The 57,671-nt window shown below is 52.4% G+C and carries 51 protein-coding genes and 1 pseudogene (2 of these 52 cut by a window edge); 10 read left to right on the top strand and 42 right to left on the bottom strand.

Annotated features, from left to right (window positions below; translation table 11 throughout):
* Both NSQ24_RS07735 and NSQ24_RS07730 read right to left on the bottom strand, forming a co-directional pair.
* Nucleotides 1-1,073 carry the 5' portion of a copper amine oxidase N-terminal domain-containing protein gene (locus NSQ24_RS07735; RefSeq protein ID WP_339167562.1) on the bottom strand. The gene continues 766 nt to the left of window position 1, outside the view, so the window shows 1,073 of its 1,839 coding nt (coding positions 1-1,073); its start codon is at nt 1,071-1,073; its stop codon lies off the left edge, out of view.
* Nucleotides 1,074-1,299: 226 nt separating this feature from the next.
* Complete coding sequence (locus tag NSQ24_RS07730) at nt 1,300-3,885, bottom strand: Ig-like domain-containing protein (protein ID WP_003387949.1); 2,586 nt, start codon at nt 3,883-3,885, stop codon at nt 1,300-1,302.
* A gap of 457 nt (nt 3,886-4,342) precedes the next feature.
* On the opposite strand from NSQ24_RS07730, the gene NSQ24_RS07725 reads away from it, so the two are divergent.
* On the top strand, nt 4,343-4,954 hold the full coding sequence (locus NSQ24_RS07725; RefSeq protein ID WP_003387951.1) for a YdcF family protein: 612 nt from the start codon (nt 4,343-4,345) through the stop codon (nt 4,952-4,954).
* Here the strand turns inward: NSQ24_RS07725 and dnaI are convergent, their stop codons facing one another.
* The 3 genes from dnaI to nrdR all read right to left on the bottom strand — a co-directional run bounded on the left by dnaI (nt 4,955) and on the right by nrdR (nt 8,084).
* On the bottom strand, nt 4,955-5,896 hold the full coding sequence (dnaI, locus tag NSQ24_RS07720; RefSeq protein ID WP_003387953.1) for a primosomal protein DnaI: 942 nt from the start codon (nt 5,894-5,896) through the stop codon (nt 4,955-4,957).
* 7 nt (nt 5,897-5,903) lie between these two features.
* Complete coding sequence (locus tag NSQ24_RS07715; protein WP_003387954.1) at nt 5,904-7,382, bottom strand: DnaD domain protein; 1,479 nt, start codon at nt 7,380-7,382, stop codon at nt 5,904-5,906.
* A 228-nt stretch (nt 7,383-7,610) separates the two neighbouring features.
* The gene (gene nrdR, locus NSQ24_RS07710; protein WP_024983186.1) at nt 7,611-8,084 is read right to left on the bottom strand and encodes a transcriptional regulator NrdR; all 474 of its coding nucleotides are present in this window, start codon (nt 8,082-8,084) and stop codon (nt 7,611-7,613) included.
* A gap of 136 nt (nt 8,085-8,220) precedes the next feature.
* On the opposite strand from nrdR, the gene NSQ24_RS07705 reads away from it, so the two are divergent.
* On the top strand, nt 8,221-9,351 hold the full coding sequence (locus NSQ24_RS07705; protein ID WP_003387956.1) for an HD-GYP domain-containing protein: 1,131 nt from the start codon (nt 8,221-8,223) through the stop codon (nt 9,349-9,351).
* A gap of 246 nt (nt 9,352-9,597) precedes the next feature.
* Entirely contained in the window at nt 9,598-11,043 is a 1,446-nt protein-coding gene (locus NSQ24_RS07700; protein ID WP_024985259.1) for an IS1182 family transposase, read from the top strand.
* Nucleotides 11,044-11,127: 84 nt separating this feature from the next.
* Here NSQ24_RS07700 and NSQ24_RS07695 read toward each other — a convergent pair whose 3' ends face one another.
* Nucleotides 11,128-12,174, bottom strand: a complete 1,047-nt coding sequence (locus NSQ24_RS07695) for a glyceraldehyde-3-phosphate dehydrogenase (protein ID WP_003387957.1) — start codon at nt 12,172-12,174, stop codon at nt 11,128-11,130.
* A 766-nt stretch (nt 12,175-12,940) separates the two neighbouring features.
* Here NSQ24_RS07695 and NSQ24_RS07690 point away from each other — a divergent pair.
* Complete coding sequence (locus NSQ24_RS07690; RefSeq protein ID WP_003387958.1) at nt 12,941-13,381, top strand: VOC family protein; 441 nt, start codon at nt 12,941-12,943, stop codon at nt 13,379-13,381.
* 274 nt (nt 13,382-13,655) lie between these two features.
* Here the strand turns inward: NSQ24_RS07690 and argH are convergent, their stop codons facing one another.
* From argH to polA, 9 genes are all read right to left on the bottom strand, one after another.
* The gene (gene argH, locus NSQ24_RS07685; RefSeq protein ID WP_327927672.1) at nt 13,656-15,074 is read right to left on the bottom strand and encodes an argininosuccinate lyase; all 1,419 of its coding nucleotides are present in this window, start codon (nt 15,072-15,074) and stop codon (nt 13,656-13,658) included.
* A gap of 28 nt (nt 15,075-15,102) precedes the next feature.
* Nucleotides 15,103-15,831 carry an amino acid ABC transporter ATP-binding protein gene (locus NSQ24_RS07680; RefSeq protein ID WP_031932247.1) on the bottom strand — a complete coding sequence of 243 codons (729 nt, stop codon included), beginning with the start codon at nt 15,829-15,831 and terminating at the stop codon, nt 15,103-15,105.
* A gap of 29 nt (nt 15,832-15,860) precedes the next feature.
* A complete protein-coding gene (locus NSQ24_RS07675) occupies nt 15,861-16,520 on the bottom strand; it encodes an amino acid ABC transporter permease (protein ID WP_003387961.1) in 660 nt (219 codons plus the stop codon).
* Between the two features lie 96 nt (nt 16,521-16,616).
* The gene (locus tag NSQ24_RS07670) at nt 16,617-17,444 is read right to left on the bottom strand and encodes a transporter substrate-binding domain-containing protein (RefSeq protein WP_003387962.1); all 828 of its coding nucleotides are present in this window, start codon (nt 17,442-17,444) and stop codon (nt 16,617-16,619) included.
* Between the two features lie 229 nt (nt 17,445-17,673).
* Nucleotides 17,674-18,969 (bottom strand): hypothetical protein, encoded by a 1,296-nt coding sequence (locus NSQ24_RS07665; protein WP_003387963.1) that lies wholly within the window; start codon nt 18,967-18,969, stop codon nt 17,674-17,676.
* A gap of 122 nt (nt 18,970-19,091) precedes the next feature.
* Nucleotides 19,092-19,655: a lytic transglycosylase domain-containing protein gene (locus tag NSQ24_RS07660; protein WP_039071172.1), complete on the bottom strand. Its 564-nt coding sequence runs from the start codon at nt 19,653-19,655 to the stop codon at nt 19,092-19,094.
* Nucleotides 19,652-20,254: a dephospho-CoA kinase gene (coaE, locus tag NSQ24_RS07655; protein WP_003387965.1), complete on the bottom strand. Its 603-nt coding sequence runs from the start codon at nt 20,252-20,254 to the stop codon at nt 19,652-19,654. Before coaE ends, NSQ24_RS07660 begins: the two co-directional genes overlap by 4 nt.
* A gap of 4 nt (nt 20,255-20,258) precedes the next feature.
* Nucleotides 20,259-21,128, bottom strand: coding sequence for a DNA-formamidopyrimidine glycosylase (gene mutM / locus NSQ24_RS07650; RefSeq protein ID WP_003387967.1), 870 nt, complete (start codon nt 21,126-21,128; stop codon nt 20,259-20,261).
* A 165-nt stretch (nt 21,129-21,293) separates the two neighbouring features.
* Nucleotides 21,294-23,942 carry a DNA polymerase I gene (gene polA / locus NSQ24_RS07645; protein WP_339167556.1) on the bottom strand — a complete coding sequence of 883 codons (2,649 nt, stop codon included), beginning with the start codon at nt 23,940-23,942 and terminating at the stop codon, nt 21,294-21,296.
* A 141-nt stretch (nt 23,943-24,083) separates the two neighbouring features.
* On the opposite strand from polA, the gene NSQ24_RS07640 reads away from it, so the two are divergent.
* Nucleotides 24,084-24,923, top strand: coding sequence for a divergent polysaccharide deacetylase family protein (locus tag NSQ24_RS07640; RefSeq protein WP_024983181.1), 840 nt, complete (start codon nt 24,084-24,086; stop codon nt 24,921-24,923).
* On the opposite strand, the gene NSQ24_RS07635 is transcribed toward NSQ24_RS07640, so the two are convergent.
* Complete coding sequence (locus NSQ24_RS07635; RefSeq protein WP_003387970.1) at nt 24,900-25,646, bottom strand: N-acetylmuramoyl-L-alanine amidase; 747 nt, start codon at nt 25,644-25,646, stop codon at nt 24,900-24,902. The two genes, NSQ24_RS07640 and NSQ24_RS07635, sit on opposite strands and share 24 nt — an antisense overlap.
* 125 nt (nt 25,647-25,771) lie before the next feature.
* On the opposite strand from NSQ24_RS07635, the gene NSQ24_RS07630 reads away from it, so the two are divergent.
* Nucleotides 25,772-26,716, top strand: a complete 945-nt coding sequence (locus NSQ24_RS07630; protein WP_003387971.1) for a DMT family transporter — start codon at nt 25,772-25,774, stop codon at nt 26,714-26,716.
* Nucleotides 26,679-26,819 carry a hypothetical protein gene (locus NSQ24_RS07625; protein WP_155807931.1) on the top strand — a complete coding sequence of 47 codons (141 nt, stop codon included), beginning with the start codon at nt 26,679-26,681 and terminating at the stop codon, nt 26,817-26,819. The genes NSQ24_RS07630 and NSQ24_RS07625 overlap by 38 nt, the downstream gene beginning before the upstream one ends.
* Nucleotides 26,820-26,834: 15 nt before the next feature.
* On the opposite strand, the gene NSQ24_RS07620 is transcribed toward NSQ24_RS07625, so the two are convergent.
* The 16 genes from NSQ24_RS07620 to citZ all read right to left on the bottom strand — a co-directional run bounded on the left by NSQ24_RS07620 (nt 26,835) and on the right by citZ (nt 44,527).
* Complete coding sequence (locus tag NSQ24_RS07620; protein WP_003387972.1) at nt 26,835-27,329, bottom strand: metallophosphoesterase family protein; 495 nt, start codon at nt 27,327-27,329, stop codon at nt 26,835-26,837.
* Between the two features lie 176 nt (nt 27,330-27,505).
* On the bottom strand, nt 27,506-28,576 hold the full coding sequence (locus tag NSQ24_RS07615; protein WP_172921041.1) for a branched-chain amino acid aminotransferase: 1,071 nt from the start codon (nt 28,574-28,576) through the stop codon (nt 27,506-27,508).
* Between the two features lie 194 nt (nt 28,577-28,770).
* Nucleotides 28,771-29,973 carry a macrolide family glycosyltransferase gene (locus NSQ24_RS07610; RefSeq protein ID WP_003387974.1) on the bottom strand — a complete coding sequence of 401 codons (1,203 nt, stop codon included), beginning with the start codon at nt 29,971-29,973 and terminating at the stop codon, nt 28,771-28,773.
* A 75-nt stretch (nt 29,974-30,048) separates the two neighbouring features.
* Nucleotides 30,049-30,615: a PadR family transcriptional regulator gene (locus NSQ24_RS07605; protein ID WP_003387975.1), complete on the bottom strand. Its 567-nt coding sequence runs from the start codon at nt 30,613-30,615 to the stop codon at nt 30,049-30,051.
* 178 nt (nt 30,616-30,793) lie between these two features.
* Nucleotides 30,794-32,371, bottom strand: coding sequence for a DHA2 family efflux MFS transporter permease subunit (locus tag NSQ24_RS07600; protein WP_003387976.1), 1,578 nt, complete (start codon nt 32,369-32,371; stop codon nt 30,794-30,796).
* A gap of 14 nt (nt 32,372-32,385) precedes the next feature.
* Entirely contained in the window at nt 32,386-33,618 is a 1,233-nt protein-coding gene (locus NSQ24_RS07595; protein WP_024983179.1) for an efflux RND transporter periplasmic adaptor subunit, read from the bottom strand.
* 4 nt (nt 33,619-33,622) lie between these two features.
* A complete protein-coding gene (locus NSQ24_RS07590; RefSeq protein ID WP_024983178.1) occupies nt 33,623-34,282 on the bottom strand; it encodes an efflux RND transporter periplasmic adaptor subunit in 660 nt (219 codons plus the stop codon).
* A gap of 9 nt (nt 34,283-34,291) precedes the next feature.
* Nucleotides 34,292-34,717, bottom strand: a complete 426-nt coding sequence (locus tag NSQ24_RS07585; RefSeq protein ID WP_003387981.1) for a MarR family transcriptional regulator — start codon at nt 34,715-34,717, stop codon at nt 34,292-34,294.
* Between the two features lie 177 nt (nt 34,718-34,894).
* Nucleotides 34,895-35,851 (bottom strand): VanW family protein, encoded by a 957-nt coding sequence (locus tag NSQ24_RS07580; RefSeq protein ID WP_003387983.1) that lies wholly within the window; start codon nt 35,849-35,851, stop codon nt 34,895-34,897.
* Nucleotides 35,852-35,959: 108 nt separating this feature from the next.
* Nucleotides 35,960-37,048: a hypothetical protein gene (locus NSQ24_RS07575; RefSeq protein WP_311067691.1), complete on the bottom strand. Its 1,089-nt coding sequence runs from the start codon at nt 37,046-37,048 to the stop codon at nt 35,960-35,962.
* Nucleotides 37,049-37,222: 174 nt separating this feature from the next.
* Complete coding sequence (gene phoU / locus NSQ24_RS07570) at nt 37,223-37,879, bottom strand: phosphate signaling complex protein PhoU (protein ID WP_003387985.1); 657 nt, start codon at nt 37,877-37,879, stop codon at nt 37,223-37,225.
* Nucleotides 37,880-37,981: 102 nt separating this feature from the next.
* The gene (locus NSQ24_RS07565; protein ID WP_339167549.1) at nt 37,982-39,745 is read right to left on the bottom strand and encodes an ATP-binding protein; all 1,764 of its coding nucleotides are present in this window, start codon (nt 39,743-39,745) and stop codon (nt 37,982-37,984) included.
* Between the two features lie 16 nt (nt 39,746-39,761).
* Nucleotides 39,762-40,457, bottom strand: coding sequence for a response regulator transcription factor (locus tag NSQ24_RS07560; RefSeq protein ID WP_003387987.1), 696 nt, complete (start codon nt 40,455-40,457; stop codon nt 39,762-39,764).
* 504 nt (nt 40,458-40,961) lie between these two features.
* Nucleotides 40,962-41,900, bottom strand: coding sequence for a malate dehydrogenase (gene mdh, locus NSQ24_RS07555; RefSeq protein ID WP_003387988.1), 939 nt, complete (start codon nt 41,898-41,900; stop codon nt 40,962-40,964).
* 78 nt (nt 41,901-41,978) lie between these two features.
* Complete coding sequence (icd, locus tag NSQ24_RS07550) at nt 41,979-43,262, bottom strand: NADP-dependent isocitrate dehydrogenase (protein ID WP_003387989.1); 1,284 nt, start codon at nt 43,260-43,262, stop codon at nt 41,979-41,981.
* Nucleotides 43,263-43,414: 152 nt separating this feature from the next.
* Nucleotides 43,415-44,527 (bottom strand): citrate synthase, encoded by a 1,113-nt coding sequence (gene citZ, locus NSQ24_RS07545; protein WP_003387990.1) that lies wholly within the window; start codon nt 44,525-44,527, stop codon nt 43,415-43,417.
* Nucleotides 44,528-44,950: 423 nt separating this feature from the next.
* On the opposite strand from citZ, the gene ytvI reads away from it, so the two are divergent.
* Nucleotides 44,951-46,081 (top strand): sporulation integral membrane protein YtvI, encoded by a 1,131-nt coding sequence (gene ytvI, locus NSQ24_RS07540; RefSeq protein WP_003387992.1) that lies wholly within the window; start codon nt 44,951-44,953, stop codon nt 46,079-46,081.
* A gap of 44 nt (nt 46,082-46,125) precedes the next feature.
* On the opposite strand, the gene NSQ24_RS07535 is transcribed toward ytvI, so the two are convergent.
* Nucleotides 46,126-46,524 (bottom strand): FxsA family protein, encoded by a 399-nt coding sequence (locus NSQ24_RS07535; protein WP_003387993.1) that lies wholly within the window; start codon nt 46,522-46,524, stop codon nt 46,126-46,128.
* Nucleotides 46,525-46,526: 2 nt separating this feature from the next.
* Nucleotides 46,527-46,958 carry a thioesterase family protein gene (locus NSQ24_RS07530; protein ID WP_243014449.1) on the bottom strand — a complete coding sequence of 144 codons (432 nt, stop codon included), beginning with the start codon at nt 46,956-46,958 and terminating at the stop codon, nt 46,527-46,529.
* A 194-nt stretch (nt 46,959-47,152) separates the two neighbouring features.
* Between NSQ24_RS07530 and NSQ24_RS07525 the strand changes: the two are divergent.
* Nucleotides 47,153-47,389: pseudogene (locus NSQ24_RS07525) on the top strand (NIPSNAP family protein); the annotation flags it as partial.
* Between the two features lie 51 nt (nt 47,390-47,440).
* On the top strand, nt 47,441-47,929 hold the full coding sequence (locus NSQ24_RS07520) for an NUDIX hydrolase (protein ID WP_031932235.1): 489 nt from the start codon (nt 47,441-47,443) through the stop codon (nt 47,927-47,929).
* A 63-nt stretch (nt 47,930-47,992) separates the two neighbouring features.
* On the opposite strand, the gene nrdJ is transcribed toward NSQ24_RS07520, so the two are convergent.
* From nrdJ to NSQ24_RS07480, 8 genes are all read right to left on the bottom strand, one after another.
* Complete coding sequence (gene nrdJ, locus NSQ24_RS07515; protein ID WP_003387997.1) at nt 47,993-50,248, bottom strand: ribonucleoside-triphosphate reductase, adenosylcobalamin-dependent; 2,256 nt, start codon at nt 50,246-50,248, stop codon at nt 47,993-47,995.
* Between the two features lie 460 nt (nt 50,249-50,708).
* Nucleotides 50,709-52,463, bottom strand: coding sequence for a pyruvate kinase (pyk, locus tag NSQ24_RS07510; RefSeq protein ID WP_003387999.1), 1,755 nt, complete (start codon nt 52,461-52,463; stop codon nt 50,709-50,711).
* Nucleotides 52,464-52,494: 31 nt separating this feature from the next.
* Entirely contained in the window at nt 52,495-53,454 is a 960-nt protein-coding gene (pfkA, locus tag NSQ24_RS07505) for a 6-phosphofructokinase (protein WP_003388000.1), read from the bottom strand.
* 220 nt (nt 53,455-53,674) lie between these two features.
* Entirely contained in the window at nt 53,675-54,631 is a 957-nt protein-coding gene (gene accA / locus NSQ24_RS07500; RefSeq protein WP_003388001.1) for an acetyl-CoA carboxylase carboxyl transferase subunit alpha, read from the bottom strand.
* A 2-nt stretch (nt 54,632-54,633) separates the two neighbouring features.
* The gene (gene accD / locus NSQ24_RS07495; protein ID WP_172921042.1) at nt 54,634-55,542 is read right to left on the bottom strand and encodes an acetyl-CoA carboxylase, carboxyltransferase subunit beta; all 909 of its coding nucleotides are present in this window, start codon (nt 55,540-55,542) and stop codon (nt 54,634-54,636) included.
* Between the two features lie 21 nt (nt 55,543-55,563).
* The gene (locus NSQ24_RS07490; protein WP_003388005.1) at nt 55,564-55,746 is read right to left on the bottom strand and encodes a hypothetical protein; all 183 of its coding nucleotides are present in this window, start codon (nt 55,744-55,746) and stop codon (nt 55,564-55,566) included.
* 85 nt (nt 55,747-55,831) lie between these two features.
* The gene (locus NSQ24_RS07485; RefSeq protein ID WP_003388006.1) at nt 55,832-56,503 is read right to left on the bottom strand and encodes a FadR/GntR family transcriptional regulator; all 672 of its coding nucleotides are present in this window, start codon (nt 56,501-56,503) and stop codon (nt 55,832-55,834) included.
* 91 nt (nt 56,504-56,594) lie between these two features.
* On the bottom strand, nt 56,595-57,671 hold the 3' portion of the coding sequence (locus NSQ24_RS07480; RefSeq protein ID WP_003388007.1) for a malic enzyme-like NAD(P)-binding protein. The gene runs 168 nt beyond the window's last position; only the last 1,077 of its 1,245 coding nucleotides appear in the window; its start codon lies beyond the right edge, outside the window; its stop codon occupies nt 56,595-56,597.

Genomic DNA, 57,671 nt, shown 5'->3' with positions numbered 1-57,671 from the left:
TTGCCGGAGATGGTTGGATTTTTCAGGTTGATCGGAATGCGTTTGACGACCTTGTCGTCCTCATTCAAGACGAGGAGCGTAAATCTCGCCTTTGCGTACTCACTGGTAAGGTCCAGACGGATCTGAATGGTGCCGTCGTTTGACAGGCGGATTTGTCCAGGGAAGTTGAGGCTCGGTACAAATCCTCCGTTGCCCGCAGTTCCTGTGCCTATTCCTACACCTGCTCCCGGTCCTGTACCGACATTACCCGCGCCGCTTCCTGCCGTTCCCGCTGTCGGTATGACAAGCACAGCCGATTCGGAGCGAAGAACGTCACCGCCGTCTGTGACTTCCAGATATATCGTGTATTCACCGCTCGTCAGCTTCAGGCTGCCAAGTGAAATCTGCGGGTTCTTTGGATTGATGCTGATGCGCTTTACTTCCTCGCCATTCTCATCGATGATCACCATCACCCATTTGGCTCGCGTGGAGACAGCGGATGACTTGATCGTAATCTGGATGGTGCCATCCTTGTCGACCTTGATTCCTCCAGGAAAGACTTTCTCCGCTCCCGCATCAGGCAGCACGATTTGCTTTTCCTTGGAGTACTCTTCTCTCGTCACGTCCGGTACGAAAAACGCGGTATCGCGTCCCCGTACGATTACCGTGTACTCGCCCGGGGCGAGATCCAAAGCCTTCGCCGGAATGGTGAATGTCAGTGTTTTGATATTGATTTCAATGCTTTGTCCAGATGGATGGAGAACTCTTTCCTTGCCGTTCTTTGCTTTGGTCGTCACGCCCGAAGCCAGCTTCTCTTTGCCTCCATTCCAAATCTGAATCTCCCTGCGATTCTTTCCTTTTTCATCGGTAAACAAGAGCGACACGTCTGCCTCGTATCGCGTATCGACCACCACCGTACCTGTAATGCTTCCTGTCTGATCTGCGATTACCTCCAGAAAAACAGGGGGAAACGAGTACGTAGAGACAAGCTTCGCCGTATCGTAATCTGCTGCGTAGGCGGGACCTATCCCTGCTGAAAGAATGAGAGAAAATACGGTAATTACGATACTGCCTGCTTTGAAACCCCTTTTCATGCTGTCAGTCTCCTTTTGTCTGATTAAAAGAATGATGGCCGTTCTCCTGAGTGTTCAGGAGATATATTTGTTGCACATTCTTTTATCGGCAATAACCGATGCGAAATTTAGGTATTTGTACCTGATCTTTAAGTCCGAACAAACGAAAGAACCCTGCACATTCGCAGAGTTCCCGTTGCTGATAGACACGCTATTTCTGTTGCACTTTTTCTTTCTGTTGCATTCGCTATTTCACGATCACGACCACCGGTGTACGCTTGCCGCCATACGTGACCGTAATCGTCGCCTTTCCTGTACCCGTCGCCTTGATGATGCCGTCCTTCACGTCGGCCGTCAACAGGCGGGAGGTTGTCCAGAGAGCCGGTATGGTTACATCTTCTTCCGTGCCATCCGTATAGGTGGCAATCGCCTTCACCTTTTTGGTCTCTCCTTTTTTCATTTCGATCTGAACTACATCGGTTTTCAGATACTTCAACATATCCACTTCGACCGGAATGGTAACGGTTTTTCCGTTGTAACGGGCAGTGACGGTCGTCTTGCCGTAGCCGACGCCCGTAATTAATCCTTTGGACACATCGGCGACTTTGTAGCCGGATACCTTCCATTCGGCATCTGCACTGACGTCCGAAGTCCTGCCGTCGGAGAACTTGGCGGTCAGCGCGACTTGCACGCTTTTACCGGATTTCAGTGAAACAAATCGCTTGTTTGCCTCCAGGGCCGTCACGATTCCGACTTCGACCGGCACGGTGACGCTTTTGCCTCCGTAAGTGGCTGTAATCGTGGCGCGTCCGCTGCCATAACCAATGACATGCCCTTTGTCGACATCCGCCACCTTTGGATTGCTCGATTTCCATACGGCGTCATCCGTAACCTTGCGGGATGTGCCGGAAGCGTCTGTTGCTGTCAAAACGATGTCAGCCGACTCGTTGACGGTCAAGATCAGCATGCGAGGCTCAATGCTCAGTGTTTGGGCCTGATCGACTTCGACAGGAATGGAGATCGTCTTGCCGTCAAAGACAGCCGTAACTGTTGTTTTTCCTGAAGCCATCGCCGTTACTTTGCCAAGCACGACTTCAGCAATTTCCGGATTGGCACTTTTCCATACAGCCTGGGCGGTGACATCCTTTTCTTCGCCATCCGTGTAGGTAGCGGTCAGCTTGATCGTCTCGCTTTGTCCATTCTTCATGACCAGCTTCTTCTGGCTCGGGACGATGCTTTGGATGACACCTACGTTCACCGGCAGACTGACAGAGCGGTTCGCATAGGTGACCGTAATCGTAGCCGCACCAGTGCCGACGCCAATTACCGTACCTTGGCGCACAGTCGCTACATTATCCGCGCTGCTCTTCCATTCCGCCTTTTTGGTTACATCTTCGTTGGCTCCGCCCGGATAAATGACGGTCGCCTTTACGTCTGCAGAACCGCCGATTTGGAGATTCAGCGAGGTTTCATCCAGTGTCAGCTTTTGCGGCAGGTCTACATCGACCGGGATGGTCACTTGCTTTCCGCCGTATTTGGCTGTAATGGTGGCTGATCCGGCTTTATAGGCAGAAACAACGCCGTCCTTGACGAACGCGATGTCACTGTTGGAAGAAGACCACTCTGCCTTGTCGGTAATGATTTCCGGTTTCCCGGAGACAAAGGTTGCTTCCAGCGTAATTTTCTCAGAGCTTCCAGAGCGCATTGGCAAGTATGCAGGCTTCGGATCGAGATAGCGGGGCACCTCTACATCCACCCGGATTTGCACGCTTTTTTCTGCGTATTTGGCAGTAATGACCGCTTCGCCTGATGCGTGGGCAATGATTTTTCCTTTGCTGACAGAAGCGACCTCAGGCTTGTCGGAGCTCCATTCCGCTGTTTCTGTTACCGTATCCTTGTTGCCATCTGCGTAGAGAGCCGTGAGCTCAAGCGTTTCCTCGTCGCCAACGTGCATGAACAGATCCTGCTTGTTCACTGTCAGCGTACGAGTCGAGTCAACATCTACCTTGATAGTAGCTGTTTTTGTACCGTACTTGGCCGTAACGACCGCTGTACCCGGCCCGTATGCGGTGATTTTCCCCTTGATCGCATCCGCTACCGCTTCGTTGTCGCTGGACCATTCTGCGACACCGGCGACGTCTTCTTCGACCGAGCCATCCGGGTACAAGGCGGTCAATTTAATCGTTTCAAATTTGCCATTCAGCAAGGAAATTTGCGTTTTTTCCGGCTCCAAACGACGGACAATTTCCACGCTGACCGGGATGGCGACGGTCAGGCGTCCGAACTTGGCTGTTACCGTAGCCGTACCCGAGCCATGACCTTTGATCAGTCCGTTGGTCACAGTGGCTACCGATGTATTGTCGATCGCCCAGTCCGCTTTTTCTGTTACCTCTTCCGTTTTGCCATCACTATAGGAAGCGGTCAATTTCAACTGTTGGGATTTATCCTTCCTGATATCGACCGACTGCTTGTCCACTGTCAAGGCTTTCAGCTTTTGGGTGACCGTGGCTGTAGCCACCGCTTGTTTTCCCATGTAAGAACCTGTAATGACAGATGTCCCTACCGCTTTGGCTGTAACCGTTCCTGCGTAGACAGTGGCTACGCCTGTGTTTTCACTATTCCATTCCGTCTTTATCGTGACATCCTCTGTCTTCCCTGAGACATATACCGCAGTTACTGACAGCGAGATCGTGTCTCCGGTCTCCATCGCTAATTCGTTTTTGGACAGGACCAGACGTGAGATTTCATCCGCTGCCAATGCTGTCCCCACGGTTCCGCCTCCACATATGAGCAGCAGAGCGAGAAACCCAAGTAACAGTTTTCTCCAGTTCATGACTTTCCTCCCCCGTTGGTATTTTGAAGTCCCTTTTATGGTTATCGGCACCAGGGAATAATTTTACATGAGCCTTGCGTTTTAATTGTGTCCAAAATGTGTCTGAATAGTGTCAAGGAACCGCCTTTGGAAAAACTCCCCGGAAAAACATGCGCTCCCGTAACGCTTTTCAAGCTAGAATCGTCATTAATACTTGAAAAGCTGCTCGACCAAATCCATGACGTGTCTTGTGGTCCGACTGCAGCCATACAGCTCCGAGCGTGTGCCGAAGTACCGAACGTGTACCGCGTCCGCAGGAGGCACCCTTTTCCGCAAAAAAAGCAGCCGTCGGGGCGGGCTGGGCATTTTTCATTGGTTCGGACGATTCTTTTGGTCCAGCCGATTCTACATAATTGATACAGGAGCTTGAGGAAAAATGAATGTACAAACAGGAAATAACGATGGAAGGTCAGTTCGAATGAATCCATCCCGCATAAAGCCCAGCAAGAGCCGAAAGCAGCGAATATTTCGAATCCTCGCTGCCTGTATCGTGATCTTGGGCTGCTGGTCCGGATATCTTTTGTGGAAAATCGAGCGCACGATTCAGGAGGCTGTGCCGCGAAAGGCGGATGTGGCGATCGTTCTCGGTGCAGGCGTCTGGGGTGACCGTCCGAGTCCGGGACTGCGGGAGCGGCTGGACCAGGCGGTGGAGCTTTATCGGGAGGGGTATGTACCATACCTCTTGGTTACGGGGGGGCTTGGCGAAGGGAAAACGTCCACGGAAGCTGCCGTCATGCGGAACTATCTGGTTGAACAGGGGGTGCCCGAGGATCGGATCTTCATGGAGCATCAAGCCCGGGACACCTACGAAAACCTGCTTTTCAGCAAGGAAATCATGCAGCAGCACGGGCTGTCGCAAGCTCTCGTGGTCAGTCACGATTACCACCTGGCGCGAGCGGTCGACATGGCCGAGTCGATGGAAATAGACGCTTCGCCCGTCGGAGTGAAATCCCACGTCCTGTACGGCCCTTACCATAAAGCAAGAGAGGTGCTGGCTCTCACCAAATGGCACCTCTCTCATCCGTTTTGACTATTTTCCTTCGATCCGCTGGTTTTTTCGCATAATCGGATATACATCGACATAATGGCGGATTCGCTCCATGACGCGAGCCGCCTTTGTTCGTTCGATCCGGTTGCCGTTGGAGATGGACATGTGCTCCTCCAGCTCTTCCAGCGAGTAGTTGGAAGTAAACAAGGTAGGCAGGTGATTGTTGACGCGATGGTTCAAGATGACGCCGATAATCTCGTCTCTCACCCATGGCGTCAGGTTTTCCGCCCCGATGTCATCGAGGATGAGCACGGGCACTTCCTTCAAGACCTCCAGCTTCGCCGAATGGGAATGGTCAGCCAGCGAGTCTTTCATCTCCCGGATGAAATCCGGCACATAGACCATCAGCGAAGGCACGTTCCGTTCGGAAAGCTCGCGGGCAATCGCCCCCATCAGGTAGCTTTTTCCGACTCCAAACGGTCCGTGCAGGTACAAGCCTTTCAGCTTTTCCCCTGTTCCTGCCCGCTCGCTGAATAATATCCCCGCTGCGACAGCGGCCCGATTCTCCGCATCCAGCTCCAGTTTTTCAAAGCTGGCCTGCATCGTCTCTTCGGAAATATAGTAGCTGCGCATCAGCCGGCGGCGGCGCTGGTCTTCCTCGTACACTTGCTGCTTTTCACAAGGCGTAATCGGACTGACGATGGAACCTTGAGTTACTTCGAGTTTGCTCCTGTGTCCCTTGACCAGGTTCGGGCATTTCTCCAGCCCTGGGCAGCGCTCGCACCAGTATTGCTCCTTTACAGCGGTATAGACGCTGGAGAGCGCTTTGAGATAGTCATCGCGGCCAAGCTCGGGATGCGCCTGCTGAAACGCCTGGAGGTACCCGGATGAACGGAACATTTTGTCCAGCTGCTGGTCAGGCGTCAGTAGCTGCCGAGGCGTCCGCTTGGCCAGCTCTTGCATAAATTCACCGATTGATTCCATCTGCCTTTTACACTCCTCTCTGCCGCTTCCTGAGGGATTCGAGCATCTTTTTCAGTTCCGGATCATCCTCGATCGTCTTGACCCGCTCCGGCTTTGCTTGTGGCGTCTCCTGATCGCTTTGTTCCCGCTGCTGCTCCTGGGAAAGCTGCCATTCTACCGAGGCAGGCAGCTTGTCCTGCAAAACGGCGCGGCCATTTCGGCGGACCGGTGTATCCTTGCCCGTTTTTGTTTGTCTTGTTTTCTCCGCATGCTGAGCCTTTTGGTCGGCCCGCTCCAGTATCTGGCGGACGGCTTCGTCCACTGTCGTAATCCGCTTTGCCTTCCAGCTGTCGCGGATTGTCTCCATGTAAGCCTTTGGCAGCTCCATCTGCATGCTGCTGAGCGTATGGAGCAGCAGCGCATTGACCACCTCGACCGTCATCCCGTCGTTGAACAGCAGGCTCTCCGCCCGCTCCAGAAATACTTTGCTCACGCGGCCTCCGACGACCTTTTCAAGCAGCGTCAGCGGAGAGAGCTGGCGGCAGACCCGGACGAACATTTCGCTGCCTGGCTGAGGAAGCTGGCCCGGCCCCCATTCCTCTTCACCGGGAACCGCGCTCGGCGCTATCCGCACGAGCTTGTCGTCGGTATAGCGTTGAATCAGCCGTTTGCGGAGCACCTCGCTGTCCAGCGAGCCGTCCGGCTTGTACAGCGTCCAGTCTCTGAGCTCCTGGCCCAGTCCCCAACTGTCCAACTGGTAGAAATGTTGCAGCCTGTACAGAACCTCGACGCCTTCTTTGGAAAACACCTTGTCGGACTTGGCGTTGTCCGGAAGGTAGTGACGCAGCGAAGACAGGCTGAGCGGATGGTCCACGGCAGGCTCAAACCCGGCCTGCATCGGTGCGGGAGGATAGCTCTTTTCCATCTCCGAGAGGAACTGCTCCCGCTCCGAGCCCCGATGCACTTCCAGCTCGGAAGCTTTCAATGATTGAAACACTTCGTGAAAATCCTTGGTCACATCTTCGGTGATCGTATATTCCTGATCCAAAGCCGCTCCCAAGTGATCCGCATATTTTTGTCTGAGCTGCTGGTAACGAATATTTTCAATCTTGTTTAACAACATGAGCGACAATACGTAATCCGCAAAAAATTCATTCGGTGTCAGCGGAGGCTTCACCATGTACTCGTAAAAGTAGTCTCGCTGCAGGTTTTCCCTGCGCCGGACTGTGACGAGGCCGAGTGCTTCCAGCCGCTCACGGGCCAAGAGCAGTCGATCCAGTGTAAGTCCGCTCATCAGCATCAGATTGCGGTGTGTGCTTTCAGCTGCGGCCCCGCTTACCTCCTGCACCTCGTGAACGAGCAGTTGATAGAGGGAAAACGAATCTGAACCGATGATCGGCAAATATAGCTGCGTGACGTAGCCCAGCTCGGCGAAGCTGAGAGGTCTCATCATTCGGACCACGCAACGATCTTTGGGCATCAGTTCGTTCCAAACGAGACGGCGCATGTATCTTGTTCCTTCCTGTCCATTCTGGTTCTCCTATTATAGCATGTCTGACTGGTGATAGATACGAGAGTGACTGGAAGCCGGGAGCCGAAGCGGCTGCAAAGCATGCCGTCTCGGTCCGTCGAATATGGGCTGCCTTTCGTCTGTATGCCAAAAAAGGCGGAGGCTGAAGCGCCTGTCGCCTGAGACTAAGTACCCAGAAAAATTTATGGTGACCGCAGTGGCTTTTTATGATTCCGTGTTGCCGCGAGCCTGGGACAGCAGCTCCTCCAGTTCTTTCATGAAAACATTGATGTCTTTGAACTGGCGGTAGACCGAGGCGAAGCGGACATATGCCACTTCATCCACATGGTACAAACGCTCCATGACCTTCTCCCCGACATCCTTGCTTGGTATTTCGGCTTGACCGCAGCTGCGGAGCTCTCTTTCAATCTCATTTACCACATTTTCCAAGACTTCGAGCGTGACAGGCCGTTTCTCGCATGCCCGGACCAACCCGCGCAGTACCTTCTCCCGGCTAAACTCTTCTCGTGTTCCATCCTTTTTAATGATCAGCAGCGGTGTTTCCTCGACCACTTCAAACGTGGTGAAACGGCGCTCGCATTCTTCACATTCGCGTCGACGTCGGATTGACTTGTTATTGTTAAAAGGGCGGGAATCTAGGACTCTAGTCCCGTTATACTCGCAAAACGGACATCGCATCCGAAATCAACTCCAATACTGTCAATACTTTTAATAGTGTCCCTCAATTTGACAGCCAAAGTCAAGTCAATCCTTCTACCTATTTCATGCACCTGACTATTGGAGTACAATAATGGTACAAGCTGGAGGGATTCGTATGAGATTAGTTTCAATCAGACATGTGCAACCCGGGATGAAAGTGGGACGCACGATCTTTACGGAAGACGGCAAGGTTTTGCTCGGCGTTGGAATGACGCTTACCGATCGCCTGATCCAGGGATTGCAGCGATCCGGTATTGACTCTCTGTACATAGACGATCCGCGCACGGCCGATATTGTGGTGGAGGATGTCATTCGTCCGGAGACCCGTCAGGTTGCTGTCGAAACCATTGAGAAAACCGTCAAACAGATCACCAATTCCAATAAATTGGCCCGCAAAATTTCGCTCAAGGAAATGGGGCTGCACTTTCAACAAGCATTCGGCTCCATCTTGGACGACCTGATGCAAAACAGACAAATCGTCATGCATCTGGCCAATATATCTACTCACTCCCCATCTCTGTACCATCATTCCGTCAATGTCGCGGTGCTGTCTACCGCCGTGGGAATGTCGCTTGGCTACAATCGCAATCAGTTGATGGAGCTCGGGATTGGGGCAATGCTGCACGATATTGGCAAGGTGGAATTGCCCGCCGAGATGCTGAAAAAGACCGAGCGCTGGAATCAGGAAGAAATGGAAGCTGCCAAACAGCACTGCATTCTGGGATTCAATATATTGCGCAAACAGCACGATATTTCACTTCTCTCTGCGCACGTCTGCCTGCAGCACCACGAACGTCTGGACGGCAGCGGATATCCACAGGGCCTAAAGGGTAAGAATATTCACGAATATGCACAAATTGTTGGCATTTGCGATATTTACGACTCGCTTACTTCTCCGCGTCCATGGCGCAAGCGCTACATGCCGCAGGATGCTCTCGAATATCTCCTCGGCTCAGGCGGCCATTTGTTTGAACATCGGCTGATCAATGCCTTCCGCAGCCACATCGCGATTTTTCCGATCGGAAGCAGCGTGGTGCTCAACACGGGCGAGGTAGGCGTCGTCTGCCGCGTCGATCCGGAGTACTGCCATCGTCCGACCGTCCGAATCCTGAAGGACGGGCGCGGGAATGACGTGCGGGCAAGCTATGATCTGGATCTGAAGACGAATATCAAGCTGTTTATCGTCGGATTTGAGGACGATCAGCTCTTCTCCCTCGGAGGATTGTCGGAGAGCAAGACGACGTAATTCCATTACTTGGGAATTCCCTCTGCCAGGAGTTGTGATTTCGAAGACAGGACGCAGAAATTGTATCTGCGTCTTTTTTGTGCGTGGCTTTTGTAACGGGAGCGTAAGTATGGTACACAAAAAACCCCCAAGCAGTTGGGGGTTTCAGCCTGTAGACAAAGTTCCGTAAGGAACAGGGTCTGCAGGCTTTTTTGTTGAATATAGAACATGTTACGTTTTCAAAAGTTATTTTTTAGAGGTGGCATTATGCTTAATAAGCAAGAGGCCGAAGGGCGTTATCAGATATCTGCATTCTCGCTAGATGAGTTGGTGCCAGAAGATCATCTCGTAAGAAAAATTGAAAATGCAATCGACTTTTCGTTCATCTATGACTTGGTGGAAAGCCTCTACTGTCATGACAATGGCAGACCCAGTGTTGACCCTGTAGTCTTAGTTAAAATTGCTTTCATCCAATATATTTTTGGAATTCGTTCCATGCGACAAACGATTAAAGAGATCGAAACCAATGTTGCCTATCGGTGGTTTATTGGCTATGATTTCAGTCAGCCCATTCCCCATTTCACGACCCTAGGCAAGAACTATGTTCGCCGTTTTCGGGATACTCAACTCTTCGAGTCGATCTTCCTTCGAATATTGGAGGAGGCGGTTCATCATGGATTCGTGAAGCCTGATGTGCTTTTCATTGATGCTACGCATGTAAAAGCCAGTGCGAATAAGCATAAATACGTGAAAGAAATCGTTGAAGAACAAGCGAAGAAATATCAAGAGCTGCTGGACGAAGAAATCAATCAGGATCGTATTGCACATGGAAAGAAGCCCCTTGAAAAAAAGACAGAAACTTCGAAGAAGGAGGTGAAAGTCAGCACAACTGACCCGGATTGCGGATTGTTTGTAAAAGGGGAAAAGGAACGTGTATTTGCTTATAGTTTTCATACAGCATGTGATCGAAATGGATTTGTGCTTGGTGCCAAGGTAACGCCAGGCAATGTGCATGACAGTCAGGTTTTTGAGGATGTTTTGAATCAAGTGCGAAAGACGTTTGCACAGCCTCAAGCTGTGGCAGTGGACTCGGGATACAAGACGCCTTACATCAGTAAAACACTCCTTGATGACCAGATTCGCCCCGTTATGCCCTACACAAGACCACGCACCAAAGAAGGTTTTTTTAAAAAGCACGAATATGTGTATGATGAATATTTCGACTGCTACATCTGCCCGAACGAGCAAATCTTAACATATGAGACAACAAACAAGGATGGGTACCGTATCTATCGATCAAATTCTCAAGTTTGCCGAAGTTGTCCGTTCTTGAAACAATGCACGGAAAGTAAAGACTACACAAAGAGAGTGAGTCGCCACATCTGGGCTGATTACCTCGAAGAGGTAGACCACCTCCGGCATACCGAGGAAAACAAACAAATCTATAGCAAACGGAAAGAAACGATTGAACGTGTATTCGCTGATATGAAGGAAAAGCATGGCATGCGTTGGACGACCTTACGAGGACTGGAGAAGGTCACGATGCAGGCGATGCTTGTTTTCGCTGCCATGAACTTGAAAAAAATGGCGACCTGGCTATGGAAATCAGGTCGCCAAAAGGTGAACGATCAAAACACCTTCGGTATTTTCATCAAATTATTAAACAAACTCCCTCTGCTGTTCGTTCAGCGAGGGAGTTTGTCTGCAACCTGAAACCCCCAAGCAGTTGGGGGTTTTCGCAATTTATTGTTTCATTCCGCTCATTGATTCTGTGTTTCCATTCTCTAAGCTTCTGCATTACTTCGCTGCGACTGCTGCCTTTGCCTCTTGGCGAGCCTGATTGTGGTCTTCGGAGACGTGGCGAACCAAATCGACTACGCGGCAGGAGTAGCCCCACTCGTTGTCATACCAGGCGATTACTTTGACTTGGTTGGTGCCCATTACGAGAGTGGAAAGACCGTCGATAATAGAAGAGTGGTCATTGCCGTTGAAGTCGCTGGACACGAGCGGCTCATCGCAAAATTCGATGTACCCCTTCATGCTGCCGTCCGCCGCTTCACGCAACACGCGGTTTACTTCCTCTACAGTAACTTGCTTTTTGGTATTGATCACCAGATCGACCACGGAAACGTTTGGCGTCGGTACGCGCAATGCAAAACCGTTCAGCTTGCCGTTCAATTCTGGCAATACTTTTCCTACGGCACGAGCTGCACCAGTCGTTGTAGGAATGATCGATTCGCCAGCTGCACGAGCCCGGCGCAAGTCTTTATGCGGATTGTCGATGTTTACCTGGTCGTTGGTGATGGAGTGTACAGTCGTCATCAGGCCCTGCTCGATGCCAAATGCCTCATGCAGCACCTTGGCAACCGGTGCCAGACAGTTGGTCGTGCAGGATGCGTTGGAGACGATGTGGTGCTTCTCATGATCGTAAATATCGTGGTTGACCCCCATAACGATGGTTGCGTCTTCTTCTTTGGCGGGAGCTGTGATCACTACTTTTTTCGCACCGCTCGCAAGATGCTTGCCTGCCCCTTCGCGGTCCTTGAACTTTCCGGTTGCTTCCACCACGATTTCCACGCCGAGCTCTCCCCAAGGCAGCTTGAGCGGATCGCGGTCAGAAAGGACAACGGTCGGTTTTCCGTCTACGATGATTTTGTTGTCTTGTACTTCCACTTTATGGTTAAACCGTCCATGAATGGTGTCGTATTTCAACAGGTGTGCGAGTGTTTCGGGCGGATAGCTTGCGTTGATAGCGACGATTTCGATGTTGGGGTCCTGAACGGCGCGGCGAAATACCATGCGCCCAATTCGGCCGAAACCATTAATACCTATTTTGATAGTCATATTTAGAAACCCCTTCCCTTATTGAGTTACACTTATCCGTTACTCTTATTATAATAAGTATGACACAATTATCAATGTGTTTTACTGAAAAATAAATATTTGGACGATTTGCCTGATGCGATTGTCCTGAATTTCCGCTGATTTGTCCTGACGTTCCCTGGTTTCGGGCCTCTCTTCGGCCTGATTTTTGCCTGCTTTTGGCTATTTGGAGAGGCCTATAAAAACTCATTGAGGGGCTTTAGTGGAGGAGATGAAAAAGGGAGAAAACGGCTCAAGGTTCGGTGGGACACTGCATGGAAGCTACTCTGTCCGGCCGGCTTCCAAAAGCGAAACCGCGTCCAAAAGCAGTATATTCAGGGGGCAACTCAGAGGTTGGACGCTAAAAACGTGTTTCGCTTTTGGAAGTCGGCCTGGATAGTGTCCCAAAGACCTTCGCTGTTTTCTCCCTTTTTCATCTCTACAGCTTTTTTCTTTGGCCGTCTTTTTTTGAGAGCGAATCATGGTGGTTTGCTGTTTGCTCAAATAACTGGATTTGGCTGGCGGTGATTCGCCAACGGCAGCTATGTTTGGGGACGCTTATCAGTTGATTCCACGATTGCAGAAGATAAAGTCAAAAAAAAAAGAATCTACTATTGTTTATTGGAAGATCAGGTGTTGGATAGGAAACGATATGTGATAATTACTTTCATAGATACTTCAACTATTCATTTGGATGTGCTCGCAAGTATGATTGAAGCAAGTCAAAATAATTGGAGGCGTTCAAAATATGGTACAGTCAATCGTTCATATCGCTCTCGTTGTGAAGGATTATGATGAGGCAATCGAGTTTTATACGAAAAAGCTGAATTTCACATTAGTAGAGGACATCTACCAACCAGAGCAAGATAAGCGGTGGGTCGTAGTATCTCCCCCCGGTTCGGCTGGCACGACGTTGTTGCTTGCAAGGGCATCCAAGCCTGAACAAGAGCCCTTTGTCGGAAATCAGACAGGCGGCAGAGTTTTTCTCTTCTTGCATACAGATGATTTTTGGAGAGATTATCATGAAATGGTTTCCAGAGGTATCGAATTTGTGAGAGAACCCAAAGAGCAACCATATGGAATGGTTGCGGTATTTAAGGATCTGTACGGGAACCTGTGGGATTTGCTGGAACTAAAAGATGATCACCCCATTTCTCAAAGAATGAAGCGGGGAGAAGGTTTGTCCTAAACAGAAGCAGTTTATAACGTGAACTATAGTAGGCGGCAATCGTGAGTTTGCCGGATAGCATTGCTCTGCAGGAGATTTCCTGACAGTGAATACTGTCAGCAAGCAAGAAAGCCGCTTGGCCAGCAATCCTGACCGCTTGAGCTCTCGTATTTTATTCAGTCGAGTGCTTAAAATTAAAAGTTAAAAGTTATCGCTTATAAAAAAACACGGGCCCCTGTGTAGGCGACCCGTGTTTTGCATTGTTCTTTTTCATTGTTTCAAAATTCTTCGCCGCTTAGTCCAGCGGCTCGACTTTCATGGCCTCGTCCACCCAGTCCTTTAGCTCGGAGATGGCTTTGTCGGCACGCTCGATGGCCGCTTGCACGCGCTTGCTGCCGGTGCCGCCGAAGACGTCGCGGGCGTCGACCACTGTCCTCACGTCGATGGCTGCATACACGTCCTGCTCAAAATGCGGGCTGTGCTCCTGGTACTCCTCCAGTGTGAGGTCGGCGAGGAATTTGCCCTGGGTGATGCAATACAAGACCAGCTTTCCGATCACCTCGTGCGCCTGGCGGAACGGCATGCCTTTTCGCACCAGGTAGTCTGCGAGGTCTGTCGCGTTGGAGAAATCCTCCTTGACTGCCTGCGCGAGCCGCTCCCGGCGGACTTCCATCGTGCGGACCATCCCCGCGAACAGGGCCAGTGCTCCTTTTACCGTCTCTACGGTGTCAAACATGCCTTCCTTGTCTTCCTGCAGATCCTTGTTGTAGGTGAGCGGCAATCCTTTGAGCACGGTCAAAAGGCCGAACAGATTGCCGTACACTCTGCCGGTTTTTCCGCGCAAGAGCTCGGCCACATCGGGATTTTTCTTCTGCGGCATGATCGAGGAGCCTGTGCAGTACGCGTCGTCCAGCTCGACGAAGCCGAATTCGGTGGACGACCAGAGCACCATCTCTTCGCAGAAGCGGGACAGGTGCATCATCAAAATGGAGGAAGCTCCGAGGAATTCCAGGACGAAATCCCTGTCGCTCACGGCATCCATCGAGTTGTCGTACATGCGTGCAAAGCCCAGTTCTTTGGCGACGAGCTCCCGGTCGATCGGAAACGTCGTGCCGGCCAATGCCCCGGCTCCCAGCGGCAGGATGTCAATCCGTTTGAGCGCATCCTGCAGCCTTTCCGCATCGCGGGCAAACATGCCGAAATACGCGAGCAGGTGATGGGCCAGGAGCACTGGCTGGGCCCGCTGCAGATGAGTGTAGCCGGGAATAATCACGTCCTGATGCTCCCTCGCTGAATCCGTCAAGGCTTGCAGCAGCTCTGTCACCAGCGCGATGATCTGTTTCGTTTCACGGCGCAGATAGAGGTGAATATCTGTCGCCACCTGGTCGTTCCTGGATCGGCCGGTATGCAGCTTGCCGCCCACGGGACCAATCCGTTCGATCAGTTTTTTTTCAATGTTCATGTGGACGTCTTCGTTTTCGACGGAGAACACAAACCGTCCTTCCCGGACATCCTGGAGAATGCCCCGCAGCCCTTCAGAGATCGTGTCAGCGTCCTCCTGCGGTATAATGCCGCAAGCGCCCAGCATCTTGACATGGGCCAGCGAGCCACGGATATCATCTGCCGCCATCTTTTGGTCAAAGCCGATCGAAGCGGTAAATTCCTCGACCAGCTTGTCCGTCGGCTTGGTAAAACGTCCGCCCCATAGTTTCATCCTGCTTCTCTCCTTTTGGTTCAATCGATCAGTGGTTGAGCACCTTCGCCAGGAAGTCTTGCGCCCGGTCCGTTTTCGGGTTGCTGAAAAATTCCTTTGGCTCCGCCACTTCAACAATCTTTCCTTCCGCCATAAAGACGATTTGATTGCATATTTCCTTGGCAAAGCCCATCTCGTGGGTCACGACGGCCATCGTCATACCCGTCGATGCCAGCTTGCGGATGGCATCCAGCACTTCCTTGACCATTTCCGGATCGAGCGCCGATGTGGGCTCGTCGAACAGCATGACCTTCGGGTCCATCGCCAGCGCTCTGGCAATCGCCACGCGCTGCTGCTGCCCGCCCGACAGCTGGCCCGGATAGGAGGCGAATTTGTCACCCAGCCCGAGAGAAGCCAGCAGTTCTTTTCCTTTTTCTTCCGCTTCCTTTTTATTGGCGTTTTTCACATTGACCGGAGCGATCGTGACATTCTCGAGAGCCGTCAAATGCGGATACAGGTTGAACGACTGAAAGACGAATCCGATGTTGGCCCGAAGCTTGTTGATATCCGTTTTTTTGTCATGGACAGAGACGCCGTCGATCAAAATTTCCCCTTCCTGGATATCCTCCAGGGCATTGATCGTGCGGATCAGCGTACTTTTCCCCGCTCCGCTCGGTCCGATCAGGGCAAACACCTGCGACTGCGGAATCTCCAGATCAATATCGTGCAGGACCTTTACCTGCCCGTAGCTTTTGGAGACGTTCCGGATGGAAATCATGAAGCAGTCCTCCTTCTCCTTGTCAAAAGTTATTCCAGCACGCGGTACTTCCGCTCAAAGTAACGAATGATCTGCGAAAGGCTGAATGTAATGACGAAGTACACCGCGGCGATAAACGTCCATACCTCCAGTACGCGGAATGTCGTCGCAACCAGATTGTGTCCGACTAGACTGAGATCGACGACGGCGATGACAGAGGCAAGCGACGAATCTTTGATCAGGATGATGAATTGGGAAGCGAGCGGCGGCAGCACCTTTCGCAAGGCCTGCGGCAAAATGATCAGCTTCATCGCCTGAAAGTAATTCATCCCCGAAGACCGGGCCGCTTCCATCTGCCCTCGCGGCACAGACTGAATTCCAGCCCGTACAATTTCCGCCACGAAGGCGCCGGAGAACACCGCAAGACCGATAACCGCCGACCAAAACGATCCAAGCTTCATAAATTTGCCGAGAACAAAGAAAATCCACAGAAGCAGCACCAACAGCGGAATCCCCCGGATGACCTCTACATAGCTTGCCGCCAAAAACGAGAGGACACGATTGCGGGAGATCCGGCACAAACCGGCTATGATCCCGATCGGTATGCTGATCGCAAGCGACAGCGCGGAGATTTTCAAGGTAACCAATAATCCTTCCATGAAAATGTCGAAATTATCGGTGATGACGCTCCAGTCCATCTGGTAATTCACATGCTCACCCTCCCACTTGCAACATTTTTTCTTGATAAGACAGAGGCGGGAAGAACCAGACGATCGGCTCTTCCCGGCGAGGACAAACCCGTGCTCCTATTTCTTCTGCTCCACATTGCTTCTCCAATCGCTAGAGTTAAACCATTTATCGATGGATGCCTTGTCTTCCGGGCTGTTTTTGTAGGCAGCCAGGAATGTATTCAGCCATTGCAAGGTGGCAAAATCATTCAGTTGAACGGCAATCCCCAGATTTTCCGCAGAGATCAGGTCATAGATGCCTTTGACGCTGTAGTCTTTTTGCGCTTCGTATTCGCGAACCACCACTTCTTCTGTCACGACCCCGTCTGCTTGTCCCTGATTCAGCGCCAGCGCAGCGGAAGCGACGTTTTCAAAGTCCATGACCTGGGCTTGCTTGAAAATTTGCTTAGCCAAAAGGGCTCCTGTCGTGCCTTGCGATACGGCGATTTTTTTGCCTGGCTGATCGAGGTCCTGCCAGGATTTTGTCACGTTGTCCGCTTTCGGTACCATGATGATTTGTCCGGTGGAATAGTAAGGGTCCGAGAAGCTGACAGACAGCGCGCGGTCGCCGCGGATCGTCATGGCGGCAATGGCCATATCGATGTCACCTGTCTGCAGGGCCGGAATCAACCCGCTGAATTTCATTTGCTTGAATTCTACCTCTACGCCCAGCGCCTTCCCGATGGCATTCCCCATGTCGATGTCATAGCCGACAAAGTTCCCATCCTTGTCTTTCATTTCAAACGGCAGATAGGCGACACCGGTACCGATGACCAGCTTCTTTTTCTCTTTCACCCGGTCAAGGGTGGAAGGGACCTGCTGACCCGGTGCAGCAGTTTCCCCAGAACACCCGGCGGCAAGTACGACCAAAAGCAGAGACAACAGAACGATAAGTACTTTTTTCATAGAAACATTCCTTTCCGGCATCAAGCGATCAATTTTAGGGTTATTTAAGGGTAAATACCCTGATATAAGTATTATAAGGAATACTTTGAGTATTTCAACACTTTTTTCACCTCGATTAAAAAAACATAATACTGAATAAATATAAATCATGTACGAATTTTTTTCCATATGACGAAAAAAATAACCGCCCTTTTTATTTGGGCGGTACAAGAGACAGGTGCTTGTTCATTTATTTCAATCGATAGATTTTGCTCGGCCTTCCGCGTGTGGATACTGATTCTTCGCCTATGCATTCCGCGAGGTCCACTTCGCATAAATATGCGACAATTCTCCGTGCATTCCGCTCGTCCAGATGGAGGTGCAGTGCGAGATCCTTGGTCGTAAACTCGCTCCACCCCATTCTCCGGATCAATGCCTCGATCTTGTTGTACGTTCTGACGCTGATATTTCCCTTCTTCAGCTTTTCCAGAAACTCTTGGTCCTGCATGCGGTATGAATACGCAAGCTCCGATTCCAGGCCAGCCGCTTCGATCACGGTGCCATCCTCCTGGACGATGACAATTCCCCGCTCGGCTTTTTCCTTTGACTGCCCAATCGCGCGGCGAGCGTTGACTTCCGCTGTAAACACCGTCTCCCCAAATCCGACGCCGACCGCTACCATCGACTCCGAGACGAGCGACAACTGCCTGATCGTCTCACGCAAAATGTCAATCTCCCGTTCAATCGCTCCCCGGGAGCTGAACACAACGTAGCGTCCATTCCCTTTTTCCAAAAGCGAACCGTTGAGCTTTTCGCACAAATGCAGCAGCGCTTCCTTCAGGCGCAGCTCCAGATGCTGCAGGTGATAGGGGCTTTTCGCTTTCTCCGCGACCCTGTCAAAATGCTCGATCTCGATGATTTCGACCCCGATCTGCGTATCCTTGAAATACAGGGTCCGCACTTTTTCGGCCACGATCCGAAACGTTTGCAAAATCTCCAGTCGTGTCGGGGTAAACCAGTAAACCGGCACTCCCGCCGCTTTCAGACCTCTGTAAATCCCTTCGAAACAGGTGATGGCCCCGTCCGTTTTGCCTTCTCTCCACATCTGCAAATGAAAGTCGAGCAGCTCCTCCGGATTGGTATCTACGTCGTAAATTTTCAGGTAAACGTCGCGATGCTCCATCTCCAGCTGCTGCAGCGCATAATCCAGCTGCGTCTTTTCCAGCTCGTCAATGCTGACCCGCTCCAGAAATCTTCCCTGTTCTTTTGCCATCATCAAAAAACATTTGTAGAGACTCGCTTCCGTATGCTGGACATGCACCATATTTTCCGCACTGCCAAGCTCCTGTCTGGCGATCATATACGACAGCTTCCCCGAGAACAGCCATACATCCACCTGATGATCGTTGGCCTTCACCAGCTCGCGCGTTTCTTGAAACCTCTCGTAGGGATAGGGATAAAAACGCATGTCCTTCTCAAATGCCTTGCCCATATCAATCATCCGTTCCACAGATGGCTGCGGCCCGACGACTCCGATCCTGTGCATACGATACCTACTTTCCCAGTTTCGTAAAAGTACACTAAGTATAATCGATCGCGCTCGATTTCGCTAAACCTCCGTTTGAGACAAAAAGCAAAAGCCGCTTCTCCTTTTGACAAGAGAGCGGCTTATTGCAATTGATCCGTATAGATGCTCCGATATCGATCATGGTAGTAAAGGACTCGCTGGACGTACTGGCGTGTTTCCCCGAACGGAATGTCTTCGATCGTCTCACGCTTGCCGTCCCACTGTTCCCGCATGAGCCAGCTGCTCACCTTGCCCGGTCCGGCATTGTAGGCTGCGATCACTTTCACGACGTCTCCCTCATACCGCTTCTCCAAAAAAGAGAGATACCACGTGCCCATGTTGATATTTGTCACCGGGTCGTACAAATACTTTTCATCCGCTGGCCCCAGACCGGCTTGTTCCGCGATCCACTCCGCCGTATCAGGCATCACCTGCATCAGTCCGATGGCGCCCTTCCTCGATACTCTGTCCGTCTCAAAACCGCTTTCGGAGCGGATCACTGCCAAGATCAGGTACGGGTCTACCTGATAGCGGCTGGACGCCTCCAGGATCTCCTTTTGGTATTTGATCGGGTACATCCATTTCCAGACAATCGGTGAATTGATCAGGAAGAAAACAGCCATCAAAAAAAACAGAAAGACTGCCGCTCGCTTGCTCCTTTTCATGGAGCCGTTTCCGCCTTTAACCGGCCCAGCAGCTGGATTACTTGTTTCTCGGTCTCTTCCCGTGAACCGGTATTGTCGATGACAAAGTCAGCATCAGCCCGTTTTTGCTCAATCGGCAATTGCGCACGCAAACGCTTTTGCGCCTGTTCTTCCTCAAATTCGTCGCGTTCCATCATCCGGGCCAATTGCAGATGGGCGGGGGCGTAGACGACGACAATCTTGTCCACCATATGCTGCAGCTTGCTTTCAAAAAGCAGCGGAATGTCCATAAACACAATCTTGGCGCCGTTTTTCTCCGCTGCCTCCGCCTCCTCGCGCATGACGCGGCGGACTTCAGGGTGAACGATCGCATTCAGCTTTTGACGCTCCGCTTCATCCGAGAAAACAATTTCCCCCAGCTTTTTTCGATCGATCTGTCCCCCTGGGAGCAAAATCTCTTTTCCGAAGTGGCGAACAATGGCTTCATAAGCCGGTTTGCCCAGCTCAACCACTTCACGGGCAATTTGATCCGCATCGATGACAGGTATTCCTTGCTCCCGAAGCATAGCCGTAACCGTGCTTTTTCCAGTGGCTATGCCTCCTGTCAGTCCAAGAATCATCCGCTCACCCTCCTTTTGGCTGCTGAGCCCCTTTTTTTCGCGTGACCGCCGTCTTTTGACAAGCGGGACAAATATGCGTCCCCCTTCCGCCAACGACAAAGCGGATGATTTCCGTACCGCAGTTTACGCATGGCTCTCCCTTGCGTCCGTAAACCAGTAGCGATTGCTGGAACATGCCCATCTCGCCTTGTCCGTTTACGTAAGACTTGACCGAACTGCCTCCTTGCTCGACAGCTTCGGAGAGCGTGGCTACAATCGCCTCGTGCAGCTTCGCTACCTGCTGGGCGGTCAGCTTTCCGGCGGGACGCTCGGGATGTATCCGCGCCCGAAAGAGGGACTCGTCCACATAAATATTCCCCAAACCGACGATACATTCCTGGTTCAGCAGAAGCGGCTTGATTTTTGTTGTCCGCCCCTTGAGCAGACTGCGCAGCACCTCTGGCGTAAACTCCTCTGCCAATGGCTCGACACCGAGCTTGGCAAGCGGACCTTCTACGGTCTCCTTGCCGAGCGGAAAGAGATCCATCGTCCCGAACTGCCGGACGTCGCGATACCGCAGCTCTGTTCCATCGGTAAAATGGAAGATCACATGTGTATGTTTTTCGACGGGCTCATCCGAGCGGTAAAGACCGTAGCGCCCCTCCATCCGCAGGTGAGAGATCAGCACGTCCCGATCCAGTATGAACTGGATAAATTTGGCGCGACGCTTGATCTCATGGATCGTCTGCCCGACGAGCATCGCTTTGAACTCTTCCATATCGTCCGGTCTGCGGATGATTCGCGGCAGCAGTACGCTGACGCTCCCGATTGTTTTTCCCAAGACGAGTTGGCGCAGCGTACGCACCACCGTCTCCACCTCTGGCAATTCCGGCATGGCTCTCCCTCCTCCTGTTGTCTGTTTGTCATGCCTGCGCAAAGCAAAAGCACAGCTTGTCTCTTATGCAGTGAACCCGGCTTGCCGTGTCAGCAGTGGCCTCGGCTTGCCGGCTTGCAGTTGCCCTGGGCACTTCCGCCTCGTTCCTTGTTCGTTCCTTGCTCGTTACTTGGCTTCGTACCAGCTTCGCCCGTAGTTGACATCCACCTTCAGCGGAACCTCCAGCTTCAGGGCGTTTTCCATCACATCGGGGACGAGCTGCTGCATGATGTCCAATTCCTCTGTCGGCACTTCAAAAATCAGTTCGTCATGCACCTGAAGCAGCATGCGGCTCTTCAGGCCTTTTTCCTGCAAGCTCTCCTGCATGCGGATCATCGCCAGCTTGATAATGTCAGCCGCCGTACCCTGGATCGGCGTGTTCATCGCTGTCCGCTCTGCAAAGGAACGCAGGTTGAAGTTGCTGCTCTTGATGTCCGGGAGATACCGTCTGCGATTCAGCAGCGTCGTGACGAACCCGTCTTCCTTGGCCTGCTTGACGATGTCTTCCATGTATCGCTTGACCCCGGAGAAAACGGCGAAGTAACGCTCGATAAACTCTCCGGCTTCTTTGCGGGTAATATTCAAATTCTGAGACAAGCCGTAGTCGCTGATGCCGTAAACAATACCGAAGTTGACGGCCTTTGCTTGGCGCCGCATGAGAGAAGTGACCTCGTCCTCGGAAACGTCAAACACATCCATCGCCGTCCGCGTGTGAATGTCCATTCCTTTTTGGAAAGCGTCGATCAGATTCTCATCCCCCGAGATGTGAGCCAGCACCCGCAGCTCGATCTGGGAGTAGTCCGCCGCCAGCATGAACCATCCTTCCTCGGACGGGATAAACGCCTCCCGTATTTTCCGTCCTTCCTCCAGACGGATCGGGATGTTCTGCAGGTTGGGGTCCGTACTGGACAAGCGGCCAGTCGCTGTCGTCGCCTGGTTGAAAATGGTGTGAACCTTGCCCGTGCCTGGATGGATTTCCTTTGTCAGCCCTTCGATATACGTCGAGCGCAGCTTGCCGAGCTGACGGAAGTGAAGGATCGACTCAATGATCGGATGGTAAGGGGCCAGTTTTTCCAAAACGTCGGCGCTGGTGGACGGCCCCGTCTTTGTTTTTTTCAACACCGGAAGGGCCAGCTTGTCGAACAGGATTTCCCCCAGCTGCTTCGGCGAGTTGATATTAAAAGACGTGCCGGCCAATTCATAGATTTGTCCGGTCAGCTTCTCCAGCTGGGCGTCCAGTTCTTCACCCATTTGCTGCAGCCGCTGCTCGTTTACCTTGACCCCCTGTTTTTCCATCGTGGCCAAAACGAGGCTGAGCGGTCCTTCCATCTGGTCAAGCAATTCATCCAGCTTGCTTGCGCCCATCTCTTCTTTGATCTTCGGTACGCTCTGGTACATGGCGGCAGCCTTCAATGCCACGTGTTCGCTCAGTACATCCGTTTCCGGGACGAGCCGCTTTGCTCCTTTGCCGTAGACCTCTTCGTCCGGCATTACCCGCATATCCGCATAGTGAACGGCAATATCCGACACCTGCGGACTGCTCTCTGCCGCATTGAGCAGGTAAGAAGCCAAATAAATGTCAAAGCCGATGCCGGCCATGTCCAGTCCGTGCCATGCCAATCCGACCGTGTCGCGCTTCCCGTCAAATACCCACTTTTCCTTCGTTTCATCTGCCAGCCACTGGCGGAAAGCGGACCATTCCTTGGCTACATCAAAAGGAATGTAGAGCGAAACGCCTTTTGCAGCAAGACCGAAGCCCAAAATCGGCGCTCGGTGGTAATTTTCTCCGTCCATCTCCACGCAGACCGCCATCGGCGAGGTCAGCTTGTCCTCAAAGCGTTCCGCATCCCCGCTGTAGACCACATCGAAGGCAAACGGAGCGGCATCCCGCTGCTCGCCCTCAACCGCATTGCTTGTTCCTTTTACTTTGGACAAAAGGGATTTGAACTCCATTTTTTTAAAGAATTCAATAACCGAATCGGCTGTATAGCCGGCGTAGGCGGTCTCTTCCACATCCACTTCCACCGGAGCGTCGCGCATGATCGTTGCCAACGCCTTGCTCAGCTTTGCCTTGTCGACGTTTTCCCGCAGGTTTTCTTGCAGCTTTTTGCCCGACACCTTATCAATATTCTCCAGCACCGATTCGACCGAACCGTATTCGTGCAGCAGCTTCAGCGCTGTTTTTTCACCCACCCCGGGCACGCCCGGTATGTTGTCCGAGCTGTCCCCCATCAGTCCCTTCAGATCGATGATCTGCAGCGGCTTCAGGCCGTATTTCTCGGAGATTTCCTGTGGTGTGTACATCTCGATCTCGCTCACGCCTTTGCGCGTCAAGGCGACCGAGACGTTGTCGGAAACAAGCTGCAGCATGTCCTTGTCCCCGGTGATAACCGTCGTTTTCCAATTGTTTTCGTCCGCTCGGAGCGTCAGGGTGCCGATGATGTCATCCGCTTCATACCCTTCCAGCTCAAACCGCTGGATCGAAAATGCGTCCAGCAGCTCGCGTATCAGCGGGAACTGCTCCGACAATTCCGGAGGCGTTTTGCTCCGGCCACCCTTGTACTCGGCAAACTCGCTGTGGCGAAACACCACCTTGCCCGCATCAAACGCAACCAGCACATGGGTCGGCTTCATTTCGTCCAGCACCTTGAGCAGCATGGTGGTAAAGCCCAGTACCGCATTTGTGTGCAATCCCGCTGATGTGGACAAAAGCGGCAAAGCGTAAAACGCCCGGTTGGCGATACTGTTCCCGTCTATCAACACCAAATGGCTCATTTTGTCCGCACCCTCTCACTTTTTTCGCTATCCTTCATCTTACCATAGGGGTCGGATAACGGCAAAGCTCAGGTGTTGCCAAGCAAGTCGGGTAATCGGCGGCTGGCTGACACACACTAAGAGGAAAAAGAAAGGCTGGCGATGCACATGACACTCGATAAACGGGGAAGCCTGCAAAAAACACTCGCGTTCACGATTGCAAGCATGATCGTGTCCATCAGTATGTTGGCGGGAACGACAAGTGCTCAGGATGTCATTGAACGTCCCCCGCTCAAGCCGGTTTCTGGGCCAAAAGCCAATCAGGTCGCGTTTGTCATCGATGACTTTGGCAACAACATGGAGGGAACAGAAGAGATCCTGGCTTTGCCCGTGCCTTTGACGGTGGCTGTCATGCCCTTTCTGCCGAGCACCAAGCGGGACGCGGAGCTTGCCCATGAAAAGGGGCATGATGTGTTTGTCCATTTGCCCATGGAGCCGATGAAAGGAAAGGCGTCCTGGATGGGGCCAGGAGGGATTACCACGAAAATGAGCAACGAGGAGATTCGCAAGCGTGTGGAAAATGCGATTGACGACGTTCCTCATGCAATCGGCATGAATAATCACATGGGCTCCAAGGCGACCGCAGACGAGCGCGTGATGCGAATTGTCCTGCAGGTTTGCAAGGAACGCGGCCTCATTTACCTGGACAGCAAAACCACGGCACGCAGCGTGGCGCAAAAGATCGCAAAGGAGCTGGGCGTTCCTTATCTGGAAAACGGAATATTTCTGGATGACGTCTACACCTTGTCGCACATCACCCGGCAGATGGAGCGGCTGTGCAAACGGATCGACAGCAAAGCCGGACCTGTGCATATTGCGATCGGCCACGTAGGGCCTCCGGGAAAAAAGACGGCCTCCGTCCTGTCCGAGTACATACCGCGGATACAGAAGGAGGCGTCGTTTGTAACGATTTCCATGTTAATTTCGAACGGGATGCCATAAACGTTCCCACCAGGTGCGCTTTTGCTCTCCCATTGATGCACGGCTGCCATCTCCGGCGAGCTCGCCCGTCAGGAGTAGGTATTCGCCAACAGCGTCGCTGATCACCCGGGCCAGCTTTTCCTGCTGCTCGGGATTGGTCAGCATGGTGCGGTCAGCGTAATTGCTAATGAACCCCATCTCCACAATGACAGTCGGACAATAGTCGTGGCGAAGCAGATAGTACGTCCTTCCCTTTACGGGTCGGCTGTTTGTCTTCGCCATCTGATTCATCGCATCCTGAAGCAGGGAGGCGAGCCAGTAGCTTTGTTCATTTTGCTGGTAAATGACCACCGGTCCCCGTCTTCTGCCGTCGGAAGACCAATTGACATGCAGACTGATCATCAGCTGTGGCCTGATCTCTTTGGCCAACTGTCGTCGTTGGGCCAAATCGCGGATATGTCTGGAGGGATTGTTCAACCATTGATTTTCATCGCTCAAGGCAACGTCCCGATCCCGATTGAGGACTGCTCTGTACCCCTGTTCGGTCAAAATCCGATATAAGCGTTTGCCCACCTCCAGATTAATCTCTTTTTCGAAAATCGTGCCGTGAGATGTTCCCGAATCCACACCTCCGTGCCCCACATCGATCAAGACCTGGACATTGGTTAGCGGCACTGCGGCAGCGGGCTCCGGCAGCAAAAGAAGGAAAGCGCTCAGCATCAAAAACAGCCATCGTTTTCTCATAGTGTTAGAATTGCCTCTCACCCGGCCATTCTATCCTTGATCTGGCATCGTACAACGATTGTGAATTTTCCGCAAGGCAGGTACAATAAGATTCATGCGAGCGATTATGACAAGAGGTGCTTCCCATGAACAAGCCGTTAGACAAGCCTTTATTTCCTCCGTATTTGGCCTTATTTTTCGGAGTTTTAGCGATATCGACATCTGCCATTTTCGTCAAGCTGTCTGACGCGCCTTCGCCGATCATTGCGACCTACCGACTCGTTTTCTCGGTCGTCTTGACCCTTCCGCTGCTGTTCTGGAATCGGGGAGCCATAGCGGAAATTGTGCGAATGCCGCGAAAGCAGTGGTTGCTTTGCGCACTGTCCGGCGCATTTTTGGCCAGCCATTTTTTGCTCTGGTTCGAATCGCTCAACTATACATCCGTAGCCAGCTCGACTGTCCTGGTAACCTTGCAGCCGCTGTTCGCCTTTATCGGCGGGTACTTCTTCTTTGGGGAAAAGCTGCGCCCGCTCGCGCTGACAGGCGGCCTGCTCGCCATCGCCGGCAGCTTCGTCATCGGCTGGGGCGACTTTCGCGTCGGGGGCATGGCCCTGTGGGGAGACATCCTCGCTTTGGCCGGAGCCGCTACTGTTACCGGCTACTGGCTGATCGCCCAGTATATTCGCCAATACCTTTCTTCCTTCAGCTATACATTGGTCGTCTACTCGATCACGAGCGTCATCCTGGTGGCGTACGATCTGGCATTCGGGTATTCGCTCACGGGCTATTCTGCAGCGAATTGGGGCTGGTTCTTCTGCCTGGCGCTGTTCCCTACCTTGCTTGGCCACTCGATCCTGAACTGGATCATCAAGTGGCTGAACACGACGACGATCTCCATGGGCATTCTCGGCGAGCCGATCGGAACTGCCATTCTCGCTTATTTTATCCTCGGAGAGGTCGTCACCATGCCGCAGTATGTCGGCGGTCTGATCATTCTGGCCGGTATCTACCTGTTTATCCGCAACAATCAAACATCCAAAGGAGTGGAATCCGGTGAACCAACTGCCTCCCCGCCGAAAAAGCTTGCGTGAGTACGTCAAAGGGTTAAGCGTCTGGGCCAAGATCGGCTGGACGATCTTTCTCGGCTACATCGTCGGCCGTATCGTGTACTGGATCATCAAGGTGTTTTCCTGATCGCTTGACCGCTGCCTACTTTTGTTCGTAAGCTTCATGCCTGGCCGTTATTTCAGCCCCGATTTCCACGATGCCATACGTATAGAGCGGCTGTTTTCGCTTGTCTGTCGGAGAACCGGGGTTGAACAGCAGGATGCCGTTCCTCTCTTCCCATAGCGGAATGTGGGAGTGGCCGAAAATAATCAGATCGACCGTTTGACCGGAGAATGTATCGACGGCCCTTTGCGGGGTCGTCTTTCCTTTTCCGTCCCCGTGGACGACGCCGATCCGCTTTCCTTTTGCTTCCACGATTTCTACCCGGTTCAGCCGGGCTTTGACTTGATCATCGTCTGTATTGCCCCATACTCCGACGACGTGGGCGATCTCGCTTAGCTCCTCGTAAACCTGGAGGGTATTCCAGTCGCCGGCATGGATAATGAGCTCCACTCCGCGCAGTCCTTCGATTAGCGGCTTTGGGAGCGTGTGTCCCCGTTTGGGGAGGTGAGTATCTGATACGACACCGATTTTCATCTGCTTTCTCCTCCACTGCCACTCAACTGGCAGCGTTCAGTAAGACTATTCTTCTTTCTAGCCCCAGGATTTCCATTCCATACATGAAAAAAGAAGGCACAAAAGTCCAGTAAATGGAGCTTCCGTGCCATCGGCTTTTCACTAGATTCCATTGATCAAATCCGTGTTTCTTCTTTTTATAAAACCTTCACTGTCCAACCGAACTTGTCCTCAACCTCGCCGTACTGAATGCCTGTCAGCGTGTCGTACAGCTTCATCGTCAGCTCGCCGACTTCCTGACCGTTGATGAACATTTGATGCTGGTTCCAGTTCAATTCTCCGATCGGGGAAATAACAGCGGCGGTACCGGTTCCGAATGCTTCTTCCAGTTCGCCGTTGGCGTGTGCCTGCTGCAGCTCCTCCATGGAGATGCGCTTTTCATGAACGGGAAGTCCCCAATCCCAGAGCAGCTGGAGTACGGAATTTCTCGTTACGCCGTCGAGAATGCTGCCGTTTAATGCGGGCGTCCAGATTTCCCCTTTGACTTTGAAGAAGACGTTCATCGCGCCGACTTCTTCAATGTACTTGCCTTCGACGCCGTCCAGCCACAGTACTTGCTCGTAGCCCAGAACCTTGGCTTCGGACTGCGCCTTCAAGCTGGCCGCGTAGTTGCCTGCTGTTTTGGCGTTCCCGGTCCCGCCTCTGACAGCCCGCACGTACTTGCTTTCTACGTGGATTTTAACAGGCTTCATGCCTCCAGCGTAGTAAGCCCCTACCGGCGAGAGGATGATGACGAGCTTGTAGGAATGAGAAGGACGGACACCCAAATACGGCTCTGTGGCAATCATGAACGGACGGATGTATAGAGAAGTGCCCGGCGCGGACGGAATCCAGTCCTGGTCAATCTTGATCAGTTCCCGCAATGCCTCCAGGACGAAAGCTTCATCGATCTGCGGCATGTCGATGCGCTCGTTGGACACATTCATTCTGTGCATGTTTTTGTCCGGACGGAACAGAAGGATGTTGTTTTCCCGGGTCCGATACGCTTTTAACCCTTCGAAAACGGACTGGCCGTAGTGAAACACCATGGCTGCCGGATCAAGCGTGAGCGGTGCATACGGCACGATACGCGGATCATGCCAGCCCTTCCCTTCGCTATAGTCCATTACAAACATGTGATCGGTGAAAATCTGGCCAAAGCCCAGCTTGTTGAAATCGGGCTTTTCCTTTTTTTCAGTGGCTAATGAAACCTCAAGCTGTAGGGCCATAGGTCATGCATCTCCCTTTTTATGAAGTACAAGTCAAAATCTTTTATCATGATAATTAAAACACAATTTTCTGCTTTCGGCACCTTTCTTTCCACAAGGCAAACCTTGGGAAGCACAGGCGACAGGAAAATGCCCTAACCCTATTTCCGGCCACAGCAAGGGGTAGTACCAGCGTAGCCTATACAAATCTTTCATTAATGATGTAATCCTGCTCTTCGTTTGTACGCGAAGATTTCCTCGACGGCTCGACGATACCCACCCGCAGCTCGGAACGAATCGCCAATTTCTGCACATACCTTTCGCATGGACGCATCCTTAAACACCCGTTCCGCCGCCTCTCTGAGATCTCCTGCGGTTAAGCCTTCTGGATTTAGGTGGATGCCTGCCCCGAGTTCAGCTACCCTTCGAGCCAAATAAGGCTGGTCAGCACTTTGTGGAAGGACAATCAGCGGCACACCGTAATAAAGGCCTTCACTCGTGCTGTTCATGCCGCCATGCGTGACAAACAATTTGGCGCGCTGCAGTATTTCGAGCTGCGGCACGTAGCTCTGAACAATAAAATTTGCCGGAATGTCTCCCAAATCCAATAGATCGGTTTGTCTGCCAACAGACAGGATCACGGTGTACTTCGTTTCGGCGAAGGCCGCAAAACAAAGTTTGTAAAAATCCACGGCTCGATTGATTACGGTGCCAAGTGAAATATAAATCAGGTGTTCTGTATTTATCGGGGAGAAGTCAAATTGATCGTGTGGGCGGGGCACGATAGACGGTCCAACAAAGTTGTATGTCTCGTCGAATTGTTCTTTATCCGGTTGAAAAAGCTTCGACGTATAAATGATAGTCATTGGCGCGGGATTGCAGAAAATCTCATAGGCAGAACCAACTTGCACATTGTATTTCGCTTGCACATGACTCCGCAGCTCTTGATACTCCTGTTGCGAACGTCTAATATCGTTCTCTGGAAATTTGCGTGAAAGGCTATCTTGCAGACGGTCAAAGCTATCTTGCTGCATTGCAAAACTGCTACATGAGCTGATTGCCGGCAGGTCGAGTATTTGTGCAAGCAAACGCCCACAGCCGAACATCGAGTCATGAATGAGGTAATCAAAATGGTCTCCTTTTGTTTGAGTAAGGAGACTGGGAATGACGATGTCGGCGGTGCGCAATAGCCCGCCCACTCGGGCCCAAGGATTTCGTCCCCCGGCAAGGAACGCTTCTACAAATTTGTTTCCATCGAACGTGATCACCTCTGCGCCCGTTGGCTCTACGCGATCACGATATTGTTCCGCTGTAAAGTAAACCACTTCTTCGCCTCGACGGATAAGTTCTTGAACAACGCCGAGGGTTGGATTGATATGTCCTTCCGAACCTCCGTTGATGAACAAAACGCGTGCCATAGTCATCACCTTTCATCATGAAGTACACAGCTCCAGGCGCAACCTATTTGCGTCGTCGCCACCACTATACATTCACTAACGCTCAATCCCCTCCATACGAAGGTTATTGATTAATTGTAGAACCCACTCTTCGTCAAAACGGAGTTTGTCCAACCTATGCCGGAACCAGATCAAATTGTAGTGTCGTTCCGCATCGGGCATCATTTCGTCTTTGCTCACATTCTCCACCCGTTCTTCTTCATGGCGGATCTCAAACCGCAGGTAATCCTTGTACTGGTGCAAAATCAAGAACTGCAGTTCTCTGCTGATCATGTCAAAATTTGAAAACTTGGTATAAAAATGCAACTCATAATCCGGCGAGTATGGAATCGGTTCTTCCATTAGCTGAAAAAAGCGGCGTCTGCCATCCTCCGTTATTCTGTACATTTTTTTCTTCTTTCCTCTTCCCTGCCGGACACCTTCCTGCTGTTCATCGGGGACCTGCTCGATCAGCCCATCTGCAACCAGGCTATGAATAAGCGGATACAGCACCCCCCAGCTGATTTTTCTCGTAGGTCCGATAATCCCGTTCAAAATCGTGTGCAGCAAATACCCATGCATCGGAGATCCCGTCAATTCGCCTAGTATGAACAATTCGGTCAAGCTTATGGCCTCCTTAATCGATTGATCTGCCTCCATTATATCTAAAAAATATAATATCACAATATATTTTTTTGTTATAAAAGACGCCCAAGAGGTGCAGAAGAACAAAAAAAGAGGCGTCCCCAAAACGAAAAAACGCTTTGAGAACAACCTCTCGCTTCTTGAAATATGCCAGCCATTACGCTGCCGCTTTTTGCTTTTCTTCCGCGGCGCCTTGTTTCTTCGGCTTTTTGTGCAGGAAGTAAATCAGCGGAATCGAGCAGAAAATGGGGATGGATGAAATCAGCATCGCGTCGGCAATGCCGCGCACGGTTGCTTCCTTTATGATCATCCCCATCAGCACGGAGCTGGCTCCGCCTTGCGCTGTTGCCGCATCTACGCCCGCCTGGGTAAACATGCCGGTCAAGCCTCTGATAAAGTCAGCAGCTGCCGTAGATGTGATGGTAATGCTTTCGGAAATCGTCGCAGAGTGGAAGTTCGTCCGAGTCGTCATGACCATCGTCAAGAGCGCGATCCCGAAGGAGCTCATCACCTGCCGGATCACGTTGGACAAGGACGAGGCTTTCCCTACGATCATCCGGGGGACGGCGTTCATCCCTACGGTTGACAGCGTCATCATGCACAATCCGATTCCCAGACCGCGAATCGTCAGGATCGTATTGAGCCAATGGTGCGGCGTATCCGCCTCCAGATTGTGCAGCTCAAATGTCGTGATCCCCATGACTGTCAAACCTACCAGGGCAATCGGACCGATTCCGTATTTGTCAAACAGCTTCCCGCTGATCGGCATCATGATGGCCATCGCGATTGATTGGGGCATGAGCAGCAAGCCTGAATCCATCGCCGACATGCCCTGGATGTTTTGCAGGAAGATCGGCATCATGAAGATCCCGCCCATCATCCCCATCATGACGAAGCTTGAAGTGATCACGCTGAGCGTAAACACCGGTATTTTAAACAGACTCAGATCAAGCAGTGGCTGCTCCTTGCCAAGCTCCACCCATACGAACAGAGCCAGACTGGAAAAAGCGATGAAAAACAGGCTGACAATGAAGAAGGAGCTCCATCCTTCCGACTGGCCTTTGCTGAGCGCCAGAAGCAGGGTCCCAAAAGCGATGATCGACAGAATCGCTCCCGGGTAATCAAACTTCAGATCAGGCTTCTTCTCCGTTTCCTTCAACAGGGCGCTGCTCATGATAATCGCGAAAATGCCCACAGGGACGCTGACCAGGAACAGAAAATGCCAGTTGAGGTATTGGATCAAATATCCGCCGAGCGTCGGCCCTACAGCAGGGGCCACCATCGAAGCGATCCCGAACAAACCGAGCGCCATCCCGATTTTTTCCCGGGGGACGATCATGTAAATCATCGACATCCCGATCGGCATGATCAACCCCCCGCTCAGACCTTGAATGATGCGGAAGGCGATCATACTCGTGTCGCTCCAGGCCATCGCGCACAAGACGGAGGATGCCGTAAACGCGATCAGCGAGATCAGGAAGACCCGTTTGTATCCGAATTTGTCGCCGAGGGAACCGCTCATGGGAATGACAACGGCGTTGGCAAGCATGTATCCCGTCAATACCCATTGGATCGTATCAGTGGTTGAACCGAATACGTTTACCAGCGTTGGCAAGGCGACGTTGATCAGACTGTTGTTCAAGATAGCAACGAAAGTCCCCATGAGGATGGCCAGAAGTGTAATCCACATTCCGCCACTCCCGCCGTCCTTTTGCTGTGTCGCTGCTTCCGCCATTTTTATCACCTCCGCTAGTTGACGATTACTTTGCTGCCTTCGGCCAATGAATCAGTCGGTGTCAGCACCAGACGGTCGTTTTGGTTCACACCTTGCGTGACACTCGTCCATTCGCCCGATGTTTCTCCTACAGAGACTTCCACCTGATGAACGACATCCTGGTCTACTTTGAAAACGTAATGTTTATTGTCTTTCGTTACGATAGAAGAAGCGGGCACTTTCCAAGAGTTGGATGCTTCTGCCTGATTCGGCAGGTACACCTCGGCAAGCATGCCGGCGCGCAGCTCGCCGTCTTTATTGTCTACCGTTACTTTGATTGGGAAAGAGCTGCTGTTGGCGTCAGAGATCGGGCTGACGAACTCTACGGTTCCCTTCAGCACCTTTCCGCCAAGACTGTTAACCTTCACATCGACCGGGGCGCCTACCTTGATCTGGTTGATCTGCTCTTGCGGAACGCTCGCTTCCACTTTTACCCGGTCCATGTTGACCAGTACGAGGAGCGGCGCGCCCGGCTGTGCCATTTCACCCGGATCGATGTTTTTCTTGGCGACGATACCGGAAATCGGCGATTGGATCATCGTGTTTTGATAAGTGTTTTTCGCCAGCTCCAGGCTGGATTGCAGGCGGCTCACCTCAGCCTGCAGGGCTGCTATTGTATTGGAGGTAGGTCCCTCCTTGGCCAAATCGTATTGGGCCTGTGCCTGGTCGAGGGCTGTCCTTGCCTTTTCCAGATCGAGTGTAGTCTTTTCGTACTCGGCTTGGGAAATCGCGCCCGAGTCAAACAACGCCTTCATCCGGTTGGCTGTATTTTCAGCCACCTGCAGCGTAGCTTTTGCCTGCTCCACACCGCTTGCCAGGCGTTGCAGCTCTTGTGTCCGCGCTCCTGCCTGGGTGTCATGCAGCCGCGCTTGTGCGCTCGCGATCGCGGCTTCGGCTTGCTTCATTTGCTCCAGGTAATCTGTCGCCTCCAGCGTTACGAGGATATCGCCTTTTTTTACGACAGAGCCTTCTTTTACATTGACCTGTGCTACTTTTCCGGACAGCTTGGAGACGACTTGAATTTCATCAGCTGCTGCTATTTTACCGTTGGAGATCGCACTGGTTCCGGCCATGTCCGCTTTCCATACCTTTACAACCGGAGCGCTTTCTGATGGTCCGGCTGAAGACGGCTCACTGCATCCAGCCGCAATCAGCGAAACGGCTGCCAATACGGTACCCAGCGTCTTCCATTGTCTCGCTTTATTCATGTTTTTACATCTCCTTCACGTGCACTTTGATTTCTGCGTTCAGTCCGGCGGCCAGATGAAGCCCAGCGGTATCGTCGATCGCGATTTTGATCGGAATGCGCTGGGTGACTTTGGTAAAGTTGCCGCTTGTGCTAACAGCAGGCATCAACGAAAAAGTGGAGTTTGTCGCTTGGCCGATCTCGATCAAGTGTCCAAGCAGCTTGGTTTTCGGATAGGCATCCAGCACAATGTCCACTTTTTGTCCCAGTTTCAGCCGGTTGAGCTCTGTTTCCTCCACATTGGCAGAAACGTACAGCTTGGATTCGTCAACGACCATGGCGATGGATTGACCCGGGGAAACAACCTCCCCTTCCTTTGCCAGCGTTTTGATCACCGTACCTGTAATGGGTGCGCGAAGAAGAGCATTTTCCAGAAGATTGGTCGTCAGATTGGTCGTATCCTGTTGCCCTACGATTTGATCGGCAACGACCGTATCGCCATCCGCAATGGAAAGCTTCTGGAGCTTTCCGGCAATACGCGGCATAACGCGGTAAATGTCTCCGCTGATTCGTGCGTCTTCGGTAGTAACGTAATGACTGCCTTGATACCAGTAGTAATAGCCGATGCCTCCTCCCGCTGCCACCACCAGGAGCAAGATGACATACAAAATGATTTTTCGCTTCATGGTTTCTCCTCAGCTTTCTTTCTCTAGTTTGGTGATCAGAGTCTCCAAGGCGCGAACGATTTGCCCCAGCTCTGCATCAGAAAAGTCGCTAAACAGTGTACTGTAGTACGCTTCAGAAAAGATCGGCAGTTTTTCGAATTGCTCCCTCACTTTATCCGTCGAGCGAATCCAGACAACGCGGCGATCTTTTTCATCTCTTAGACGTTCTACCAGCTGCTCTCTCTCCAACCGATCAATGATGCCTGAAACCGTACTGTAAGACAGATCGACAGCCTTGCTGATCTGGCCGATGGTGAGCATTTCATCTTTAAGATGCCGCAAAACCATCAACTGCGGATAGGTCAATCCGACTTTCTCCAATTCTCTGGCAGCAATCATGTTGATCGTCTTGTTCAGGCGTTTTAAAAGGTCGCGGATGACCACTGGCTTGTTCATGGCTTCCCCCTTCTGATCAATTTATTTCGCACACGAAATTTTATCACACGAAATACTATACGTGTTTTCGTTTATGATTACAACCTTTTTTTGAATTGCATTTGAATAAAACTGTCTTCTGTTGAACATTTTTTTCTTTAAAAACGAGGAAGACAGCCCCCTGGAGCAGGTGCTGTCTTAAACTGGAAGCTGCGAACTGACAACTGTTGTACCCTTATGCGAAACAGGACCGGCTGGCTCTTCTTCCGGAAGCTGAAACTGTACGCTTGGCACATTTCTCGGTTCGTATTCAATCTCCGGGAATGAGTGAATCGTCACCATCATGCTTCCATTCGCGGAATAAGCACGGATCAGGATCGGATATGCGTATTTGTTCTGGAAGACGAAATCGGGGCCATACCAGCTTACGGTAGCATCCCTGCCTGGAGGAACATACGGCACGTTGCGGCTGTGCGAATACCTTTTCACGATATGTAGGCCAGCTTTGTCAACTGCATTGAACAGAGTCGAAGAAACCTGGCAAATCCCGCCGCCAATCCCCTCCGACAGTTCTCCTCTGACGATAATCGGCGCTTCGAGATAGCCTCTGCTTTTCGTTCGCTTGCCCACCACTTTATTGAAAGAAAACGTTTCTCCCGGCAGAACGACATAGTTGTTAATCGCTTTCGTAGCCAGCTGTATGTTATGAGAGCGATTGTGGTTTCGCGGATTAAAATACGTCGTGTATTGACCGATCCTGCGCTTGCGCACCTGCTCCAGCAAAGCGCGGTCCACACGCGGAAGCACATCGCGCACGACAGGGGTGATCTGGGCCGGGCCGTTTCCGTAAAAGTAGGCATACACCTGGCCCCAAAAGGCCTTTTCATCCAGAGCTTGTCCTCTCTGTTCAGCGATAATCTGCCCTCGCTCATTGATAGCGGCATCTACCGGTGCCCGATAGACTTGAGCCGCAACACTTTTTCGCACCTCATCCAGCCTCGCCTCGTCTATCAAAGGGACGCCCGAAAGCGGCAATGTGTAATCGGCGCGATCCAGATAGGCAATCGGGGTTCCCTGCCAGACGATCCGGAGGAAATCGGTTGCGTCCAAGGGATGCACAAGAAGCATCAGTGCCATGACAAAAGAAAAACCCATCCGGCTGCTCACCTCCTTGGCATAGTATGAGCAGTCAAACGGGTTTCATGCGAATGGTCCGTTCTCCAGTCGGCCTCTCTGGCCGACTGGCTGTCAGTTTCAAGCAGGCTATCTGTCAGACCCCAGTTGGCTGGAGATCGCTGCCTCAAGCTCTGCGAGTTTTCTTTCGTCTGTCGCTTCCTGATAGATCAGAGACAAGCGGATCCGGCATTCCTCTGCCGCCTTCAAGCAGGCAGTGCCTCTTTTCGTCGCCTCCTTGTAACGCTTCTGGAAGGTGGCGATTTGACTTTGATACCGCTCATCCGTCCCTGGCTGGATTGCCCTCTCGTACATGTCGATGACCTCATCGGTTTCCCGCTCCGGAAAGTATTCATGCGGGGCTGTACTGTCAAAGATGGCGAGACCCCGTTCCGGCAGGACCACCATATCCAGGCTGTTCGGGTCCAGGCCGCAGTGGTATACCTCCGCATCAAATCCCCGTCTCTGCGCTTCTGCGACCAGGCGCTTCAAGATCGTGGATTTGCCCGATCCCGGCCTTCCTTTTATCAAATACCGCTTCGATACTTCCGCTGTCAGGTTGGGGACGAAATCCTTCGGACCCGCAGAAGTGGCTGCTCCCAAATACATCCGTCGGACTCGGGCTCTCTTCGCCGCTGTATCCTCACCGAAAAACAGGCGGATCACTTCGTCGCCCACCTGATTCGCCTTTTCCCGGTCGAGGTGGGCGATAAAGATACCCTCCCATTCATCGTGAATCCGCAGCGCTTCCGCAAACGCTTGGTGCGCCTCCAGCGTGCTTGCCTCGATCCGCTCGAGCAAAGTAACGATTTCTTCGCGATGAGACGCAAGCTTTTGTTTATCCACAGCATCTTGCAAATTGACATAGGTCTCGATCAAGCCGGGTCCCTCGGGCTTGAACTGGCGCGGGTATCCGCCGTCAACTACTGCTGCACTCCACTCCGGTATCACTACGCCATCAAAGGCTCCATTCACAAAAGGAGAGTGAATCCATTCGACCCGCTGGCCAAGTCGAATCGCCTGTTCTCCGATTTTTTCGATTAACCTGCTGGCGAGTCCCTCTGCATCGCCAGTAAGAACAATGCGCCGATCGATCCCGGTCAGTATCGCGTTCAAAAAAGACCGATACCCTCTCGCTGTATTTCCGCCTGCATAAATATGACGCTCGTTGACGCTCATGGCAATCCCTCCTGTAGAACTAAAAGCAAAATCAGCTTCCCGATATCGTATGCAGCAGCCGCCCATTAGGCGATTGTACCAATACGGACGTGCCGGCGTTCAGTAACAGCTTGCAGGCAAGCAAAAAGGCCGCTCTGCGATGCAGTCAGCGGCCTTCTTCCTGAGTCTTCTATTCTAATTGTTCAGATCGGTCATTTTTCCGGTGCTCATGTAAATAATCCACTCGCAAATGTTGGTCACATGATCCGCGATCCGTTCCAGATACTGTGCCACCAGCAACAGATGCGTGCCCTGCGAGATCGACTGTCCGTTCTTGGTCATCACGTCGATGAGATCCCGGAAAATCGTCGAAAACAATTTGTCGACAATGTCGTCGCGGGCCGCAATCTCTTCTGCCGCCTGCTTGTCAATCCCGATATAGGCATTCAGGCTGTCCCGCACCATCGCCTTGACATGATCCGCCATCAACGGAATATCGATCAGCGGCTTCACATACGGCTCGGCCATCAACCTCCGCGTAGTCTTCGCAATCGAGACCGCGTGATCGCCCATCCGCTCCAAATCGGTCACCAGCTTGAGCATCGTCCCCAGCCGCCGGAGGTCTCCGCCGACCGGCTGTTGCAAAGCGATCATCTGAAAGCAGCCGACCTCGATCTCGTGCTCCAGCTCGTTGATCAGGTGGTCGCTGGCGATGACTTGCTCGGCCAGTTGAACGTCACGCTCGACCAGGCTTTTGATCGATTTATGAATAGCTTCCTCTACTAGCGTCCCCATCGACATCAGCTTGCGATGCAAGCCGTCAAGCTGTTCTTCGAAAGCATGTCGCGTCATACCCTGTTTCCCCCTCATTTGTCTGTCACGACCATGGTACAAGGGGAATGTATACCGGGAGTAAAGGGAGTGTTATCTTTGTGTAAATGTTTCAAAAGCTCTCTACCATACAATCGGCAGTGTCACTGTAAAGGTGCTGCCCTTTCCTTCCACGCTCTTCACCGTGATTTGCCCGTGGAGGCTTTCTACCAGATGCTTGACGATGGCAAGGCCCAATCCCGTGCCGCCCGAGTCGCGGCTGCGCGCTTTATCGACCCGATAAAACCTTTCAAAGATCCGCGGCAAATCCTGTTCCGGGATGCCGATGCCCGTGTCTGTCACCTGGATTTGCACGTGCCTGCTGTCCTGACGAAGCTCAAGCGTAATAGCCCCGCCCTCCGGCGTGTAGACGACAGCGTTGGTCACGAGATTTAAAATAATCTGCTGCAGACAGTCCTTGTCGGTCGTGAGCGTGATTCGCGGCTCTGCTTTGGGCAATGTGATCGAGATTTGCTTGCGCTGCGCCTGGTCTTGCAGGAGCGCAACGGTCGAGCTGATCAGGTCCTGAACATTGACCTGCACCAAATTCAAGGAAATTCGCTTCTGCTCGATTTTGGAGAGGTCGAGAATGTCCCGGATCATCCGATACAGTCTCTCGCTCTCATCAGAGATGATCTGCAGGAAATTGCGGCACGTCTCTTCGTCCTGCATCGCTCCGTCCAGCAGTGTTTCCGTAAAGCCCTTGATGGATGTGATCGGCGTCCGCAGCTCATGCGAGACGTTCGCCACGAAATCGCTCCGCATCTTCTCCAGACGGCGTACCTCGGTAAAGTCGTGCAGGACGACAACGACTCCTTTGGCTTCCCCTTTAAAGTTGATGTAGGGAGCAAAATTGACCTCAAGGATGCGCTCCTGCGGATAGTAAATATGCACTTCCTGCCGGAACTTTTCTCCGCGGTCCAGACAGCGGTCGATATACTGGCTTAGTCCGAAGCTTTTCCCCGCTTCGATGTGGAGCTTCCCGATCAAGTCGTTGGCCGAGGTTCCCAACAGCCGCTCTACCGCCGGGTTCACCAGCATAATCCGGCGCTGTTCTGAAATAAAAATGACACCGCTTGTCATATTGGTCAGCACACCCGAGAGTCTCTGCTGATTTTCCGAGATTTCGTACATCTGCTGCTCAAGGCTGGACGCCATGAAATTGATCGCGGTTGCCAACTGCCCGATCTCATCTTTTGCCTTGATCCTGACGCGGCTCTCGTACTCGCGCTGCGTGATGTTTCTCGCTACCCGCGTAATTTCTTCGATCGGCCTCGTGATGTTGTAAGAAATGCGGGAAACGACGATCGAGCCGAGCACCAGGGTAACGAGCAATCCCGTCACCAGGCTGTACCACAGATTGTGTACCGTGTCGGTAATATCCTGCATCGACATCGCCGAGCGGACCGCACCGATAATTTGATCTTCGACAACGATCGGAACCGCGACATACATCATTTCGTAGCCCAGCGTCTCGCTGTAATGTCTGTCTATGCCCGTCTCCCCGCGAAGCGCGGCCGAAAACTCGGGACGGTCGGCGTGGTTCTCCATTCGCTCCTGTTCATACGTATTGTCAAACAGCACGCGGCCTGTACGGTCTATCAAGGTAAGCCGCACCTCTTCTCCCGGAGCCACCTGTTCCACCCTCTTGGCCAGTGTAATTTCGTCACTGAGCACTTCCGGGCGGACCGCCTGCGCTACCAGCTTGGATTCGCGGGTCAGAAGCTCGCTCAACGTCTCCAGGTAGGAACGCTCCAAAACCTTGGCAAAATACATGCCCATCAATAATAAGACAAGAGAAATCAGTCCGAGAATCGTGAGGGTGAGTTTGATCCGAAATCGCGTCAAGGAATCAGTCCCCCTGTCATCCTTCCAGCTTGTAGCCTAGGCCGCGAACGGTTTTGATATAACGGGGACTTTTCGTGTCTTCCTCCAGCTTTTCGCGCAAATGGCTGACATGCACGTCGACGATCCGCGAGTCGCCGATGAAGTCGTAATTCCAGACGGCATTCAGCAATTGGTCCCGAGTCAGGACTCTGCCGTGATGGCTGGCGAGATAATGGAGCAGTTCAAATTCCTTTGGCGTCAGCTCCACCTTCTCACTGCCTCGAAACACTTCGTATTTTTCCGGATAAATCCTGATTTCCCCAAATTGCAATACTACCTCGTCCGGGGCGGCCGCCGCCTCGGAAGATGTCTGGGTACGGCGAAGAATCGCTTTTACCCGGGCGATCACTTCTCTGGGGCTGAAAGGCTTCGTCAAGTAATCATCCGCCCCCAGCTCGAGACCAAGGATTTTGTCCAGTTCATCGTCTTTGGCTGTCAGCATCAGGATCGGCGTGTTGTTGCGCTCCTGGCGCAATGTTTTGCAGACGTCCATGCCTTCCATCTTGGGCAGCATCCAGTCGAGAATAATAAAATCAGGCTGCTCCGTGCGAGCCATATCCAGGGCCTGCTTTCCGTCACAGGCAGTTATTACTTGAAAACCGGCTTTTTCCAGGTTGAATTGCAGCAATTTGACGATAGACGCCTCGTCGTCTACCACTAAAATCTTTGTCATTATGTTTCCCCCCTACGCTGCCGTCCTCGGCTCTTCTCTAGTGTTCTCACGTTCCAGTCTGCCAAATCCAGCTTAGGTAAGACAAGTAATTTTTTTGTAAAGATGTTGTTGGGGCTGTGGTGGAGGAGATGAAACAGGAGAAAACTGCTGCAGGTTCGGTGGGACACTTGCTGGGGGCGGGGGGGTGTCCGGCGCCAAAGCAAAAGCGGAACCGCGTCCAAAAGCAGCAGGTTCATTGATGTCTCTCAGAGTTGGACGCTGAAAGCGTGTTCCGCTTTTGCTTTGGTGCCTGGGTAGTGTCCCAAAGACCTTTGCCGTTTTCTCCTGTTTCATCTCTACAGCCATAGTGGTTGGAGGGGGTGTTTTTAGCAGATACAGGAAGCATAAGGGTGAAAGCGATTCGAAGATGAGCAGGCATGAATCATTGTTAACTTTTTTCAGGAAAAATCAAAAGACGCCCCCTTGGGAGCGTCTTTCACTAGTAATAGCTATTGCGGGACTTTGTTATTGCAAAACCTTCATGACATTGCGCACGGAGTCGGCGGATTTGTCGAGGGCGGCTTTTTCTTCCGCAGTCAGTTCCAGCTCGATGACTTTCTCGATGCCTTTTCCGCCGAGCAGGGTTGGCACGCCGAGGTAGATGTCATTGTAGCCGTACTCGCCTTCCAGATAAGCGATGGAAGGCAGAATGCGTTTTTTGTCCTTCAGAATGGCTTCTGCCATTTGAACGAGAGAAGCAGCCGGCGCATAGTAAGCGGAGCCGTTGCCCAGCAGGTTGACGATCTCTCCGCCGCCTTTGCGGGTACGCTCGACGATCGCGTCCAGGCGATCCTTTGGAATCAGCGTTTCCAGCGGTATACCGCCCGCATAGGAGTAGCGTACCAACGGGACCATGTCGTCGCCGTGGCCACCCAATACAAAGCCGGTAACGTCTTCTACGGACACGTTCAGTTCCATCGCTACAAAGGTGCGGAAACGGGCTGTATCCAGCACGCCGGATTGGCCGATTACGCGCTCTTTCGGGAAACCGGACGTTTTGAAGAACGTGTAGGTCATCGCATCGACCGGGTTGGACAGAACCAACACGATGGAGTTCGGAGCGTGCGTTTTCACTTGCTCTGCAACGGAGCGCATGATGCCTGCGTTGGTGTTGACCAGATCGTCGCGGGACATGCCTGGCTTGCGGGCAATCCCAGCCGTGATGATGACAAGGTCAGCATCCTTGATTTCCGCATAGTCCGCTGTGCCCGTGATGCTGGAGTCAAAACCGAGGACCGGAGAAGATTCCATCATATCGAGCGCTTTCCCTTTTGTCGGGTTTTCCAGTTGCGGAATGTCTACCAGCACGACATCTCCCAGTTCTTTTTGAGCCAGAATGAATGCTGTCGTTGCACCAGTGAAGCCGCTGCCGATCACTGCGATTTTTTTGCGTTGGAATGCCATATAAGGTCGCCTCCATAGCATTGATTTTTGTTGGTTTGCTAATGGTCCCAGAAAGCCTTTTTGCTCGGTACTTTACACTTACATGTTTTTGATCAGGGCGTCAGCGAACTCGGAGCATTTCAGCTCGGTTGCGCCTTCCATCAGACGTGCGAAATCGTAGGTTACGGTTTTCGCGGAAATTGTTTTTTCCATGGAGTTGATGATCAGATCTGCCGCTTCGTTCCAGCCCAGGTGACGGAGCATCATTTCGCCGGAGAGGATGACGGAAGACGGGTTCACTTTGTCCAGACCGGCATATTTCGGAGCAGTACCGTGAGTCGCTTCGAAGATTGCGTGTCCAGTCAGGTAGTTGATGTTTGCGCCAGGAGCGATACCGATACCGCCTACTTGTGCAGCCAGCGCGTCGGAGATGTAGTCGCCGTTCAGGTTCAGTGTAGCTACTACGTCGTACTCAGCCGGACGAGTCAGGATTTGCTGCAGGAATGCATCGGCAATCACGTCTTTTACGATGATTTTGCCTGCTGCTTCTGCTTCTTTTTGCGCTTTGTCAGCGTCGCCGCCTTCTGCTTTGATGCGGTCGTATTGCGCCCATGTGAATACTTTGTCGCCGAATTCGGCTTCAGCTACTGCATAGCCCCAGTTTTTGAACGCGCCTTCGGTGAATTTCATGATGTTGCCTTTGTGTACGAGGGTTACGGATTTGCGCTTGTTGTCGATCGCGTAGTTGATCGCTGCGCGAACCAGACGCTCGGTACCTTCTTTGGAAACAGGCTTGATGCCGATACCGGATGTTTCCGGGAAGCGGATTTTCTTCACGCCCATTTCGTTTTGCAGGAAGTCGATTACTTTTTTCACTTCCGGTGTACCTTCAGCCCACTCTACGCCAGCGTAGATGTCCTCGGTGTTTTCGCGGAAGATCACCATATCTGTCAATTCAGGATGTTTTACCGGAGAAGGAACGCCATCGAAGTATTGAACAGGACGTACGCAAGCGTACAGATCGAGCTCCTGGCGCAGCGCCACGTTGATGGAACGGATTCCGCCGCCGACTGGTGTAGTCAGAGGGCCTTTGATTGCGATCAGGTATTCGCGAACAGCAGTGAGGGTATCCTCAGGCAGCCACTCGCCGTATTGGTTGAAGGATTTTTCACCTGCGAATACTTCGAACCAAGCGATTTTCTTTTCGCCTTTGTATGCTTTTTCTACGGCTGCATCCAACACGCGAACAGATGCATTCCAAATATCAGGACCCGTACCGTCCCCTTCGATGAACGGGATGATCGGGTTGTTCGGTACTACCAGTTTGCCGTTATCTACTGTGATCTTTTGGCCAGAAGTTGGCTGCGACAAGTTTTTAAACACAAGAAATCCCTCCAGTATATGGAAAATAATGGTAGAAAAATATTTCCAGACGTAGGAGAACTACCACACTCGGTGGTAGTTCTCAAGCAGGTGCTTAGGAGTGTGGGCCCGCTATGGTGCCGCCTCCTCCACGATCGGAATAGCAAGGGTCATTAGCGGCGGTCGATTGGCACGTAGTGCTGGTTGACCGGTCCAGTGTAGTCGGCGCGCGGACGGATCAGGCGATTGTTTTCGTACTGCTCCATGATATGCGCAGTCCAGCCGGACATTCGGCTAATCGCAAAAATCGGCGTGAACAGATCGCTTTCCAGTCCGAGAGCGGTGTAAACGGAAGCGGAATAGAAATCGACGTTTGGCTTGAGGCCTTTTTCGCCAGTCACCATTTCTTCCACCTTGACGGACATCTCATACAGCTCTGGACGTCCGATTTGAGCGGTGAGCGCTTTGGACATTTGCTTCAGCCATTTCGCGCGCGGGTCTCCGTCTTTGTACACGCGGTGTCCGAAGCCCATGATTTTGTCCTTGTTGTCCAGCTTTTGACGGATGTAGGATTCCACATTGTCCATGGAACCGATTTCTGCCAGCATGGCTGCTACAGCTTCGTTGGCTCCGCCGTGCAGAGGGCCCTTCAATGTGCCGATCGCCGAAACGATACCGGAATAGATATCGGTCAAGGTCGCTACAGTCACACGCGCTGCGAACGTAGAAGCGTTGAACTCGTGGTCCGCATGCAGAATCAATGCTACGTCAAATGCTTTTTCTGCGGTTTCGGTAGGCTCTGCACCAGTCAGCATGTACAGGAAGTTTTTTGCAATCCCGTAAGACGGATTCGGAGCGACAGGTTCCAGTCCCTTGCGCATACGTGCATACGCTGCGATCAGGGTTGGGGTTTGAGCCATCAGGCGAATCGATTTCCGGTAATTGGCCTCAGGAGTCATGTCCTGCGCTTCTGCGTCGTAGAGCGCTAGCGAAGAGACAGCTGTGCGCAACGCCGCCATCGGGTGTACGCCTTTTGGATAGGCGCGAATGCTGTCGATTACCTCTTTCGGTACCGCAGCATTTTCGCCCAGTTGCTTTTTCAAAGCATCCAGCTGATCGCGCTTCGGTAGGGCTCCATGCCAGAGCAGGTACACAACCTCTTCAAAGGTAGCGTTTTCAGCGAGCTCGTCGATGTTGATACCTCCATAGCAAAGTACCCCATCGACAATCGAACAGATCGAAGATTGAGCGGCGACCACGCCTTCAAGTCCGCGAGTAGCTGTCATGTAACTCTCTCCTTTTCCACTCTAAGCTATATGAAATTGTCCTGGTGGTTCCTTTTACGACCACCCTCCGCACATGAATGATTGACAAATCGGCTTACATAATCATTCGCTTTTATAAAAAACGCGTATATCAGGGAGGAGAGACCCACGGGTCCTGCTGCTGCATGGTTATAAAAAGAATCCAACCATAATTCGACACAATTATAAAAGATTATTGCGATTTTGTGAATGATAAATGTACAAGATGCAAAAAAGCCGGTGTATATGGCAAAGCTTGCTTGCACCTACCAGCATACTGCATAATAGTTACAAAGCGGTCACGATCGTTTTTTCACGCTGATCGGAGGGACAGCCGCCTGGAAACATTTATGAAAACAACGAATCCATCTCTCTATTCCTCCGTGGATAGAAAGGAGAGTACTATTGAACCGGCATAACTGGGTTGAACGCCTCTTTCAAATCATTCGGTTTTTATGGGTTTGCCTTGTCATTTATCTCGGCTTCAAGCTCATTGTATTCGCATCACCTTTACTGTACCCATTTCTAATCTCCTTAGTCATCGCACTTGTCATTCATCGGCCTGTGACGTTTTTGACCAGAAAGGCCAAGTTCCCCCGGTGGCTGTCCGTAACGATCGCCCTCCTTCTTTTAATCGCGATTTCCGGCGGCGTCGTCACGCTCGTCATCACCGAGACAGTCGTAGAGATTGGAGAATTGGCGAGAAAGCTTCCCGGATTTTCCAACGAGCTTGCTCAATACCTGCAGCGGACGATTTCCCAGGATTTTCTGACCGGCCTGTATGAGCAGATTCAATGGTTCTACTCGCATCTGGACCTTGCGTACAAGGATAAATTGGACAACACGATCAGACAGGGAATTACATCGATTACGCAAGCTGGACAGCAGCTCATTGTGCAGTTTCTCGATGGCTTGAAAAACTTCCTCGTGTCGCTGCCGAACCTGGCGACAGTGTTCGTGATTTCCTTGCTCGGCGCATTTTTCATTGCCAAGGATTTCTTCCTGTGGGAAGAGCGCTTCAGAAAGCTTCTCCCAAACGGCGTCAACAACCGGCTTGACGAGATTTTCAAGGATCTGAAAGCCGCTTTGTTCGGCTTCCTCAAAGCCCAGCTTACGTTGATTTCGTTGACAGCTGCCATCGTCATCATCGGCCTTTTGATCCTGCGGGTCGAATACGCAGTCACGATCGGACTGATTACCGGTCTCGTTGATCTGCTGCCGTACCTTGGCACAGGGACGGTATTTATCCCGTGGATCATTTACCTGTTTTTCAAAGGGAACTACAGTCTGGTCATCGGCTTGTCGATCCTGTACGGAGTCGTGCTGATATTCCGGCAGATTATCGAGCCAAAGGTCGTTGCCGAAAACGTCGGATTGGACCCGCTGCTAACGCTGGTCGCTCTGTTCGTCGGCTTGCAGATTTTCGGATTTCTCGGCCTCATCATCGGGCCTGTTTCCCTGGTGTTGATCAACGCGCTTGTAAAGGCGAAAGTATTTACCGATATTTGGAGGTACATCAAAGGGACCGAAACGTAAGAAAAAGGAGGCGACGGCCTCCTTTTTTGCTTGTTTTTATGATGTCAGCGCCGGAAGAAGAAATGAACCCGCCCGGAAGAGATCAGCGACCACAGCCATCTTTTTATGAAGTGGCGAATAATCATCCGTGTATAGGGAACAAGGAAAATGACTCCGACAACATCGGAAAAGAAGCCTGGCATCAAGAGCATAATCCCGCCTGAGAGCACCAGCGCTCCGTCAATCAGGGTCTCTGTAGGCATTTGGCCTCGGGAGAGCTGCAGCTGGAGCATCCGCATGACCTGCAGCCCCTGCTGCTTGGCCAGCCACGCTCCGACAAAGCCGGTCAAAATCACCAGCGCGATCGTATACCATGGACCGATCACCTTTCCGACCGCGATCAGCCCCCAGAGCTCTACCGCGGGAACGACGATAAACAGAACAAGCAATATGCGAAAAAGCATGGCTATTTCCCCCCAGCACACCGCTCTTCCAGCAGCGCGTATACCTCCGGCACCACGCGGGCCAGCCGGATCGGCTTCATCTCCATCGTTGTAAACGCATGCTTGGTCTTGCCTGCAACGAGCAGTTGTTCGTCAGCCACCCGGTATATTTCATAAGCGAACGTCAATCGGACCATAGACAGCTCCTCCAGCTGCGTCCTGATTTCCACCCAGTCATCGTACCGTGCCGGCTGCTTATACGATAACGAGACGTCTGTAACGGGCAAAAGGATTCCCTTTTCCTCCAGACTCCGATAGGTCACGCCAGTCTCGCGAATAAATTCAGTCCGTCCCACTTCAAACCAATTGAGGTAGTTCGCATGGTAGACCACTCCCATCTGGTCCGTTTCACTGTACCGAACACGTATCCGATGCGTATAAACAGTCGAGTTCAACGCGATCGCCCCTTTCTATCCTTATTGTATCACAGACAACACCTTTTCTACTTCTTTTGCCGACTCGATTATCGGCGTCGCCCATTCGTCATTCCGCTTCTTTCCCAACCCGGCGGCTCCATCCGGGAAACGGTTTTTGCACTGTTGCGTCTATCATACAGTTGGAAAAAATAGAAAAAGAGAGAAGGGATCAAATGCTGTACCGCCGACGTACCTATCAAATTGATCCAGCCAGACAAGCGGCATTTCAATCTTTTTTCCAAGAATACCTGCTCCCTGCCCAGCTCAAGCACGGTGCCCGGCTGGTCGGACGATGGTCGACAGAGCGCGGCGACGAAGTGACTGCCATCTGGGAGTACGACAGCATGGAAGCGTATGAAAGAATCGAGAACGCTGTCAAGTCTGACGAACTGCATCGCCTGGCTCAAGAAAAGCGCAACAGCCTCGAACCGTTGTACCTGTCATGCAAACAGGACTTCCTGATTCCTGCCAGCACCTACAACCCGCCCAAGCACATCGTGGCAGCTTTCGGCTATATCACGAACGACGACGGCGAGGTCCTCCTGGTGAAGGCCCGAAATCGTCAGGATACATGGGAGCTGCCCGGCGGACAGGTAGAGGTCGGCGAGAGTCTGCTGGATGCTGTCATCAGGGAAATCAGAGAGGAATCCGGCATCGAAGCCCGGCTCACGGGCATCACCGGAGTCTATCACAACGTAAGCAGCGCCATCGTCGCTGTCGGCTTTCGCGGAGTCGCCATCGGGGGCTGCTTGCAGACATCGGAGGAGACCACAGATGTCCGTTTTGTCAAACTGACAGAGGAAAACCTGCATGAATACATCACCCGTCCCCAACTGGCCAGCCGTACGCTCGACGCCCTGACAAAAGGCTCTATCTGCTTGGAGATGTTTCGGCTGTCCCCCTATGAGCTGATCTACCGGATGGAAGAACCGACAGCCGCACCGCAATAGCAAAAACCGGAGCAGAACGATTGCGCCGTTCTGGCTCCGGTTTCTTCATATCCATGTATGCGATTAACGAATCGGGCAAGCCCCTGTCTCGCACGAATCTGCCGTCGAAAGATCGGAGTCTCCCCCGCTTTCGAACATTTGCAGAATCGCCGGATCAAACGGCTTCATGCTCGCCTTGAGCGCTTCGTACTGTTCTTTCGTGCACGCTTCGTAAGGCGCCAGTTGATAGGTTCCTCCGTCCAGCTGCAGGAAGGATACCCCGACGAAGTTGTCCCAATTGCTGTAGACGATCTCCTCTACCTCGTCCCACTCCTCTGGACGGACGGTAATGGTGTTGGACGAGTTGTGCTCCGTGTACTCTTTTTGGAAACGGAAGTAGGTGTCAAACTGGCGTTTGGCGTTTACTTCATTTTTCGTCTCGCGCGCACCGGAAGCAACCGGGAAATCGATTACCAGCGTACGGGCATTAGCCATGCGCTCCTCATGGGTTTCCCCAGGCGTCCCCACCTCGGGATGAACCGTCCAGCCCAATGTCTGAACCGCTTTTGCCAACGGATCTTCGGCATTGATCCGAATCCGGCGAATGTAGTACGGAGAATGCGACCAGTGCAGACCGCTGGACACGCCTCCAGCTACCTGGGAGAGCGTTCCTTCCGGCTTTACTGTGGTCACCAGCAGCGGCGAGTTGACTCGCAGCTCATATGCATAACGGTCGGCCTCTTCGCGGGCTGCATTGCCGAGCAGGCGGAGCAGCTCGACTTCTTGTTCCTCCGTATATCCCAGCGATGCGATCGCATCCTTGACGCCTGTCAGAGAGGTTCCCAGCAGTCTGTCGCGCTGTTGAACGACATCCCAGTGAGGCAATTCGAGCGTCACCAGAGTCATGCGCAGGCCGGCACGTGCCGATTTGCGCTGTGCATCCAGAAGTCCGTCCAGATCGAGGTATTTGGAGCCGTCCGGACTCTCTTTTACAAATTGGACCAGGTTGACAGTCGTCAGGTTGCACACGCCGTAAGAGTCCAGCAGGATTTCGGCGCAAGGATTGAGGCCTTCTGCATTCGGACGGCGGCGGTTGGCTTCCTCCAGATTGACGAAGCCCGGTTCGCCCTCCAGCTGCATCATCGTGAATACGAGATGCAGGAACTCGCGGCTCGGCATTTGGTTGAACGCGATCGAGTTGTTGGACATGCGGCGGTGATCCAGACCGAAACGGCCGTCGCCCACCTTTTGGATGTTGTCAAACCAGGAAGGCTTTTTGTCGCCGAGCAGCTCTCCCACTTTTTGGTGATGGGCGATCTGCTGCTCTGTCCAGAATCCGTTGATGCCGTATTTGGCAAACAGGCACTCATAGTCATCGTGGTCGAACAGGAAGATCTCTGCCGTACGGCGAACGCCGCCCACAACAACGTTTGCGCCGATCAGATTGCCGATATCGAGGACGTGGATCGGGCGAATCTTGCCGTAGCCTTTCTCGTCGACTTCGATCGGATCAAGGGAAGCGTCAATCTGGTTTTTCAGCACCTTGTCGATGCCTTCGAACATTTCGCGAAGCGGTTCATGGCCGCTGGCAGTTCCGCCAAAACGCTTCAGGCGCTCGCCTTTTGGCCGTACGCTGTTATAGGAAATCTTGACAGTATGAATTTGCTCATATGCAGGGTCGGTCAAAATATGCAGATAGTGGCGGAGCGATTCGACCCAGCCTTCCTTGCTGTCGCCAACGTAAATTTTGGCGTATCCGTTCCCCAGCACCTTCAGCTCGGAGCGCTCCAGTCGCTGATGCATCGGCAGCGGCTTGTACTCGGAAGAAAGCAGAGTGACATTCGTCCGGATCGGAGCCAAGCCTTCAGCCATTTGCTTTGTGCACTTGAAGCCCACTCCTGTTCCCACCAGCAGCAGGTAAAAGAGGTCGCACAAATCTTCCCAGGATTTGATGTTCAGGAAGGAGCAGTTGAAATTGGCCAGCGGATACAGATCGGCTACGCCATTTTCCGCGCCGCCAACCCAAAGTGTGCGTCCGGACAGGAATTGCTTCAGGTTGAACATGTTGTCAAACAGACCCTCGGCCTCTGTCTCCAATTCACGCAGATCAGGGGTGAGTCCGATTTTAATCATATGCTGGTAAGCCAGCTTCATATTGTAGTCGATCGAACGACGGCAGGTTTCTTTCCACGTCTCGCGTCTGCCGAGCTCAGGGATAAACCGGGAGTAGGTGCGATAGTAGACAAATTGCCCCAACGGGTTCATATGTAACGGAAAATCCGGGTATTGATTCAGGAAATCATCCCGCAGAAAACGGGTTCTTGTTTCTGTTGCCAGCATTTCGGTTCCTCCTTCTGATATAGCCAAACTACGTCCGATGTACCTGTCCGTAGCTACGCGCTTGTGCCCACATCTTGTCTTGCAATCTCTCTTTCTAGTTAACTATGTTTCCCCCAAAAACACAATAGATTTTTCTATATATTGTGCGAAAGATTTTTCGACAACACAATATATTGTGTTTTCCGCAAAAAACAGGACTTGACAAGCTTTTGCTGACAGACAATCAAGAGCAGGCGAAAATCCAATTTTACCAGATAAAATTGTGATTGGCACCCCTCGTCCGATAGGAACATATTCCTAATTGGACAAGCGTGCGACACAAAATACTCACTTCCTGCCTCGAACAAACCATACTTTTCTCCTATAGACTACCAGCGGAAGATAGACAACAAGCACGACAAAGAGAGGGTACATATCGGCACCCTCTCCCCATTATATGGAAAACACTTTTGCCTAGTTCCTACAGTACGCGTGCATGTCCGGTGTAAATGTGGCCACGCTCTGCATCAACAGTCACGGTTTGACCGTCTTTCAGCAAGTCCGTAACCTTTTTGACGCCTACGATGACCGGTACGTTGAGGTTCAACCCGACGATTGCGGCATGGGACGTTAGTCCTCCCTCTTCCGTAATAACTGCCCCCGCTTTTTCAAATGCAGGCACCATATCGGAGTCTGTCCCGATCATCACGAGAACGCTCCCCGCTTCGGTCTTTTCCAATGCTTCAGCAGCCGAACGGGCAACGACAACCTTGCCACTCACGATTTTGCGGCCGATTCCCTGCCCTTTCGCTACAATGTCGCCAATTACGTGGATTTTCATCAGATTGGTGGTTCCGACCTCCCGTACCGGAACGCCTGCCGTAATCACGACCAAATCGCCGTGGCGAACGAAGCCGGCCTCCAGTGATTTCTGCACGGACAGCTCCAGCATCTCATCCGTTGTATTGGCTACTGTTCCGAGCACCGGATACACACCGTTGACCAGGGCCAGTCGGCGCATGACGCTCTCATGCGGAGTGACCGCCACGATCGGGGCCTTCGGACGATATTTGGACACCATTCGGGCAGTGTGTCCGCTCTCGGTAGCCGTAATCACCGCTGCCGCGTCCAGATCCAGCGCCGCATTTGACACCGCCTGGCTGATGGCGTCCGTGATCGTCACCTGTTTTTGCACCGCGTGAGCAAACAGAATTTCCCGGTAGTTCAGCTCTTGTTCCGCTCTGACCGCGATCCGGTTCATCGTCTCCACAGACTCGACCGGATACTTCCCTGCTGCCGTTTCGCCGGAGAGCATGATCGCGTCGGTGCCGTCAAAGATGGCGTTCGCCACATCGCTTGCCTCGGCCCTTGTCGGACGCGGGTTCCGCTGCATGGAATCGAGCATTTGGGTAGCGGTAATCACCGGTTTCCCCAGATCGTTGCATTTCTTGATCAGCTGTTTCTGTACGAGCGGCACTTCTTCTGCCGGAATCTCGACGCCAAGGTCGCCGCGCGCCACCATCAAGCCGTCGGCAACAGCGAGAATTTCATCGACATTGTCTACGCCTTCCTGGTTCTCGATCTTGGCGATGATGTCGATTTTGGCATGATGACGCTCCAAAATCTCGCGGATTTCCAGAATGTCCGATGCCTTGCGGACAAACGAAGCTGCGATAAAATCTACGCCTTGCTCGATGCCGAACACAATATCCTGTGCGTCCTTCTCCGTAATGCCCGGCAGATTGATCTTGACGCCGGGCACATTGACACCCTTTTTGCTCTTCAGTGTACCGCCGTTTTTAATCTCGCACACAATTTCGTTGCCTTCTACTTTTTCTACAAAAAGTCCGATCAAGCCGTCGTCGATCAGGATCGTGTCTCCAGCCTTTACGTCGCGGGGAAGCTCCGCATATGTAATGGAGACGCGTTCGGCTGTGCCTGCCACTTCCTCTGTCGTCAGGATCATCCGATTCCCTTCGACCAGCTCGACAGAGTCTACACCGAGTGTGCCTGTCCGAATCTCCGGCCCTTTGGTATCCAGCAGGATCGCTACCTGTTTGCCTGTCTCCTCACACGCACGGCGAATATTCACGATGCGCGCGGCGTGCTCTTCATGCGAGCCGTGGGAAAAATTTAGCCGAGCTACGTTCATTCCTGCGTGAATCAGTTTTTTCAGCGTCTCGACTGATTCGCTGGCAGGTCCAATGGTACAAACGATTTTTGCTTTACGTAACACAAGAAGTCCCTCCTAAGCTATGTGCTCCCGATTAAATGGAGAGCGTACGTGCCAATTGATAAATGGATAAGTCAAGCTGATGCTTTTGTGAAAGTGCTTCCTGGAAATCGACGTCGACGATCACATTGTTGCGAATGCCTACCATGCGGTCCCGTTTTCCTTCGATCAGCAGATCGACCGCTGCAGCTCCCATTCGGCTGGCGAGCATCCGGTCAAATGCAGTCGGCGAGCCTCCCCGCTGAATATGGCCAAGCACGGTTACACGCGTCTCCAGGCCAGTCAGCCTTTTGATCTCGTCAGCGTAATAATTCGCGCTGCCTACGCCTTCTGCCACGATGATGATCGTATGTTTTTTCCCGCGGCGGTGTCCCGATTCGAGCCGCTCTACGATATCCTCGATATCATTCTCCGCTTCTGGGATCAAAATAGACTCCGCCCCGGCTGCGAGACCTGCCCACAGGGCAATATCTCCGGCATCCCTGCCCATCACTTCAATGATGTAGGTACGCTCATGCGATGTGGCTGTGTCCCTGATCTTGTCAATGGCTTCGACAACTGTATTCAATGCGGTATCAAAACCGATGGTGAAGTCCGTGCAAGGGATATCGTTGTCGATTGTGCCGGGAATACCGATTGTCCTGACACCCTTTTCGGACATTTTCTGGGCCCCCCGGAAGGAACCGTCACCGCCAATGACGATCAATCCTTCGATTCCGCGTCTGTTCAGTTGATCCACCGCTTTTTGCTGCCCGACTTCGGTCTTGAATTCTTCACTTCGCGCTGAATAGAGGATGGTTCCGCCGCGGTGGATGATATCACCGACCGAGCCCAGCGTCATTTCCTGTATATCGCCATACATCAAACCCTCGTAGCCATGATACACGCCATACATTTGAATCCCGTGGTACGCGGCTCGCCTGACTGCTGCGCGCACGGCTGCGTTCATGCCGGGTGCATCCCCGCCGCTGGTTAAAACTGCAATTTTCTGCATGGAAACCACCTCATCCATTCTTTCCGTCATTAGGATGCCTTGAAACCAAAACAGTATGTACGATATTCCCTTTCTTACACGCTGTATTAGTCACAAGGACATATCTGTTACACTCACGGGAGCAATGTGCTATACTTTTAGAAAGATCTGACAAGTCCCGGTTACGAATACGATTGTATCAGATTTTATCGACAGAAAAAAGCAAAAAGCGCCCCCCATTTTAGAGGGAGGCGTAAGAACCGATCTGTTTAAATTTCTCGTAACGATCCTGTATCAATTCTTCTGGACTGAGCTGTTCTAGCTGTTTCAGCCCTTCCAGCAGCTTGGCCTTGACGAGAGAAGCTTGCAGCATCACATCGCGGTGAGCGCCGCCAAACGGCTCCTCGATAATGTCCTCGATAACTCCCAGTGCCTTCAGGTCGGGAGCCGTGATCTTCATCGTTTCCGCCGCGCGCATCGCCAGACTGGCATCTCTCCACAGAATGGCCGCCGCGCTTTCCGGTGCGATCACGGAGTAATAGGAATTCTCCAGCATATAGACGCGGTTCCCCACTCCGATCGCCAAAGCTCCGCCGCTGCCGCCTTCACCGATCACGACACAGATGATCGGCACGCGAAATCTCGCCATCTCCAACAGGTTGCGGGCAATCGCTTCGCTTTGCCCCCGCTCCTCCGCCGCTTTCCCCGGATACGCCCCCGAGGTGTTGATGAAGCAGATGATCGGACGGCCAAATTTGTCAGCCTGCTGCATGATGCGGAGCGCTTTGCGGTAGCCTTCGGGATGGGCCATACCGAAATTGCGCTTGATGTTGTCCTTTGTATCTTTGCCTTTTTGGTGCCCGACAATGGTAACCGGACGTCCGTCCAGCTTGGCAATGCCCCCGACAATCGCCAGGTCGTCTCCGAATAAACGATCACCGTGCACTTCCAGAAAATCAGTAAAAATATGATCAATGTAGTCCAATGTGGTGGGTCGCTCCGGGTGACGGGCGAGCTGTACGCGCTGCCACGGCGTCAGGCTTCCGTAGATCTGTTCGGCCAAATCCTTGGCCTTCTGCTCCAACCGCGCTACTTCTTCGGAAAAATCAATCCCTTTTTCTTCGGTGAACCTGCGCAATTCCTTGATTTTATCCTGCAACTCCACCAATGGTTTTTCAAAGGGAAGTTCGTTCGCCATCTTTATACTCCCTCCCGAATCGTGTGCATCTCAACGAGCTTGGATAGCGTCAAGCGCATGTCCTTGCGATGCACAACCATATCGAGTTGCCCGTGATTCAGCAAGAACTCGGCTGTTTGAAAGTCTTTTGGCAGCTCCTGACGGATTGTCTGCTCAATTACGCGTCTGCCGGCAAAGCCAATCATCGCTCCAGGCTCGGCAATATTGTAATCGCCAAGGGAAGCAAAGCTGGCAGAGACACCCCCGTAAGTAGGGTTGGTCAGGACAGACACGAACAACTGGCGTTCCCGGTCCAGCTTTGCCAATGCCGCGCTTGTTTTCGCCATCTGCATCAGACTGAGCACGCCTTCCTGCATCCGCGCACCGCCTGAAGCCGAAAAAAGGATAAAGGGAAGCTTGCGCTCTGCAGCCTGTTCGATCGCCCTCGTAATTTTTTCACCGACGACCGAGCCCATGCTGGCCATGCGAAAACGCGAATCCATTACGCCGATAATGACGCGCTGCCCATCCAGAAGCCCTTCGCCTGTCATGATCGCCTCTTTCAGATTCGTCGCTTCCATATCCTTTTCCACTTTTTCCAGGTAGCCTGGGAAGCCAAGCGGGTTGGCTGTCACCAAATCCGTGTCGAATTCTTCGGTCAGCACGCCGTCGTCAAGCAATGCCGCAATGCGCTCCGGCGCCGACATCGAAAAATGGAACTGGCATCCCTTGCAAACGCGGAGATTCTTCTCCAGGTCCTTGGAGTAGTGAATCGTTCCGCAATGCGGACACTTATTCATCAGTCCCTCGGGAACTTCCTTGCCTTTTGTGACGGCTTCGACAGCGCCGTCAGCCTGGGGAGTTCCACGCGATATTGTTTCCGAGGGGACTGTAGCAAATTTGCGCTTTTTACCAAAGAGATCCTTAAGCACAGTTACACCTCACCTTTCCCTTCAGTGAAGGATCGTGCCGAGTACTTCCTGGACTTCGTGTACCTCGCTCTCGGGGACGAGAATCTCGTACTGTTTGGAGACCTTCGCCTCGCGAACCTTTACCAGGAATCCTTCATCTGTCAATCGTTGCTGTATCCGTTCCGCGATTTTTTCGCTGGGAGCGATATAGATGACCGTCCACATGGTGGCTTCCTCCTTGATCGTCCAATACAGGTCTGCATCATCATATCACAGCCCCAGCAACTGCCGCAAATCGGGCCGGGAGAAGTCAGAGCTTGGAGTTTTCCAGATGCTTTCTCATCCGTTCTACAGCCTGCTCCTCGTCTCCTGCTCGTATCGCTTCCATGATCTGACGATGCTCGTTTACTGCTGATCTGGCCCGTCCTTCACGGGAGAGCGATTCACTGCGGACAGAATCGCTGTATTCCACAAGCGGCGCCCAAATCCGGTGGAGGATGGAATTGCGGCTGGAGCGGCAGATAACGCGGTGGAACTGGTAATCCTCTTCAGTCGGAATTTCTCCCTGTTCGATCCGCTCCTCTGCCGCAGCGAGGATCCGCTCCATTTCTTCAAAGTGCTTCGCGGTAGCCCGGCGGCAAGCCATCCGAACCGCATCCAGCTCCAGGACCTGGCGCATCTCAATCAAATCTTTTTTCGTTTTGTAATCCCGGAGGATAAAAAAGCCGAGAATATCAATCAGGCGGTTGTGACGGTAATGCTTTAAAAAGGTGCCTTCTCCCCTGCGGGTTTCGATCAGGCCAAGCAGTTCCAATGCCCGCAGCGCTTCGCGTACAGACGAACGGCCGGCACCCAGCTGCTCGGACAGCTCCCGCTCGGAGGGCAGCTTGTCACCAGGACGCAAATTTTTTTCTTGAACGATCTGATGGATTTGCAGGAGAATGCCTTCGTATACCTTTCTCTCCTGTAGCGAATCAAGCATCCTTTCGCTCCTCCTCCCCGATTGCCTTCGGTGAAGCACCCTCCAAGGATCGCTTTGTCCCGGAGGGTGTTAGTCACATGACGTCCGCAATTTACGCTTTTTGATAGGAAATGGCTGTCAGCGCCGCCGTTTTTTGGCGGATCGCCTCCGGATCGACGGAAAGGCGAGCTACGCCTGTCTCCATCGCCGCTTTTGCCACGGCCGCAGCTACCTGTGGAGCCACGCGCGGGTCAAACGGAGCCGGAATTACCTTGTCCGCAGACAGCTCTTCGGCCGAGATGAGGTCGGCGATGGCGTAAACGGCTGCCAGCTTCATCTCTTCGTTGATTGCTGTTGCGCGCGTATCGAGCGCGCCGCGGAAAATGCCCGGGAATGCGAGTACGTTGTTTACCTGGTTCGGGAAGTCGGAACGGCCCGTACCGACGACAGCCGCCCCAGCCGCTTTCGCCTCTTCCGGCATGATCTCGGGAGTCGGGTTTGCCATCGCGAAGATGATCGCGTCGCGGTTCATCGATTTCACCATTTCCGGCGTGACAGCGCCGGCTACCGAAACGCCGATGAATACGTCAGCGCCCTTCATCGCATCAGCCAGATTTCCTTCCAGCTTTTGGCGGTTGGTGATCTTCGCCATTTCTTCCTTGATCGGGTTCATGCCGAACGTACGGCCTTCGTACACGATGCCTTTGGTGTCGCACATGATGACTTCCTTCACGCCCATGGACAACAGAAGCTTGATGATGGCGATCCCCGCTGCCCCGGCCCCGTTGGCTACGACACGGATTTCTTCCAGCTTTTTGCCGACAACGCGCAGGGCATTGATCAGACCGGCAGCAGTAACGATTGCCGTACCGTGCTGGTCATCGTGGAAGATCGGGATATTGGTCTCGCGCTTCAGGCGCTCTTCTACCTCGAAGCAGGCAGGCGCCGCGATGTCTTCCAGGTTTACCCCGCCAAAGGTCGGCTCCAGCATTTTTACAGTTTCGACGATTTTGTCCACGTCGGTTGTATTCAGGCAGATCGGGAACGCGTCAACGCCTGCGAACGACTTGAACAGGACCGCCTTGCCCTCCATAACCGGCATAGCGGCCTCAGGTCCGATATTGCCCAGTCCGAGTACGGCTGTACCGTCGCTGACAACGGCTACGAGGTTTCCCTTCATGGTGTACTC

The organism is Brevibacillus sp. FSL L8-0520 (assembly GCF_037963895.1).
Taxonomy (GTDB): domain Bacteria; phylum Bacillota; class Bacilli; order Brevibacillales; family Brevibacillaceae; genus Brevibacillus; species Brevibacillus borstelensis.
Note: the sequence above shows the minus strand (reverse complement) of the source record. Positions and strands in the feature narration are given on the sequence as shown.

Coding starts and splice junctions, on each gene's coding strand:
- NSQ24_RS07730 (WP_003387949.1), bottom strand. CDS start 3,885: ATGAACTGGAGAAAACTGTTACTTGGGTTTCTCGCTCTGCTGCTCATA.
- NSQ24_RS07725 (WP_003387951.1), top strand. CDS start 4,343: ATGAATCCATCCCGCATAAAGCCCAGCAAGAGCCGAAAGCAGCGAATA.
- dnaI (WP_003387953.1), bottom strand. CDS start 5,896: ATGGAATCAATCGGTGAATTTATGCAAGAGCTGGCCAAGCGGACGCCT.
- NSQ24_RS07715 (WP_003387954.1), bottom strand. CDS start 7,382: ATGCGCCGTCTCGTTTGGAACGAACTGATGCCCAAAGATCGTTGCGTG.
- nrdR (WP_024983186.1), bottom strand. CDS start 8,084: ATGCGATGTCCGTTTTGCGAGTATAACGGGACTAGAGTCCTAGATTCC.
- NSQ24_RS07705 (WP_003387956.1), top strand. CDS start 8,221: ATGAGATTAGTTTCAATCAGACATGTGCAACCCGGGATGAAAGTGGGA.
- NSQ24_RS07700 (WP_024985259.1), top strand. CDS start 9,598: ATGCTTAATAAGCAAGAGGCCGAAGGGCGTTATCAGATATCTGCATTC.
- NSQ24_RS07695 (WP_003387957.1), bottom strand. CDS start 12,174: ATGACTATCAAAATAGGTATTAATGGTTTCGGCCGAATTGGGCGCATG.
- NSQ24_RS07690 (WP_003387958.1), top strand. CDS start 12,941: ATGGTACAGTCAATCGTTCATATCGCTCTCGTTGTGAAGGATTATGAT.
- argH (WP_327927672.1), bottom strand. CDS start 15,074: ATGAAACTATGGGGCGGACGTTTTACCAAGCCGACGGACAAGCTGGTC.
- NSQ24_RS07680 (WP_031932247.1), bottom strand. CDS start 15,831: ATGATTTCCATCCGGAACGTCTCCAAAAGCTACGGGCAGGTAAAGGTC.
- NSQ24_RS07670 (WP_003387962.1), bottom strand. CDS start 17,444: ATGAAAAAAGTACTTATCGTTCTGTTGTCTCTGCTTTTGGTCGTACTT.
- NSQ24_RS07665 (WP_003387963.1), bottom strand. CDS start 18,969: ATGCACAGGATCGGAGTCGTCGGGCCGCAGCCATCTGTGGAACGGATG.
- NSQ24_RS07660 (WP_039071172.1), bottom strand. CDS start 19,655: ATGAAAAGGAGCAAGCGAGCGGCAGTCTTTCTGTTTTTTTTGATGGCT.
- coaE (WP_003387965.1), bottom strand. CDS start 20,254: ATGATTCTTGGACTGACAGGAGGCATAGCCACTGGAAAAAGCACGGTT.
- mutM (WP_003387967.1), bottom strand. CDS start 21,128: ATGCCGGAATTGCCAGAGGTGGAGACGGTGGTGCGTACGCTGCGCCAA.
- polA (WP_339167556.1), bottom strand. CDS start 23,942: ATGAGCCATTTGGTGTTGATAGACGGGAACAGTATCGCCAACCGGGCG.
- NSQ24_RS07640 (WP_024983181.1), top strand. CDS start 24,084: ATGCACATGACACTCGATAAACGGGGAAGCCTGCAAAAAACACTCGCG.
- NSQ24_RS07635 (WP_003387970.1), bottom strand. CDS start 25,646: ATGAGAAAACGATGGCTGTTTTTGATGCTGAGCGCTTTCCTTCTTTTG.
- NSQ24_RS07630 (WP_003387971.1), top strand. CDS start 25,772: ATGAACAAGCCGTTAGACAAGCCTTTATTTCCTCCGTATTTGGCCTTA.
- NSQ24_RS07620 (WP_003387972.1), bottom strand. CDS start 27,329: ATGAAAATCGGTGTCGTATCAGATACTCACCTCCCCAAACGGGGACAC.
- NSQ24_RS07615 (WP_172921041.1), bottom strand. CDS start 28,576: ATGGCCCTACAGCTTGAGGTTTCATTAGCCACTGAAAAAAAGGAAAAG.
- NSQ24_RS07610 (WP_003387974.1), bottom strand. CDS start 29,973: ATGGCACGCGTTTTGTTCATCAACGGAGGTTCGGAAGGACATATCAAT.
- NSQ24_RS07600 (WP_003387976.1), bottom strand. CDS start 32,371: ATGGCGGAAGCAGCGACACAGCAAAAGGACGGCGGGAGTGGCGGAATG.
- NSQ24_RS07595 (WP_024983179.1), bottom strand. CDS start 33,618: ATGAATAAAGCGAGACAATGGAAGACGCTGGGTACCGTATTGGCAGCC.
- NSQ24_RS07590 (WP_024983178.1), bottom strand. CDS start 34,282: ATGAAGCGAAAAATCATTTTGTATGTCATCTTGCTCCTGGTGGTGGCA.
- NSQ24_RS07585 (WP_003387981.1), bottom strand. CDS start 34,717: ATGAACAAGCCAGTGGTCATCCGCGACCTTTTAAAACGCCTGAACAAG.
- NSQ24_RS07580 (WP_003387983.1), bottom strand. CDS start 35,851: ATGGGTTTTTCTTTTGTCATGGCACTGATGCTTCTTGTGCATCCCTTG.
- NSQ24_RS07575 (WP_311067691.1), bottom strand. CDS start 37,048: ATGAGCGTCAACGAGCGTCATATTTATGCAGGCGGAAATACAGCGAGA.
- phoU (WP_003387985.1), bottom strand. CDS start 37,879: ATGACGCGACATGCTTTCGAAGAACAGCTTGACGGCTTGCATCGCAAG.
- NSQ24_RS07560 (WP_003387987.1), bottom strand. CDS start 40,457: ATGACAAAGATTTTAGTGGTAGACGACGAGGCGTCTATCGTCAAATTG.
- mdh (WP_003387988.1), bottom strand. CDS start 41,900: ATGGCATTCCAACGCAAAAAAATCGCAGTGATCGGCAGCGGCTTCACT.
- citZ (WP_003387990.1), bottom strand. CDS start 44,527: ATGACAGCTACTCGCGGACTTGAAGGCGTGGTCGCCGCTCAATCTTCG.
- NSQ24_RS07535 (WP_003387993.1), bottom strand. CDS start 46,524: ATGCTTTTTCGCATATTGCTTGTTCTGTTTATCGTCGTTCCCGCGGTA.
- nrdJ (WP_003387997.1), bottom strand. CDS start 50,248: ATGCTGGCAACAGAAACAAGAACCCGTTTTCTGCGGGATGATTTCCTG.
- pfkA (WP_003388000.1), bottom strand. CDS start 53,454: ATGCAGAAAATTGCAGTTTTAACCAGCGGCGGGGATGCACCCGGCATG.
- accA (WP_003388001.1), bottom strand. CDS start 54,631: ATGGCGAACGAACTTCCCTTTGAAAAACCATTGGTGGAGTTGCAGGAT.
- NSQ24_RS07490 (WP_003388005.1), bottom strand. CDS start 55,746: ATGTGGACGGTCATCTATATCGCTCCCAGCGAAAAAATCGCGGAACGG.
- NSQ24_RS07485 (WP_003388006.1), bottom strand. CDS start 56,503: ATGCTTGATTCGCTACAGGAGAGAAAGGTATACGAAGGCATTCTCCTG.